Source organism: Enterobacter cloacae complex sp. SYL001, assembly GCF_049237025.1.
Classification (GTDB): domain Bacteria; phylum Pseudomonadota; class Gammaproteobacteria; order Enterobacterales; family Enterobacteriaceae; genus Enterobacter; species Enterobacter intestinihominis.
The window spans coordinates 1-57,671 of the sequence record NZ_JBMKJI010000024.1 but is presented as its reverse complement, the minus strand read 5'-3'; the positions used below and the strand labels follow the sequence as shown (position 1 = coordinate 57,671).

49 protein-coding genes (1 of these 49 running past the window's edge) are annotated in these 57,671 nt (G+C 56.5%); 25 read left to right on the top strand and 24 right to left on the bottom strand.

The features are described from left to right. The 3 genes in view from ACOTZP_RS18800 to ACOTZP_RS18790 are tightly spaced (at most 29 nt apart) and all read left to right on the top strand, a layout consistent with a single transcriptional unit that may run on beyond the window. Positions 1 to 985 carry the 3' portion of a hydrolase gene (locus tag ACOTZP_RS18800; RefSeq protein ID WP_048966613.1) on the top strand. 38 nt of this gene lie to the left of the window's left edge, so 985 of the gene's 1,023 nt are visible here — the last part of the coding sequence; its start codon lies beyond the left edge, outside the window; the stop codon is at positions 983 to 985. After that, positions 982 to 1,200 (top strand): YheU family protein, encoded by a 219-nt coding sequence (locus ACOTZP_RS18795; protein ID WP_006177849.1) that lies wholly within the window; start codon positions 982 to 984, stop codon positions 1,198 to 1,200. The genes ACOTZP_RS18800 and ACOTZP_RS18795 overlap by 4 nt, the downstream gene beginning before the upstream one ends. A 29-nt stretch (positions 1,201 to 1,229) precedes the next feature. Further along, positions 1,230 to 2,099 carry a phosphoribulokinase gene (locus ACOTZP_RS18790; RefSeq protein ID WP_003861663.1) on the top strand — a complete coding sequence of 290 codons (870 nt, stop codon included), beginning with the start codon at positions 1,230 to 1,232 and terminating at the stop codon, positions 2,097 to 2,099. 85 nt (positions 2,100 to 2,184) lie between these two features. Here the strand turns inward: ACOTZP_RS18790 and ACOTZP_RS18785 are convergent, their stop codons facing one another. Beyond that, complete coding sequence (locus ACOTZP_RS18785) at positions 2,185 to 2,589, bottom strand: OsmC family protein (protein ID WP_022649609.1); 405 nt, start codon at positions 2,587 to 2,589, stop codon at positions 2,185 to 2,187. Positions 2,590 to 2,899: 310 nt separating this feature from the next. On the opposite strand from ACOTZP_RS18785, the gene crp reads away from it, so the two are divergent. After that, the gene (gene crp / locus ACOTZP_RS18780) at positions 2,900 to 3,532 is read left to right on the top strand and encodes a cAMP-activated global transcriptional regulator CRP (protein WP_000242758.1); all 633 of its coding nucleotides are present in this window, start codon (positions 2,900 to 2,902) and stop codon (positions 3,530 to 3,532) included. A 57-nt stretch (positions 3,533 to 3,589) separates the two neighbouring features. Next, on the top strand, positions 3,590 to 5,677 hold the full coding sequence (locus ACOTZP_RS18775) for a YccS/YhfK family putative transporter (RefSeq protein ID WP_271074521.1): 2,088 nt from the start codon (positions 3,590 to 3,592) through the stop codon (positions 5,675 to 5,677). Here ACOTZP_RS18775 and argD read toward each other — a convergent pair. The 4 genes from argD to ppiA all read right to left on the bottom strand — a co-directional run bounded on the left by argD (position 5,674) and on the right by ppiA (position 8,838). Further along, positions 5,674 to 6,894 carry a bifunctional acetylornithine/succinyldiaminopimelate transaminase gene (gene argD, locus ACOTZP_RS18770; protein ID WP_176486846.1) on the bottom strand — a complete coding sequence of 407 codons (1,221 nt, stop codon included), beginning with the start codon at positions 6,892 to 6,894 and terminating at the stop codon, positions 5,674 to 5,676. The genes ACOTZP_RS18775 and argD overlap by 4 nt on opposite strands. 87 nt (positions 6,895 to 6,981) lie before the next feature. Beyond that, positions 6,982 to 7,545 (bottom strand): aminodeoxychorismate synthase component 2, encoded by a 564-nt coding sequence (gene pabA / locus ACOTZP_RS18765; protein WP_271074514.1) that lies wholly within the window; start codon positions 7,543 to 7,545, stop codon positions 6,982 to 6,984. A 30-nt stretch (positions 7,546 to 7,575) separates the two neighbouring features. Continuing rightward, positions 7,576 to 8,160: a putative adenosine monophosphate-protein transferase Fic gene (locus ACOTZP_RS18760; RefSeq protein ID WP_271074515.1), complete on the bottom strand. Its 585-nt coding sequence runs from the start codon at positions 8,158 to 8,160 to the stop codon at positions 7,576 to 7,578. A gap of 105 nt (positions 8,161 to 8,265) precedes the next feature. After that, positions 8,266 to 8,838: a peptidylprolyl isomerase A gene (ppiA, locus tag ACOTZP_RS18755; RefSeq protein ID WP_022649614.1), complete on the bottom strand. Its 573-nt coding sequence runs from the start codon at positions 8,836 to 8,838 to the stop codon at positions 8,266 to 8,268. A gap of 278 nt (positions 8,839 to 9,116) precedes the next feature. Here ppiA and tsgA point away from each other — a divergent pair, with 278 nt between their 5' ends. The 5 genes from tsgA (at position 9,117) to ACOTZP_RS18730 (ending at position 15,253) form a co-directional block, all read left to right on the top strand. Next, on the top strand, positions 9,117 to 10,301 hold the full coding sequence (gene tsgA / locus ACOTZP_RS18750; RefSeq protein ID WP_022649615.1) for an MFS transporter TsgA: 1,185 nt from the start codon (positions 9,117 to 9,119) through the stop codon (positions 10,299 to 10,301). A gap of 260 nt (positions 10,302 to 10,561) precedes the next feature. Next, complete coding sequence (gene nirB, locus ACOTZP_RS18745) at positions 10,562 to 13,105, top strand: nitrite reductase large subunit NirB (RefSeq protein WP_022649616.1); 2,544 nt, start codon at positions 10,562 to 10,564, stop codon at positions 13,103 to 13,105. Continuing rightward, positions 13,102 to 13,428 carry a nitrite reductase small subunit NirD gene (nirD, locus tag ACOTZP_RS18740; protein ID WP_271074516.1) on the top strand — a complete coding sequence of 109 codons (327 nt, stop codon included), beginning with the start codon at positions 13,102 to 13,104 and terminating at the stop codon, positions 13,426 to 13,428. The genes nirB and nirD overlap by 4 nt, the downstream gene beginning before the upstream one ends. A 134-nt stretch (positions 13,429 to 13,562) precedes the next feature. Continuing rightward, positions 13,563 to 14,936 carry a siroheme synthase CysG gene (gene cysG, locus ACOTZP_RS18735; protein WP_023298772.1) on the top strand — a complete coding sequence of 458 codons (1,374 nt, stop codon included), beginning with the start codon at positions 13,563 to 13,565 and terminating at the stop codon, positions 14,934 to 14,936. 146 nt (positions 14,937 to 15,082) lie between these two features. Then, a complete protein-coding gene (locus tag ACOTZP_RS18730) occupies positions 15,083 to 15,253 on the top strand; it encodes a YhfL family protein (protein WP_003861638.1) in 171 nt (56 codons plus the stop codon). Positions 15,254 to 15,388: 135 nt separating this feature from the next. Here the strand turns inward: ACOTZP_RS18730 and trpS are convergent, their stop codons facing one another. The 12 genes from trpS to pilM all read right to left on the bottom strand — a co-directional run bounded on the left by trpS (position 15,389) and on the right by pilM (position 25,367). Beyond that, the gene (gene trpS, locus ACOTZP_RS18725; RefSeq protein ID WP_023298773.1) at positions 15,389 to 16,393 is read right to left on the bottom strand and encodes a tryptophan--tRNA ligase; all 1,005 of its coding nucleotides are present in this window, start codon (positions 16,391 to 16,393) and stop codon (positions 15,389 to 15,391) included. Further along, entirely contained in the window at positions 16,386 to 17,147 is a 762-nt protein-coding gene (gene gph, locus ACOTZP_RS18720; RefSeq protein WP_017384158.1) for a phosphoglycolate phosphatase, read from the bottom strand. The genes trpS and gph overlap by 8 nt, the downstream gene beginning before the upstream one ends. Further along, the gene (gene rpe, locus ACOTZP_RS18715; protein WP_003861634.1) at positions 17,140 to 17,817 is read right to left on the bottom strand and encodes a ribulose-phosphate 3-epimerase; all 678 of its coding nucleotides are present in this window, start codon (positions 17,815 to 17,817) and stop codon (positions 17,140 to 17,142) included. The genes gph and rpe overlap by 8 nt, the downstream gene beginning before the upstream one ends. A gap of 39 nt (positions 17,818 to 17,856) precedes the next feature. Beyond that, positions 17,857 to 18,669 (bottom strand): adenine-specific DNA-methyltransferase, encoded by an 813-nt coding sequence (dam, locus tag ACOTZP_RS18710; protein ID WP_003861633.1) that lies wholly within the window; start codon positions 18,667 to 18,669, stop codon positions 17,857 to 17,859. 67 nt (positions 18,670 to 18,736) lie between these two features. After that, the gene (gene damX, locus ACOTZP_RS18705) at positions 18,737 to 20,053 is read right to left on the bottom strand and encodes a cell division protein DamX (protein WP_271074517.1); all 1,317 of its coding nucleotides are present in this window, start codon (positions 20,051 to 20,053) and stop codon (positions 18,737 to 18,739) included. 92 nt (positions 20,054 to 20,145) lie between these two features. Then, a complete protein-coding gene (aroB, locus tag ACOTZP_RS18700) occupies positions 20,146 to 21,234 on the bottom strand; it encodes a 3-dehydroquinate synthase (RefSeq protein ID WP_022649622.1) in 1,089 nt (362 codons plus the stop codon). Positions 21,235 to 21,291: 57 nt separating this feature from the next. After that, positions 21,292 to 21,813 carry a shikimate kinase AroK gene (aroK, locus tag ACOTZP_RS18695; protein ID WP_003861630.1) on the bottom strand — a complete coding sequence of 174 codons (522 nt, stop codon included), beginning with the start codon at positions 21,811 to 21,813 and terminating at the stop codon, positions 21,292 to 21,294. A gap of 286 nt (positions 21,814 to 22,099) precedes the next feature. After that, entirely contained in the window at positions 22,100 to 23,338 is a 1,239-nt protein-coding gene (hofQ, locus tag ACOTZP_RS18690; protein ID WP_271074518.1) for a DNA uptake porin HofQ, read from the bottom strand. Further along, a complete protein-coding gene (locus ACOTZP_RS18685) occupies positions 23,250 to 23,654 on the bottom strand; it encodes a HofP DNA utilization family protein (RefSeq protein WP_032621951.1) in 405 nt (134 codons plus the stop codon). Before ACOTZP_RS18685 ends, hofQ begins: the two co-directional genes overlap by 89 nt. After that, a complete protein-coding gene (locus ACOTZP_RS18680) occupies positions 23,644 to 24,096 on the bottom strand; it encodes a DNA utilization protein HofO (protein ID WP_271074519.1) in 453 nt (150 codons plus the stop codon). Before ACOTZP_RS18680 ends, ACOTZP_RS18685 begins: the two co-directional genes overlap by 11 nt. A 3-nt stretch (positions 24,097 to 24,099) precedes the next feature. Continuing rightward, positions 24,100 to 24,594, bottom strand: a complete 495-nt coding sequence (locus ACOTZP_RS18675; protein ID WP_022649625.1) for a PilN domain-containing protein — start codon at positions 24,592 to 24,594, stop codon at positions 24,100 to 24,102. Then, positions 24,594 to 25,367, bottom strand: a complete 774-nt coding sequence (pilM, locus tag ACOTZP_RS18670) for a pilus assembly protein PilM (RefSeq protein ID WP_063149290.1) — start codon at positions 25,365 to 25,367, stop codon at positions 24,594 to 24,596. Before pilM ends, ACOTZP_RS18675 begins: the two co-directional genes overlap by 1 nt. A 120-nt stretch (positions 25,368 to 25,487) precedes the next feature. Between pilM and mrcA the strand changes: the two genes are divergently transcribed. Continuing rightward, the gene (gene mrcA, locus ACOTZP_RS18665) at positions 25,488 to 28,040 is read left to right on the top strand and encodes a peptidoglycan glycosyltransferase/peptidoglycan DD-transpeptidase MrcA (RefSeq protein WP_045308980.1); all 2,553 of its coding nucleotides are present in this window, start codon (positions 25,488 to 25,490) and stop codon (positions 28,038 to 28,040) included. Positions 28,041 to 28,133: 93 nt separating this feature from the next. On the opposite strand, the gene nudE is transcribed toward mrcA, so the two are convergent. Continuing rightward, positions 28,134 to 28,694, bottom strand: coding sequence for an ADP compounds hydrolase NudE (gene nudE / locus ACOTZP_RS18660; RefSeq protein ID WP_003861622.1), 561 nt, complete (start codon positions 28,692 to 28,694; stop codon positions 28,134 to 28,136). Between the two features lie 327 nt (positions 28,695 to 29,021). Between nudE and ACOTZP_RS18655 the strand changes: the two genes are divergently transcribed. The 4 genes from ACOTZP_RS18655 (at position 29,022) to hslO (ending at position 33,209) form a co-directional block, all read left to right on the top strand. Beyond that, positions 29,022 to 31,160 (top strand): intracellular growth attenuator family protein, encoded by a 2,139-nt coding sequence (locus ACOTZP_RS18655; RefSeq protein WP_058677380.1) that lies wholly within the window; start codon positions 29,022 to 29,024, stop codon positions 31,158 to 31,160. Positions 31,161 to 31,224: 64 nt separating this feature from the next. Continuing rightward, on the top strand, positions 31,225 to 31,908 hold the full coding sequence (yrfG, locus tag ACOTZP_RS18650; RefSeq protein WP_003861619.1) for a GMP/IMP nucleotidase: 684 nt from the start codon (positions 31,225 to 31,227) through the stop codon (positions 31,906 to 31,908). Then, the gene (gene hslR / locus ACOTZP_RS18645; RefSeq protein WP_003861618.1) at positions 31,905 to 32,306 is read left to right on the top strand and encodes a ribosome-associated heat shock protein Hsp15; all 402 of its coding nucleotides are present in this window, start codon (positions 31,905 to 31,907) and stop codon (positions 32,304 to 32,306) included. The genes yrfG and hslR overlap by 4 nt, the downstream gene beginning before the upstream one ends. Positions 32,307 to 32,324: 18 nt before the next feature. Beyond that, on the top strand, positions 32,325 to 33,209 hold the full coding sequence (hslO, locus tag ACOTZP_RS18640) for an Hsp33 family molecular chaperone HslO (RefSeq protein ID WP_006812239.1): 885 nt from the start codon (positions 32,325 to 32,327) through the stop codon (positions 33,207 to 33,209). 122 nt (positions 33,210 to 33,331) lie between these two features. Here the strand turns inward: hslO and ACOTZP_RS18635 are convergent, their stop codons facing one another. Then, complete coding sequence (locus ACOTZP_RS18635) at positions 33,332 to 35,089, bottom strand: DUF4153 domain-containing protein (protein WP_271074520.1); 1,758 nt, start codon at positions 35,087 to 35,089, stop codon at positions 33,332 to 33,334. Between the two features lie 376 nt (positions 35,090 to 35,465). On the opposite strand from ACOTZP_RS18635, the gene pckA reads away from it, so the two are divergent. Then, positions 35,466 to 37,082, top strand: a complete 1,617-nt coding sequence (gene pckA, locus ACOTZP_RS18630) for a phosphoenolpyruvate carboxykinase (ATP) (RefSeq protein WP_022649630.1) — start codon at positions 35,466 to 35,468, stop codon at positions 37,080 to 37,082. A 530-nt stretch (positions 37,083 to 37,612) separates the two neighbouring features. On the opposite strand, the gene envZ is transcribed toward pckA, so the two are convergent. Next, positions 37,613 to 38,959: a two-component system sensor histidine kinase EnvZ gene (envZ, locus tag ACOTZP_RS18625; RefSeq protein WP_003861615.1), complete on the bottom strand. Its 1,347-nt coding sequence runs from the start codon at positions 38,957 to 38,959 to the stop codon at positions 37,613 to 37,615. Continuing rightward, positions 38,956 to 39,675: a two-component system response regulator OmpR gene (gene ompR / locus ACOTZP_RS18620; RefSeq protein WP_001157751.1), complete on the bottom strand. Its 720-nt coding sequence runs from the start codon at positions 39,673 to 39,675 to the stop codon at positions 38,956 to 38,958. Before ompR ends, envZ begins: the two co-directional genes overlap by 4 nt. A gap of 228 nt (positions 39,676 to 39,903) precedes the next feature. Between ompR and greB the strand changes: the two genes are divergently transcribed. The 5 genes from greB to feoC all read left to right on the top strand — a co-directional run bounded on the left by greB (position 39,904) and on the right by feoC (position 45,956). Continuing rightward, the gene (greB, locus tag ACOTZP_RS18615) at positions 39,904 to 40,377 is read left to right on the top strand and encodes a transcription elongation factor GreB (protein ID WP_022649631.1); all 474 of its coding nucleotides are present in this window, start codon (positions 39,904 to 39,906) and stop codon (positions 40,375 to 40,377) included. Between the two features lie 87 nt (positions 40,378 to 40,464). Beyond that, complete coding sequence (locus ACOTZP_RS18610) at positions 40,465 to 42,795, top strand: Tex family protein (protein ID WP_271074829.1); 2,331 nt, start codon at positions 40,465 to 40,467, stop codon at positions 42,793 to 42,795. A gap of 336 nt (positions 42,796 to 43,131) precedes the next feature. Beyond that, a complete protein-coding gene (feoA, locus tag ACOTZP_RS18605; protein ID WP_022649633.1) occupies positions 43,132 to 43,359 on the top strand; it encodes a ferrous iron transporter A in 228 nt (75 codons plus the stop codon). A 30-nt stretch (positions 43,360 to 43,389) separates the two neighbouring features. Then, complete coding sequence (gene feoB, locus ACOTZP_RS18600; protein ID WP_022649634.1) at positions 43,390 to 45,708, top strand: Fe(2+) transporter permease subunit FeoB; 2,319 nt, start codon at positions 43,390 to 43,392, stop codon at positions 45,706 to 45,708. Positions 45,709 to 45,719: 11 nt separating this feature from the next. Continuing rightward, positions 45,720 to 45,956, top strand: coding sequence for a [Fe-S]-dependent transcriptional repressor FeoC (feoC, locus tag ACOTZP_RS18595; RefSeq protein WP_015571443.1), 237 nt, complete (start codon positions 45,720 to 45,722; stop codon positions 45,954 to 45,956). Here feoC and bioH read toward each other — a convergent pair. Beyond that, on the bottom strand, positions 45,931 to 46,713 hold the full coding sequence (gene bioH, locus ACOTZP_RS18590; protein ID WP_032626813.1) for a pimeloyl-ACP methyl ester esterase BioH: 783 nt from the start codon (positions 46,711 to 46,713) through the stop codon (positions 45,931 to 45,933). The genes feoC and bioH overlap by 26 nt on opposite strands. 36 nt (positions 46,714 to 46,749) lie before the next feature. On the opposite strand from bioH, the gene gntX reads away from it, so the two are divergent. From gntX to gntT, 3 genes are all read left to right on the top strand, one after another. After that, positions 46,750 to 47,430 (top strand): DNA utilization protein GntX, encoded by a 681-nt coding sequence (gene gntX, locus ACOTZP_RS18585; protein WP_022649636.1) that lies wholly within the window; start codon positions 46,750 to 46,752, stop codon positions 47,428 to 47,430. 61 nt (positions 47,431 to 47,491) lie between these two features. Then, positions 47,492 to 48,067 (top strand): Fe-S biogenesis protein NfuA, encoded by a 576-nt coding sequence (gene nfuA, locus ACOTZP_RS18580; RefSeq protein ID WP_003861601.1) that lies wholly within the window; start codon positions 47,492 to 47,494, stop codon positions 48,065 to 48,067. 305 nt (positions 48,068 to 48,372) lie between these two features. Next, on the top strand, positions 48,373 to 49,689 hold the full coding sequence (gene gntT, locus ACOTZP_RS18575) for a gluconate transporter (protein ID WP_022649637.1): 1,317 nt from the start codon (positions 48,373 to 48,375) through the stop codon (positions 49,687 to 49,689). A gap of 87 nt (positions 49,690 to 49,776) precedes the next feature. Here the strand turns inward: gntT and malQ are convergent, their stop codons facing one another. Together malQ and malP are read right to left on the bottom strand one after the other, a co-directional pair. Further along, complete coding sequence (malQ, locus tag ACOTZP_RS18570; protein WP_046620650.1) at positions 49,777 to 51,855, bottom strand: 4-alpha-glucanotransferase; 2,079 nt, start codon at positions 51,853 to 51,855, stop codon at positions 49,777 to 49,779. A 9-nt stretch (positions 51,856 to 51,864) separates the two neighbouring features. After that, complete coding sequence (gene malP, locus ACOTZP_RS18565; protein WP_155019413.1) at positions 51,865 to 54,258, bottom strand: maltodextrin phosphorylase; 2,394 nt, start codon at positions 54,256 to 54,258, stop codon at positions 51,865 to 51,867. Between the two features lie 573 nt (positions 54,259 to 54,831). Between malP and malT the strand changes: the two genes are divergently transcribed. Next, positions 54,832 to 57,537, top strand: coding sequence for an HTH-type transcriptional regulator MalT (gene malT, locus ACOTZP_RS18560; RefSeq protein WP_421633765.1), 2,706 nt, complete (start codon positions 54,832 to 54,834; stop codon positions 57,535 to 57,537). Positions 57,538 to 57,671: the final 134 nt, after the last annotated feature.

The following is a 57,671-nucleotide window of genomic DNA, read 5'->3' as shown; positions in this document are numbered from 1 at the left end:
CGAAGAGAGCGCAGAGTTCGTGCCCATGCGCGGTGTGGCTAACCCTCACCTGCAAACCATGCTGCCGCGCCTGATCCGCCGCAAGGTGCAGTTCAACCCCCACTGGCAGCGCATTGACCTGCCGGACGGTGACTTTTTGGATCTCGCCTGGAGCGAAGATCCGGATCGGGCCAGACATAAACCCCGTCTGGTGGTGTTTCACGGCCTGGAAGGCAGCCTGCACAGCCCTTACGCACACGGTCTCATTGAGGCGGCGAAAGCCCGCGGCTGGCTTGGGGTGGTGATGCATTTTCGCGGATGCAGCGGCGAGCCTAACCGTCAGAAACGCATTTATCACTCGGGTGAAACCGAGGACGGCTCCTGGTTCCTGCGCTGGCTAAGAGACAATTTCGGCGAGGCACCAACGGCAGCGGTGGGGTATTCGCTGGGCGGGAATATGCTGGCCTGCCTGCTGGCGAAGGAGAGCGACGCCGTACCGCTGGATGCGGCGGTGATTGTCTCTGCGCCCTTTATGCTGGAGCAGTGCAGTTATCATATGGAAAAGGGGTTTTCGCGGGTCTATCAGCGTTATCTGCTCAACCTGCTGAAAGCCAACGCCGCACGTAAACTTAAGGCCTATCCGGATACGCTGCCTGTGACGCTGCAACAGCTCAAACGCGTGAAGCGCCTGCGCGAGTTTGATGATTTGATCACCTCGAAAATTCACGGCTTTGCCGATGCGATTGACTATTACCGTCAGTGCAGCGCCATGCCTTTACTGAATCAAATCACGAAACCCACGCTGATTATCCACGCCAAAGACGATCCGTTTATGGATCATCACTCGATCCCCGCCCCTGACTATCTGCCGGATAACGTGGAGTATCAGCTCACCGAGTTCGGCGGGCACGTGGGCTTTGTTGGCGGCACGCTGCGTCGGCCAAAAATGTGGCTTGAGACGCGTATACCCGACTGGTTAACGGCCTATCTGGACGGTAAAAAATGATTATTCCCTGGCAGGATCTCTCTCCCGAAACGCTCGATAATCTGATTGAAAGCTTTGTCTTGCGCGAAGGCACCGATTATGGTGAACATGAACGTTCGCTTGAACAAAAGGTCAGCGATGTGAAGCGCCAGCTTAAAAGCGGCGACGTGGTGCTGGTATGGTCCGAACTGCATGAGACGGTGAATATCATGCCCCGCAACGCGTTTCATGGCTGATCTTACACTTTTCCAGTCAGGGAGTTGCTATGTCTGCCAGACATCCGGTTATTGCCGTTACGGGTTCGAGTGGGGCGGGAACCACTACCACCAGCCTCGCCTTCCGCAAGATTTTCGCCCAGCTTAACTTACGGGCGGCAGAGGTAGAGGGCGACAGCTTTCACCGCTACACGCGCCCGGAGATGGATATGGCCATTCGCAAGGCGCGCGATCTGGGTAAACACATCAGCTATTTTGGCCCGGAGGCCAATGACTTCGGCCTGCTGGAGCAAACCTTCCGTGAATACGGGCAGAGCGGCACCGGGCAGTCCCGCAAGTATCTCCATACCTACGATGAAGCCGTGCCCTGGAACCAGGTCCCCGGCACGTTCACGCCCTGGCAGCCGCTGCCGGAACCGACTGACGTGCTGTTTTACGAAGGATTGCACGGCGGCGTGGTGACGCCTCAGCACGACGTGGCGCGCCATGTGGATTTGCTGGTGGGGGTGGTGCCGATTGTTAACCTTGAGTGGATCCAGAAGCTGACGCGTGACATGAGCGAGCGCGGCCATTCGCGAGAGGCGGTAATGGATTCGGTGGTGCGCTCCATGGAAGATTACATCAACTTCCTCACGCCGCAGTTCTCCCGAACCCACATTAACTTCCAGCGCGTCCCCACCGTGGACACCTCCAACCCGTTCGCCGCAAAAAGCATCCCTTCCCTGGACGAGAGCTTTGTGGTGATCCACTTCCGCAACCTGGAAGGCATTGATTACCCCTGGCTGCTGGCGATGCTACAAGGTTCGTTTATTTCGCACATGAATACGTTAGTGGTACCGGGCGGAAAAATGGGGCTGGCGATGGAGCTGATCATGACGCCGCTGGTGCAGCGGCTGATGGAAGGAAAGCAAATCGCGTGAGTTGTTTTGCCCGGTGGCGCTGCGCTTACCGGGCCTACGGGCGTGCTTTTGTAGGGCGGGTAAGCGAAGCGCCACCCGCCAAAAATTAAGCCTCGATCACTTCATACGAATGGGTGATGTTTACCGCTTTCTCCAGCATTAGCGCCACAGAGCAGTATTTCTCCGCAGACAGGTCAACCGCACGCGAGACCGCCGCATCCTTCAGTTCTTTGCCGGTGACGATAAAGTGCAGATTAATATGCGTGAACAGACGTGGCGCCTCTTCGCGACGTTCTGACGTCAGCTTCACTTCACAATCGGTCACGTCATGACGGCCTTTTTGCAGGATCGATACCACGTCGATCGCACTGCATCCACCTGCCGCCATCAGCACCATTTCCATCGGGCTTGGGGCTTTATCGCCGGAGTTGCCATCCATCAAAACCTGGTGCCCGGAAGCAGACTCGCCCAGGAACGTTAACCCTTCAACCCATTTCACACGCGCTTGCATATTCACTCACTCCAACGTTGCATTTTTTATGACAGATTACGTGTACGTTACATTTCTCGCAACGGAAGGCGACCTGCGTCATGCTGAAGCGAGACACCAGGAGACACGCGGCGAAAGCTATGCTAAAACACTCTGGATGCTACAGTAATACATTGACGTTACACATGTATGCAGAGGACATCAAACTTTACTGGCTGCGAAACGTTACGACAGCCGACTTCCCAGGTATGGGTAAGAATTCGATTGCAACCCCAGAGTCCGGATGCATCTTATGACTCTGGTGACAGCTTATAACAGAGGATAACAGCGCATGGTGCTTGGCAAACCGCAAACAGACCCGACTCTCGAATGGTTCTTGTCTCATTGCCACATTCATAAGTACCCATCAAAGAGCACGCTGATTCACCAGGGTGAAAAAGCGGAAACGTTGTATTACATCGTTAAAGGCTCGGTGGCCGTGCTGATCAAAGATGAAGAAGGGAAAGAGATGATCCTTTCTTATCTGAACCAGGGCGATTTTATCGGTGAACTGGGCCTGTTTGAAGAAGGCCAGGAACGTAGCGCCTGGGTTCGTGCAAAAACAGCATGTGAAGTGGCTGAAATTTCTTACAAGAAATTCCGTCAGCTGATTCAGGTCAACCCTGACATCCTGATGCGTCTTTCTTCCCAGATGGCACGCCGTCTGCAAGTGACCTCTGAGAAGGTGGGTAACCTCGCCTTCCTGGACGTGACCGGTCGTATCGCGCAGACTCTGTTGAACCTGGCGAAACAGCCAGACGCCATGACCCACCCTGACGGTATGCAAATTAAAATTACCCGCCAGGAAATCGGTCAGATCGTCGGCTGCTCCCGTGAAACAGTGGGCCGTATCCTGAAGATGCTGGAAGATCAAAACCTGATCTCCGCCCACGGTAAAACCATCGTGGTTTACGGGACCCGTTAATTCCGGTAAAACGGCGTGCCGCCGCAGGGTGGCACGCCGTTTTTGTCTCTACTCCTTATGTGGCGCAGGCTGATCTATCACCCGGAAGTTAACTACGCACTGCGACAAACGCTGGTGTTGTGTCTTCCCGTGGCCGTGGGCCTGATCCTCGGACATCTTCAGCAAGGCCTGCTGTTTTCTCTCGTGCCCGCCTGCTGCAACATTGCCGGTCTGGACACCCCGCATAAACGCTTTTTCAAACGCCTGATTATTGGCGGCTGCCTGTTTGCCGGCTGTAGCCTTGCCGTGCAACTCTTACTGGCCCGCGACATTCCTCTGCCGCTGATCCTGACCGTGCTGGCGATGACGCTTGGCGTAACCGCTGAAATCAGCTCGCTGCACGCCCGCCTGCTTCCTGCGTCGCTGATTGCCGCCATCTTCACCTTAAGCCTTGCGGGCAATATGCCGGTGTGGGAGCCATTGCTGATCTACGCCCTCGGCACGCTGTGGTACGGGCTGTTTAACTGGTTCTGGTTCTGGTTGTGGCGGGAACAGCCGCTTCGCGAATCCCTGAGCCTGCTCTACGTGCAGCTTGCTGAATACTGCGAAGCAAAATACACCCTGCTCACGCAACATACCGACCCGGAAAAATCCCTGCCGCCGCTGCTGGCACGCCAGCAAAAAGTGGTGGATCTGATCAGCCAGTGCTATCAGCAGTTGCACATGCTTGCCGCCAACAAAAATCATGAATATAAGCGGCTGCTGCGTACCTTCCAGGTCGGGCTGGATTTGCAGGAGCATATTTCCGTCAGCCTTCATAATCCGGAAGAGGTGCAAAAGCTGGTGGAGCGCAGCCATGCGGAAGCGGTGATCCGCTGGAACGCGCAGACCGTCGCGGCGCGCCTGCGGGTGCTGGCTGACGATATCCTCTATCACCGCTATCCGACGCGCTTTAACATGGACAAACAGCTCGGCGCGCTGGAAAAGATTGCGCGTCAGCACGCGGATAACCCGGTCGGGCAGTTTGCCGCCTGGCATTTCAGCCGCATCGCCCGGGTGTTGCGCACCCAGCGCCCGCTTTATGCCCGGGACCTGATGGCCGATAAGCAAAAACGACTGCCGTTGCTGCCTGCGCTCAAAAGCTACCTGTCGCTGAAGTCTTCCGCCCTGCGCAACGCCGCAAGAATTAGCGTCATGCTCAGCATCGCCAGCCTGATGGGAATGGCCCTGCACCTGCCGAAACCCTACTGGATCTTAATGACCGTGCTGTTTGTCACCCAGAACGGCTATGGTGCCACGCGGGTGCGCATTCTGCATCGGGCGGGCGGCACGATGGCGGGGCTGATTATCGCGGGCGTAACGTTGCACTTCCACGTGCCGGAAGGGTATACGCTGGTCGGCATGCTGGCGATTACGATGGTGAGTTATCTGATCATCCGTAAAAACTACGGCTGGGCGACGGTGGGCTTTACGGTAACGGCGGTGTACACCCTGCAGTTGCTTACGCTCAACGCCGATCAGTTAATTATTGCCCGCCTGGTCGATACCCTGATTGGCTGCCTGATCGCCTTTGGCGGCATGGTCTGGCTGTGGCCGCAGTGGCAAAGTGGATTACTGAGGCAAAACGCCCACGACGCGCTGGAGGCGGATCAGCAGGCCATTCGCCTGATCCTGAGCGACGACCCGCAGCCGTCTCCGCTGGCCTACGAGCGAATGAAGGTCAACCAGGCGCATAATGCCCTGTTCAACTCCCTTAACCAGGCCATGCAGGAGCCGGGCTTCAACTCGCACTATCTGGCAGACATGAAGCTGTGGGTCACGCACAGCCAGTTTATCGTCGAACACATCAATGCCATGACCACGCTGGCGCGCGAGCACACCATGCTGACGCCGGATCTGGCGCAGCGCTATTTGCAGTCGTGTGAAATTGCCCTCCAGCGCTGTCAGCAGCGTCTGGAGTACGACGCGCCGGGCGAGTCAGGGGATTCGAACATTCTGGAAGCGCCGGAGACGCTGACCCACGGGCCGATGAGCACCCTTGAGCAGCATTTACAGCGCGTTCTCGGGCATCTCAACAACATGCACACCATTTCGTCGGTGGCATGGCGTCAGCGTCCGCATCACGGGATTTGGTTAACGCGCCGGTTAAAACGAACCGCGTATTAGCCTCTGACGATCTTCGCCACCGCCGCGGAAAAACGGGTTAACCCGTCTTCGATGTCTTTGTCTTCCACCACCAGCGACGGCGCGAAGCGCATCACGTCCGGCCCGGCGTTGAGCACCATGACGCCTTCGTGCGCGGCGGCGTGCAGGAAATCGCGCGCGCGGCCTTTGTACTGAGGCTTCAGCTCGGCACCGATCAGCAGCCCCATTCCGCGGATTTCACTGAAGACATCAAACTGTTCGTCAATCTGCTGAAGATGTTTCACAAAAAGGGCGCGTTTCGCATTCACGCCATTCAGGACGTCCGGCGTATTAATGATGTCGAACGCCGCTCCCGCCACGGCGCACGCCAGCGGATTACCGCCGTAAGTGGAGCCGTGTGAGCCCACATGAAATGCGGAAGCGATATCCTGGGTGGTGAGCACCGCGCTGACCGGGAAACCGCCGCCGAGCGCTTTCGCGCTGGTCAGAATATCCGGCGTTACGCCGTAGTGCATATAAGCGAACAGGTCTCCGGTACGCCCCATCCCACACTGCACTTCATCAAACACCAGCAGCGCCTGGTGCTCGTCGCACAGCTCACGCAGACCTTGCAGAAATTCCGGGGTGGCCGCCGTGACGCCGCCTTCCCCCTGAATGGGTTCGACCACCACGGCACAGGTGTGATCGTCTATCACCGCTTTAACGGCGTGCAGATCGTTAAACGGCACGTGGATGATATCCGCAGGTTTCGGACCAAAGCCGTCGGAATACTTCGGCTGGCCGCCAACGGAAACGGTAAAGAACGAGCGACCGTGGAAGGCGTTATGGAAGGCGATGATTTTGGTTTTGTACGGACTATGACGCGTGGTTGCGTAGTAGCGCGCAAGCTTAAAGGCGGTTTCGTTGGCTTCGGTGCCAGAGTTCATAAACAGCACGCGTTCGGCGAAGGTGGCATCGATGATCTTACGCCCCAGACGCAGCGCCGGTTCGTTAGTGAACACGTTGCTGGTGTGCCACAGCGTTTCGCCCTGCGTTTTCAGCGCGTCCACCAGCGCAGGATGGCAATGGCCCAGCGCCGTCACCGCAATACCGCCTGCGAAATCAACATACTCGTTGCCCTGCTGATCCCAGACGCGGCTGCCTCTCCCTTTCACCGGGATAAACTCAGCCGGTGCATAAATCGGCAGAATCACTTCATCGAATGTCGCGCGGGTAATTGCTGGTTGTTCAGTTGCCATGTCATGACCATCCATTTTTATGTCGCAGTGATTATGAAAATATAATCACAAAATATGCATAAAAAATCACAACAAGGCAACAGATATTCAGCGATTAAGGAAATTGGCCAGCAGCGCGTGCCCCTGTTCGCTGAGAATGCTTTCCGGGTGGAACTGCACCCCTTCCAGATCGTACTCGCGGTGGCGAATGCCCATGATTTCCCGGGTCTCACTCCAGGCGGTCACTTCAAAGTCTGCGGGCAGGGTCGGCGGATCAATCACCAGAGAATGGTAGCGCGTCACGGTTAACGGATTGTTTAGCCCCAGGAATACGCCGGTACCGGTGTGCGTGATCGGTGAGGTTTTGCCGTGCATGACTTTCGCGGCACGGACAATGCTGGCGCCAAAGACCTGTGCAATGGCCTGGTGACCCAGGCAGACGCCCAGAATCGGCAGCTTGCCCGCATAGTGGCGGATTACCTCCAGCGAGATACCGGACTCCAACGGCGTACACGGCCCGGGCGAAATCACGATTTTCTGGGGCGCCAGCGCGTCAATGTCAGCCAGCGCGATCTCATCGTTACGGCGGACAACCACCTCTGCCCCCAGTTCACAAAAATACTGGTAAAGGTTCCAGGTAAAGGAATCGTAGTTATCAATCAGCAGAATCATGGCGGCTCCTGAAAAAATGGCCGCCCTATTTTACTCAGATCCCCGCGCTTCGCTCACAACTTTGGCAAAGATAGCATTCAGGGCGGTCAGATCACCCATCGCCCCGCTCTGGTTGGCGGATGCCCAGTCGTCCGGGTCGATCCCCTGCCAGTTCAGCACGTAGCCCGCATGGATCGCCAGCTGTTCAAAGAAGATGCGCTGAGCCACGCCATTACCGCTCATAAACGGATGTAGCATGTTGATTTCACAGTAGTAATGACTGATTCTGTCTGTAAACTCTTCTTTCTGAAGGCCCACCAGATATTTATCGCTTTCCAGCGAAGCCATCAGCTCATTACCCACCTTCTCGATGTACTCGAAATGGCAAAATGGAATGTCGCCCTTGGAGATATCGGCGGTGCGCAGCTCGCCAGCGCCTTTCATTTCGTTGCGGGATAAATGGCGGTGAATAAGGCACAGATGGGGTAAACCCGGTGCAGAAGGCCCCAGTGCCAGCGTCTCGATATCGGGTTCAGCGGGACCCTTGCCTTTTTCAAGGAGGCAACTGGCCTGAAGATTGACGCTACGCTGTTGCTCCCAGAGTCGGGATTTTTGCTTGTCGGTGAGTTTTTTCACTACGCCTCCCTGAATAGTCCGTTTGCCACAAGTATAAGCAGCAAAACGCGCTTTCGCAGGGAGGGCGGAAAGACACGGGCAGGATGTGCCCGTGTGAGGGAACGATTACGGCAGCACTTTCGCGGAGAGAATCACCACTGGCTTAGACGGCACATTCTGGTATGGACCGACATCGTGAGTCTGAACCTGAGAGATCTTGTCCGCCACGTCCATGCCTTTCACCACTTTACCGAACACCGCGTAGCCAAAGTCGCGCTGGCCGTGGTCCAGGAAGGCGTTATCCGCCACGTTGAGGAAGAACTGGCTGGTGGCGCTGTCTTTATCCGCCGTACGCGCCATAGAAATGGTGCCGCGCTTGTTCAGCAGGCCGTTATCCGCTTCATTTTTGATTGGCGGGTTAGGCTTTTTCTGCTGCATCTGCTCGTTGAAACCGCCGCCCTGAATCATAAAGCCCGGGATCACGCGGTGGAACGTGGTGTTGTTATAAAAACCACTGTTCACGTAGTCGAGGAAGTTTTTCACGGAAACAGGGGCTTTCTGGCTATCCAGCTCCAGCTCAATATTCCCCGCAGAGGTAGTCAGCAGGACGTGAGGGTCTCCTTTAGCTGCCAGCGCAGCAGGGGAAACGGCAGAAAGAGCAAACACAGCTGCGACAGCCGCCAGTGTTGATTTGAGCATGAGAATTCCTTAACAAAGCGCAGTATAAAAAGCGAATGGCTTGATTCTAAAGAGCAGTATGACCCCAGACCAGTCTTTTACCTAATTTTACGAAATTGAAACAATTATTACCGCGCAAACGATTGTTCACCCCGCGATATAATGTGATCTCCATCACGTTAAAGCCTGCAATTGTGCTCAATATTTTCTGAAAAGATTTAATTAGATCACTTTCGCGACTAAAATCTGCCCGCTCAAACGCAGTCATTGCGTTTTTCTTTACTTTTAACAGGCCAGACATGACTAACAGCAATCGCATCAAGCTCACATGGATCAGCTTCTTCTCCTACGCCCTGACCGGCGCGTTGGTGATCGTCACCGGGATGGTGATGGGAAATATCGCAGACTATTTCCAGTTGCCCGTTTCCAGCATGAGCAATACCTTCACTTTCCTGAACGCGGGGATCCTGATCTCTATTTTCCTTAATGCCTGGCTGATGGAAATCGTGCCGCTGAAAACCCAGCTGCGCTTCGGCTTCGTGCTGATGGTTGCCGCCGTGGCGGGCCTGGTGCTGAGCCACAGCATCGCCCTCTTCTCTGCCGCCATGTTCGTGCTGGGCCTGGTGAGCGGGATCACCATGTCGATCGGTACGTTCCTGATCACCCATATGTATGAAGGTCGCCAGCGCGGCGCGCGTCTGCTGTTCACCGACTCCTTCTTCAGCATGGCCGGGATGATTTTCCCGATGGTCGCCGCGTATCTTCTGGCGCGCAGCATTGAGTGGTACTGGGTGTACGCCTGCATTGGTCTGGTCTATGTCGCGATCTTTATTCTCACCTTCGGCTGCGAGTTCCCGGTGCTGGGCAAAAAAGCGCAGACCACGTCTGAGCCAGTTGCGAAAGAAAAATGGGGTATCGGCGTGCTGTTCCTTTCCATCGCCGCGCTGTGTTACATCCTAGGCCAGCTGGGCTTTATCTCCTGGGTTCCTGAGTATGCGAAAGGTCTGGGCATGAGTCTGAACGACGCGGGTAAACTGGTGAGCGATTTCTGGATGTCTTACATGTTCGGCATGTGGGCGTTTAGCTTTATCCTGCGCTTCTTCGACCTGCAACGGATCCTGACCGTTCTGGCGGGTCTGGCAACCGTGCTGATGTATCTGTTCATCAACGGTTCCCCGGAGCATATGCCGTGGTTCATCCTGACCCTGGGCTTCTTCTCCAGCGCGATTTATACCTCGATCATCACCCTTGGCTCTCTTCAGACCAAAGTGGCTTCGCCAAAGCTGGTGAACTTCGTGCTGACCTGCGGCACCATCGGCACCATGCTGACCTTCGTGGTCACGGGCCCAATTGTGGCGCACAGCGGCCCGCTGGCGGCGCTGCATACCGCTAACGGTCTGTACGCCGTGGTGTTCATCATGTGCTTCGTGCTGGGCTTTGTGACCCGTCACCGTCAACACAACCCGGCAACAGCTACCCACTAATCGCCGTAACCCCTTTGCGTACTGCAAAGGGGTTTTCTCCTGCTCACCCGCCCTGCCCGCCGATGGGTAAAAAACCCCACCAAAATTGTGCGAAAAACAAGCAAGCACAAAAATCAAACAATATCCGTAACTTATAAAAATCCTGACAAATCATAGATATACCACCTAAGGGGTAGGTGAAGGCGTATTTGATTTGCATCAATAAGTGCCCCTGCTGAATCGTTAAAGTAGGCAGTAATAGAAAAGAAATCGAGGCAAAAATGAGCAAAGTCAGACTCGCTATCATCGGTAACGGCATGGTCGGCCACCGCTTTATTGAGGATCTTCTCGATAAAGCCGATGCTAACCAGTTCGATATTACCGTGTTCTGTGAAGAACCCCGCAAGGCGTACGACCGTGTGCACTTGTCTTCCTACTTCTCTCACCATACCGCCGAAGAACTCTCTCTGGTGCGTGAAGGTTTCTACGAGAAGCATGGCGTAAAAGTGCTGGTGGGCGAACGCGCTATCACCATCAACCGTCAGGAGAAAGTGATCCACTCCAGCGCCGGACGCACGGTTTTTTACGATAAGCTGATCATGGCGACAGGCTCGTATCCGTGGATCCCGCCGATTAAAGGTTCGGAAACCCAGGATTGCTTCGTTTACCGTACCATTGAAGACCTCAACGCCATTGAATCCTGCGCACGTCGAAGCAAACGTGGCGCGGTTGTCGGCGGTGGTCTGCTGGGTCTGGAAGCGGCAGGCGCACTGAAAAACCTCGGCGTTGAAACCCACGTCATCGAATTTGCCCCGATGCTGATGGCGGAACAGCTGGACCATATGGGTGGCGACCAGTTACGCCGTAAAATCGAAAGCATGGGCGTGAAGGTTCACACCAGCAAGAACACTAAAGAGATCGTGCAGGAAGGCACTGAAGCGCGTAAAACCATGCGCTTTGCCGACGGCAGCGAGCTGGAAGTGGATTTCATCGTCTTCTCCACCGGCATTCGCCCGCGCGACAAACTGGCTACTCAGTGCGGTCTGGCCGTTGCGCAGCGCGGCGGGATCATGATCAACGATACCTGCCAGACCTCCGATCCGGACATCTACGCCATCGGCGAATGCGCCAGCTGGAATAACCGCGTATACGGTCTGGTTGCACCTGGGTACAAAATGGCGCAGGTCGCCGTTGACCATATCCTCGGCAGCGAAAATGCCTTCACCGGCGCAGACATGAGCGCGAAGCTGAAGCTGCTGGGCGTGGACGTGGGCGGTATTGGCGATGCGCATGGTCGCACCCCGAACTCCCGCAGCTATGTTTATCTGGACGAAAGCAAAGAAGTCTACAAACGTCTTATCGTCAGCCAGGATAACAAAACCCTGCTCGGGGCGGTGCTGGTGGGCGACACCAGCGACTTCGGCAACCTGCTCCAGCTGGTGCTGAACGCCATTGAGCTGCCGGAAAACCCGGACGCGCTGATCCTCCCGGCGCACGCCTCCAGCGGTAAGCCGTCCATTGGCGTGGATAAACTGCCGGACAGCGCGCAAATCTGCTCCTGCTTCGACGTGACCAAAGGCATGCTGATCTCCGCCATTAACAAAGGCTGCCACACCGTTGCGGCGCTGAAGGCGGAAACCAAAGCCGGGACCGGCTGCGGCGGCTGTATCCCGCTGGTCACCCAGGTGCTGAACGCCGAGCTGGCAAAACAGGGCATTGAAGTGAACAACAACCTGTGCGAGCACTTCGCTTACTCTCGCCAGGAGCTGTATCACCTGATCCGCGTGGAGGGCATTAAGTCCTTCGACGAACTGCTGGAGAAACACGGCCAGGGCTACGGCTGTGAAGTATGTAAGCCTACCGTCGGTTCCCTGCTTGCGTCCTGCTGGAACGAATATGTGCTCAAACCAGAACACACTCCGCTTCAGGACACCAACGATAACTTCCTGGCCAATATTCAGAAAGACGGGACTTACTCGGTGATCCCACGTTCTGCCGGGGGGGAAATTACCCCTGAAGGGCTGGTCGCCGTGGGCCGTATCGCCCGTGAGTTTAACCTGTACACTAAAATCACCGGTTCCCAGCGTATCGGCCTGTTCGGTGCGCAGAAAGATGATCTGCCGGAAATCTGGCGTCAGCTGATTGAGGCGGGCTTCGAAACTGGTCACGCGTACGCCAAGGCGCTGCGCATGGCGAAAACCTGCGTGGGCAGCACCTGGTGCCGCTACGGCGTGGGCGACAGCGTGGGCTTCGGCGTCGAGCTGGAAAACCGCTACAAAGGTATCCGTACGCCGCACAAAATGAAGTTCGGCGTCTCAGGGTGTACCCGTGAATGTGCGGAAGCACAGGGTAAAGACGTGGGTATTATCGCCACCGAGAAAGGCTGGAACCTGTACGTGTGCGGTAACGGCGGGATGAAACCTCGCCACGCCGATCTGCTGGCTGCCGATCTCGATCGCGATACGCTGATCAAATACCTCGACCGCTTCATGATGTTCTACATTCGTACCGCCGATAAGCTGACCCGTACCGCGTCCTGGCTGGATAATCTCGAAGGCGGCATCGACTATCTGAAGTCAGTCATTATCGACGACAAGCTGGGCCTGAATGAACAGCTGGAATCCGAGATGACTCGCCTGCGCGAGGCGGTTATCTGCGAGTGGACCGAAACCGTGAACACGCCAGCGGCGCAGACGCGCTTCAAACACTTTATCAACAGCACCCAGCGCGACCCGAACGTGCAGGTGGTGCCGGAGCGCGAACAGCATCGTCCAGCGACCCCGTATGAACGTATTCCGGTGATGCTGGTGGAGGAAAACGCATGAGCCAGTGGGTAAACATCTGCAACATTAACGACATTCTGCCAGCAACCGGCGTCTGTGCCCTGCTGGGCAACGAGCAGGTAGCGATTTTCCGCCCTCGCCACGATGAACAGGTTTTTGCCATCAGCAATATCGACCCGTTCTTCGAGGCCAGCGTGCTCTCCCGCGGTCTGATTGCGGAGCACCAGGGCGAACTGTGGATTGCCAGCCCGCTGAAAAAGCAGCGCTTCCGCTTAACCGACGGGCGCTGCATGGAAGATGAAAGCTTCTCGGTCAAACACTACGACGTCCGCGTGAAGGACGGCGAGGTGCAGCTGAAAGCGTAACCCCTCGCCTTTTCAATAGGAAAGGCTTATGACCCCTTATGGGTAACGGCAGGAAAAACCGTATGTTCTGTACGATTCCTGCTGTTATCCTGACGTCAATTCTTCCCCCGCCATGAATGCTGTGAGGTAACGTCGTGGATCACCTGCCGATTTTTTGTCAATTACGCAACCGCGACTGCCTGCTCGTGGGCGGCGGTGATGTGGCTGAACGCAAGGCGCGCCTGCTGTTAGAGGCGGGCGCCAGACTGACCGTTAACGCCCTCACCTTCGCCCCACAGTTTGACGTCTGGGCGCAGGAAGGGATGCTCACGCAGGTGCAGGGCGAATTTGATGAATCCCTGCTGGATACCTGCTGGCTGACCATCGCCGCAACGGATAACGATGACGTTAACCAGCGCGTCAGCGACGCCTGCGAAGCGCGCCGCATCTTCTGTAACGTGGTGGATGCGCCGAAAGAGGCGAGCTTTATCATGCCATCCATTATCGACCGCTCGCCGCTGATGATTGCGGTGTCGTCCGGTGGCCGCTCGCCCGTTCTTGCCCGTCTGCTGCGGGAAAAACTGGAAGCCGTGCTGCCTCAACACCTTGGTCAGATTGCCCATTACGCCGGGCAGCTGCGTTCCCGCGTGAAGCAAACCTTCGCAACCGTGGGCGAACGCCGTCGCTTCTGGGAGAAGTTCTTTGTCAACGACAGGCTGGCACAGTCGCTGGCCAATCAGGACACCAAAGCGGTTGAAGAGACGACCGAGCAACTCCTCTCTGAACCGCTGGATCATCGCGGTGAAGTGGTACTGGTGGGCGCAGGTCCCGGCGATGCGGGCTTGCTGACGCTGAAGGGTCTCCAGCAGATCCAGCAGGCGGACATCGTGGTGTATGACCGTCTGGTCTCTGATGACATCATGAATCTGGTGCGCCGCGATGCTGACCGCGTATTCGTCGGCAAACGGGCAGGTTATCACTGCGTACCGCAGGAGGAGATCAACCAGATCCTGCTGCGGGAAGCGCAAAAAGGTAAGCGCGTGGTGCGTTTGAAAGGGGGCGATCCGTTTATCTTTGGTCGCGGCGGCGAGGAGCTGGAAACTCTCTGCAACGCGGGCATTCCGTTCTCCGTGGTGCCGGGCATTACGGCGGCATCCGGCTGTTCTGCCTATTCCGGCATTCCGTTAACCCATCGCGACTATGCCCAGAGCGTGCGCCTGGTGACGGGCCACCTGAAAACCGGCAGCGAGCTGGACTGGCATAATCTGGCCGCTGAAAAGCAGACGCTGGTCTTCTATATGGGGCTAAATCAGGCAGCCACGATTCAGGCGAAACTGCTGGAGCACGGCATGGAAGCAGATATGCCGGTCGCACTGGTAGAAAACGGTACCGCCATTACGCAGCGCGTGGTCGATGGCGTACTGACGCAGCTGGGCGAGCTGGCGCAGCAGGTTGAAAGCCCGGCGCTGATCGTGGTGGGCCGCGTGGTAGCACTGCGTGAAAAACTGAACTGGTTCTCCAGCCACTAACGCACAATCTCTCTCCCGGGAGTAGTCTTAAAGCGGACTACTCCCTTCTTACCTCAGTCGATAACATACCGCCCGCGTAATGGAACTTTTCCATTTATTCCCTCGTGTTACATCCAATTTTTTGATTTTATTGACAAGGAATGCGTATGTTTAAACTGGCAAAAGCTGCCGTACTGGTCGGCCTGTTAACAACTCTGACGGCCTGCACCGGTCACGTTCAAAATACTAAAAATAATTGCAGCTACGATTACCTGCTGCATCCGGCGATCTCCATTTCGAAGATCATTGGCGGTTGCGGCCCGGCGGCACAGCAGTAAGCGTTTTTCAGGCGTAAAAAAACCGGGGATTTCCCGGTTTTTTTTTCGTCAGTTTTGTCGGGTGGCGGCTCCGCCTTACCCGACCTACACGGTCCCGTAGGCCGGGTAAGCGTAAGCGCCACCCGGCAAAGCGGCTTAAGGTTTCGCCACAAACCCAATCGCCTCGTACACCGCTTTCAGGGTTTCGGAGGCGCGCGCGCTGGCTTTTTCCGCGCCCTCTTTCATCACTTTTTGCAGGAAAGCTTCGTCGTTACGGTAACGGTGATAGCGCTCCTGCAACTCGGTCAGCATGCCGGAAACGGCGTCTGCCACTTCACCTTTCAGGTGGCCGTACATTTTGCCTTCAAAGTGTTTTTCCAGCTCAGGGATGCTCTGTCCGGTCACACCGGAGAGAATGTCCAGCAGGTTGGATACGCCCGCTTTGTTCTGCACGTCGTAGCGCACCACTGGCGGCTCGTCGGAGTCGGTCACCGCACGCTTGAGCTTTTTCACCACCGATTTCGGATCTTCCAGCAGGCCGATAACGTTGTTGCGGTTATCGTCAGACTTGGACATCTTTTTGGTCGGCTCCAGCAGCGACATCACGCGCGCGCCGGATTTCGGAATAAACGGCTCAGGCACTTTGAACACGTCGCCGTAAAGCGCATTGAAGCGCTGGGCGATATCGCGGCTCAGCTCCAGGTGCTGCTTCTGGTCTTCACCCACTGGTACCTGGTTGGTCTGGTACAGCAGAATATCTGCCGCCATCAGCACCGGATAATCAAACAGACCGGCGTTGATGTTTTCAGAGTAGCGCGCAGATTTATCCTTGAACTGGGTCATGCGGCTCAGCTCGCCGAAATAGGTGTAGCAGTTCAGCGCCCAGCCCAGCTGCGCGTGCTCTGGTACGTGAGACTGAACGAAAATGGTGCTCTTCTCTGGATCGATACCGCACGCCAGGTACAGCGCCAGCGTATCGAGCGTCGCCTTGCGCAGCTTCTCGGGATCCTGACGCGCGGTGATAGCATGCAAATCTACGATGCAGTAAATGCAGTGGTAGTCATCCTGCATGCTCACCCACTGACGTAACGCACCCATGTAGTTACCAATGGTCAGTTCACCTGAAGGCTGTGCGCCACTAAAAACGATGGGCTTAGTCATTATTCAATTCCTGATGTTCACTGTGCGAGAGCCCGAGTGCGGGCAACAAATCTTTGAAGTGGTCGAACACAACGTCCGGCTCACTCAGCGTAATGGCTTCACCGTAGTTGTAGCCGTAGGTCAACCCAACAGACGGGCAACCTGCCGCTCTGGCAGCCAGAATATCATTGCGGGAATCCCCGACAAAGAGCAGCTCCGCAGGCGCTAAGGATAATTTTCCTGCCACCAGCAATAGCGGTTCCGGATGCGGCTTTTTATTCTGCACGTCATCGCCGCCCACAATTACGGAGAAGTATTTCGCGATATCCAGCGCTTCAAGCAGAGGCGCAACGAACGGTGTTGGCTTGTTGGTCACCAGTCCCAGCGGGATGCCTTTCGCATGTAGCGCGCTCAGCGTTTCAGCGACATCCGGGAACAGGAAGCTGCCCTCTTCGACGGTCTCTTCGTAGAAACGGTCGAACAGTTTGCGCAGAATACGCTGCTGCTCATCCTGGGGAATATCCGCGTGGTCAACACTCGGTTTCCCTTGCGCAGAACGCTGAGAGGCACGTTCCTGACGAGCCCAGGTCAGCGCGCGCTCCATCAGCACGTCTGCACCGTTACCAATCCACGTCACGACGCGCTCTTCGCCCGCAACGGGGAGTTCAAGGGCATACAGCGCCTGATCGACGGCGCGGGTTAATCCTGGCGCGCTGTCGACCAGCGTGCCGTCGAGGTCAAATGCTACACCCCGAATAGCCTGCAATTTATCCATGACTTACCTTCGCCAGTTCACGGCGCATTTCATCAATGACTTTTTTGTAATCCGGTTGATCGAAGATGGCGGAGCCTGCGACGAACATATCCGCCCCTGCCGCCGCAATCTCACCGATGTTATTGACCTTCACGCCGCCGTCCACTTCCAGACGAATATCATAGCCAGACTCATCAATGCGGCGGCGCACTTCACGCAGCTTGTCGAGCGTCTGAGGAATAAACGACTGGCCGCCAAAGCCCGGGTTGACGGACATCAGCAGAATTACGTCCAGCTTGTCCATCACGTAGTCGAGATAGCTCAGCGGGGTCGCCGGGTTAAAGACCAGCCCCGCCTTACAGCCGTTCTCTTTGATCAGCTGTAGCGTGCGGTCAACGTGTTCGGAGGCTTCCGGGTGGAAAGTGATGATGCTGGCACCCGCCGCGGCGAAATCAGGCACGATGCGATCAACCGGTTTCACCATCAGATGCACGTCAATGGGCGCGGTGATCCCGTAGTTACGCAGCGCTTTAAGCACCATCGGACCGATGGTCAGGTTGGGAACGTAGTGGTTATCCATAACGTCGAAATGGACGACATCCGCGCCAGCCGCGAGAGCTTTGGCAGTGTCTTCACCCAGGCGGGCAAAATCGGCCGACAGAATTGAGGGGGCAATCAAAAACTGTTTCATCCGCATCTCCTTGAAATGTGTTTACCGGCGGGCAAAGGCTCAGGGTCGATAAAGCGCCAGAAGTTCGTCCACCTTTTTACGTGTGCCGCCATTGCTACTAATGCTCCGCCGCACTTTTACCTGAAAATGCTTCGCGGCTTTGTACCATTCGCGCGTATCAGGCGTGTCGTGATTCGAAATTAACACCGGAATTCTTTTGCTGACCAGCTTTTCCGCCATCTCAGCCAGACGCGCCTGCTCGGCCGGGCTGAAGCTGTTGGTGTGGTAGGCGGTGAAATTTGCCGTGGCAGACAGCGGCGCGTAAGGCGGGTCGCAGTAGACCACCGAGTTTACGCCCGCCAGCTCCATGCACTCTTCATAGGAGAGACAGTAGAACTCGGCATTCTGCGCTTTTTCAGCAAAGTGATACAGCTCGTCCTGTGGGAAGTAGGGACGCTTATAGCGGCCAAACGGCACGTTAAACTCGCCACGCAGATTATACCGGCACAGACCGTTGTAACCATGGCGGTTGAGATAAAGAAACAACAGCGCGCGACGGAACGGATCCTGGCTTTGATTAAACTCAGCGCGGAACTGATAGTAGACGTCCGGGTTGTTGTTCTCTGGCGTAAACAGCTTCCGCGCCTCTTCCACATACTCATCGGTACGCAGTTTGACGATGTTATAGAGGCTGATAAGATCGCTGTTGATATCCGCCAGGATATAACGAGAAAAATCGGTATTCAGGAACACCGATCCAGCACCCACGAAGGGCTCGATAAGACACTCGCCTTTCGGCAGGTGCTTTTTAATATCGTCGAGCAGGGGGTATTTCCCCCCTGCCCATTTAAGAAAAGCGCGATTTTTTTTCATGCTGACTAACTGATTACACCTTCTCCGGCTGTGGAGAAAGCTCCGACAGCATCCTGCGCTTTAAACATTACTTCAGATCGGCCTGCACCTGATGAATTGGCTTCGCCCACGGGTTTTTCGCCTGCACATCGGCAGGCAGCGTGGAGACGGCTCGTTTTGCTTCATCTTTTGAGGCATAAACTCCGCTTACCAGAACGTACCAAGGCTGTCCGTTACGGGTCGTCTGATAAACCACATAGTTTTTCAGATTCGATTTCTTCGCCCAGGCGTTGAGGTTGTCGTAGTTAGACGAACTGCTCAGCTGCAACGTGTAGTTGCTGGATGATGCGGATTTCAGAGAACCCACGTTACCCGTCGTTTTACCTGCCGCGGTGCTGGATGCGCTAGCGGTTGGCGTAGCAGCCGGTGCCGCAGTTGCAGCAGGCGCGGTTGTGGTCGCCGTTGCTTTAGGTGCAGCGGTTGCCGCAGGCGTTGGCGCTTTAACCGGTTGGCTCACCGCAGGTTTTGTCTGCGCTGGCGCTTTCGTTTCTGGCGCTTTTGCCACGGTCTGCGGTTTCGTCTCACGCTTCGGCTCAATCACAGCCTGCTTACGCTCCTGACGCGGCGCAGTCGGCGTCTGGCGCGGTTTGGTTTCCGTTGCCGCCGTTTGCTGCTGGGCATTGCTGCCATGAACTGGCGCAACGGTGGCAGGTTCAGTAGGCAGCGTGGATTTCACCACGGCAGCGTTAACCTGCTCCTGATTCTGCGGCTGCGGCTGCGGCTGCGGCTGCGTCAGCGCGTTATTCAGATCGCCCTGAACTTCAACACGCTGCTGGCCCTCCGGCGTAACAGGCGCCTGGCCCTGAGTTGGGGTCGCAGAGACGGGCGGCAGAGAGATATCCTGACCGGCGCTGGTGTTACCTGCGGTCTGCTCTGCGGAAGTGGTGCCCGGCGCTGGCTGAGCGCCATTCGCCTGGTTGCTCGCATCGTTACCAGACAGGTCGATGCTCTTCTCGGCAGACGCTGTCTGCTCGGTAGAATGGGTAGAAGGTGCTTTTAGCGCGGAACCAATGCCGACAATCAGCAATACCAGAACCAAAACGCCAAGGCCCATCATGATATACTGACGGGAGGCCGGTTTTGCCGCTACCGCTTTTTTACGTTTGCGCGGACGACGTTCAACAGGCTGTTCATCCATTAACTCTTCTTCGGATTCATACTCCTCGTCTTCACGCTCATTTCGCGCGTTACGGCTACGCGAAGGGCGACGATCGTCTGCATCCAGATCGACATCGTCAAAGTTGATCTGCGGCTCGTTATCACGTTCTGAAGATTGACGAGAACGACCAGTACGACGATCGCTGGGATCGGGTTTCAGCTCGTCTTCTGGTTTGAATTCATCCATTTAACACCCCACTCAAAGGCTTCTGCCAACGACTCTGCATTTACCTGAAGCTAAAACGACCACCTGTTACAGCAGCCTGACCTTTCTAGTTGTTACGCCTGCTGACAATCAGCAATAGCGCCAAGTACGACTTCGTGCGGCACTCCGCCGCGCACTTCACTTTTCCCTATTGCAAGCGGGAGTACCAGACGCATCTCACCTGCCAATACTTTTTTATCGCGCATCATGTGGGGAAGGTACGCCTGCGCAGACATTTCCTGCGGACCACTCACCGGCAAGCCAGCACGTTTAAGCAACGTGATGATACGTGCTGTCTCTTCCGGCCTGAACTGCCCCAGACGTTCAGAGGCACGGGCCGCCATGACCATTCCGGCAGCGACAGCTTCACCGTGAAGCCAGTTACCGTAGCCCATTTCGGCTTCGATCGCATGACCAAACGTATGCCCCAGATTCAGTAAAGCACGTAAGCCGGTTTCACGCTCATCTGCGGCAACGACTTCTGCTTTCAGCTCACAGCACCGGCGAATACAGTAGGCCATTGCCTGCCCATCGAGGCGCAGCAGCGCATCCATATTCTCTTCCAGCCAGGTGAAGAACTCACCGTCAAGAATAATGCCGTATTTGATCACTTCTGCAAGGCCGGACGCCAGTTCGCGCGCTGGCAAGGTTTGCAGACAGTCGAGATCCACCACCACCGATGCAGGCTGGTAGAACGCGCCAATCATGTTTTTGCCGAGCGGATGGTTAACCGCCGTTTTACCGCCCACAGAAGAATCGACCTGTGAGAGCAACGTGGTTGGAATTTGAATAAAGCGCACACCGCGCTGGTAGCTGGCGGCTGCAAAACCGGTCAGATCGCCCACAACGCCGCCGCCCAGGGCAAGCAGTGTTGTATCACGACCGTGCGGTTTTTGCAGAAGTGCGGTAAAGACGGTATCCAGTACCGTCAGGCTTTTGTACTGCTCGCCATCGGGCAGAATCACACTGTCGACCTTCACGCCCGCCTGCTCAAGCAGGTGGCGTACACGGTCGAGATAAAGCGGAGCCAGCGTCTCGTTGGTGACCAGCATCGCCTGATCACCCGCTTTCAGTGGTAAGAAGGAAGCTGGATCGTTAAACAAACCAGCCGCGATGGTGATAGGGTAACTACGTTCCCCGAGAGTAACTGTAATCCTCTCCATGACGCGACATCCACCTTAAATGCTTTTACCCGCAGGCGAGTGTATATAAAGCCAGAATCAGTTGCTTTCCAGCATATGAATAATCTGGTTTGCAACCACTTTAGCGCTTTGATCGTCAGTACGAATGGTCACATCAGCAATCTCTTCGTACAGAGGATTGCGTTCATCGGCCAAAGCTTCCAGAACTTCACGTGGCGGTGTTTCAACCTGCAACAACGGGCGCTTTTTATCACGCTGCGTGCGTGCCAGCTGTTTTTCGATGGTCGTCTCAAGATAGACCACTACGCCACGGGCGGAGAGACGGTTGCGGGTTTCGCGAGATTTTACAGAGCCGCCGCCTGTTGCCAGCACAATGCCCTGTTTTTCCGTGAGTTCGTTGATCACTTTTTCTTCTCGGTCACGGAAACCTTCTTCGCCTTCTACGTCGAAGACCCAGCCCACATCCGCTCCGGTTCGTTTCTCAATCTCTTGATCAGAATCGTAAAATTCCATATTGAGTTGTTGAGCTAACTGACGCCCAATAGTGCTTTTGCCGGCACCCATAGGCCCAACCAGAAAGATATTGCGTTTCTCTGCCATTTTTTCGGTACTACTAAGACTATTCGTTAATGGTAATCCCCGCTGCGCAGACACCCGGCGTAGCAGGACATGAACTGAAACCTCATTTGCAATAGAGCGAGAGTCAGACGAAAAATTATCTCAATACTCCGGCTTGTTTGGCAACTGATTAAATCACCGTTCCCGGCGCATAAGGAAATAAGACGTAAGTCCAACTCAAATCGGTACTCCTTGTATGCTAATTCATGCCCCACGTCAAACATCTGCAACAAACTGAATGCAAAATCATTGCGGGGATCGTTACCCATTAATGAATACTGACCAGACGTGGCGTGATAAACACCACTAACTCGCGCCGTTCGTTATCTTTTCCGTCATGGCGGAACAACTGACCCAGCCACGGAATGTTGCCCAGCACGGGCACGCTGTCGCGTCCGGTTTTATTCTTTTGCGAAAAGATCCCGCCCAGCGCGAGCGTTTCCCCACTTTTTACTTCTACTTGCGTTTCGATCTCCTGCTTATCAATCGCCAGCGTTTCGCCGTCCGCCTGTTGCAGCACCTGGCCAGGCATATTTTCACTGATATGCAGCTTCAGACGAACGCGGCCGCCCGGGAGCACCACCGGCGTGACCTCCATGCCTAATACCGCCTCTTTAAACTCAACGGAGGTCGCTCCGCTTTCGCCGCTGGAAACCTGATACGGGATTTCGCTGCCCTGCTTGATGCTGGCCGGCTGCATGTGCGACGCCAGTAGCCGCGGGCTGGCGATGATATCCACCTGCTGCTTTTGCTCAAGCGCCGACAACTCAAGATCCAGCATCCTGCCGTTGATGCGCCCGATATTAAACCCAACGTGTGTGGTTGCACTGGCCACCGACAGGTCAGCGCCCAACGTCGTGACCTGACCCACCTTACCGGTCTCCGTTGCGTCAGCGAGGTTCCATTTCACCCCCAGTTCACGCAGGCTTTTTTCACTGATGGTCACAATCTGCGCCGCCAGTTCTACCTGCTCGACGGGCAGATCCATCTGCGCTGCCCAGCGCTGGAGCATATCCACCACCGACTTGTTATCCCTGACCAGGAGACGGTTGGTGCGCTTGTCGACGGAGAGACTGCCTTTCGGGCTTAAGAGCTTTTCCGCCGCTTTTTGCAATTCGGCCGCATCCGCATAAGCAAACGGAATGCTGTGAGAGAGCAGCGGAGCGTCGAGCAGACGCTGGGCCCGCTCCTGCGCTTTACGCGTCTGTTGCTCCCGCTGCCAGGCCGCCGTATGCACATAAAAAATGCCGCCCTCTTCCCGTAATACCAGCCCGGCACTGTTCACTACCGTCTGAAGCGCCTGCCTCCAGGGCACCCGCGTTAGATTCAGCGAAAGCGAACCGCTGACATCCGGCGACACCACCAGATTGCGATCCTCCTGCGCTACCATCGCCTGTAATACCTGCACCACCGGGACATCATCCACCAGCAGGGTGACCGGTTTTGGCGTCGCGGCCCACAGGGGCTGGCTGAGTGCCGCCAGTAACAGCCCTATCCATATCTTCACTTTTTTTCGTTCCTTCTCGCTGCCATGTCCATCGCTTCGGCTCGCACATCTCGCCGACATCAACGGTCAGTTGTTGTGTATCTATCGCACTCACCCGCCAGCCTGGCGGTAACCGCATCTGCGTTTTTACCCGGTGCCAGCGGTTCTGCCCGTCCTGCATAAGGCCGATATCCCTGCTGCCGCTGACTACTCCCTGATACCGCCACTGGCTGAGTTGCCCTGCTGCGCAACGCTCTTCCGGCACGGAGAAGGGATCCCGCATCCCGGTCAGGAAAAGCGGAGAAAGCAGGATCAGCAAACGGGTTTTACTGCGCATGACCGAACTCCAGTTGCAGGCTAAGGCGTAGCTGTTTTCCCTGTGGGGTGATGGAAAACGCGCTCACCCGCACGTTCTCAAGCGCCAGCCGGGAAAAGAGCGCCGGAACTGCGCCCCACAAGGCATCCAGCGCCAGCTCTCCCCCACTCTGCTGCGGTTTCCAGTACACCAGCCTTGCGTCCTCACGCTGAAATGCCAGCGGAGAAAAGGGCTGCACCGGCTTCACTTGCGTAACCACAGGTCGCCGCCCGGCCTTTGGCCACAGCGAGGCGTTGATTCGCTTCGCACTGCTGGCCTGCGCCTGAATATCGGCGTAGCACAGAGCAGCGGGTCTGAGCAGCGCTCCCCAAATCGCAAACGCAACGATCCCCGACGCGATCAACCAGCAAAGGACGCGCCGGGAAGGACGTGCATATGTCCAGCGTTGATACCAGATGCCCACTGGCTACCTCCGGCTATGCAGTTGAAAAGAGAACATCCATCGCCCCTGGCTATCCTGTTGCAGTTCGCCTGCCGGTCCGGGGTTAAACCCCGTCACCCTTTTCAGCGCATCGGTCATGGCGGAGAGCGTCGGGAGTGAGGTGGTATAGCCCGTCAGGATCAGCGAGGGTGGCTGATAACGCAGCGCCGTCAGCCACGCCTGCCGGGGCATTGCACTGGCAAGGGATTCAAGCGCGGGTTGCCATGCCACCGTCTCAGGCGGCTGCGAAGGGGGTTCCAGCCCCGCAGACTGCGGCTGACGGGCTTTCAATACCTTCTGCACCGCACGCGTTCCCGCCAGATCGCTCTGCAACGCCTGTGACGCGAGAGTCTGCGTCGCCCGAAGGCTGACGCCTCCCGCCAGCATCACCAACAATGAGGCGGTAAACAGCAGCCCCCAAAAACGCAGGCGCTGATTACGTTGCTGCCGACGCCAGGGTAAAAGATTGGGCATGCTCATTACGGCGCCTCGCTCATGGCCAGCGCCAGGGCGACGGTGTAATTAGCACCACATTCTGGCAACGGCGGCTGACACAGCGTCACCGCTTCCCACGGATCGCGGGCAGCATCAAACACGGCGATATCAGAAGGAGAAAGCGCAAGCAACGCCGCCAGCTCATTCACCGTCGCCGCTTCTGTGGTGTAGCGCCGCCCCCACTGGTGACGCATCGCCCACAGCCACTGGTCTTTATCCCTCCAGGCTACGCACCGGACGGGGGCAACAGCAGAGAGAAGATTAGCCAGCGCGCCGGCATCCGGGACGATTGCGGCCAGGCGCAAACGCAGCGCTTTCGCCAGCGACAACAGGGTATCGACCTCTCTGTTTTGCGCGGCGGTAACCTGAAAAGTGTTGCTGAACGTATCCTGCGCGTAGTCAAAGCAGAGCGTATCGGGAGGCATCTCCAGCTCACGCGCTAATGCGGCGCCTACCCAGGTGAGCTGTTCGCTGTCACGCAAGTTAACGGATGGACGGGGCAACGCGCGTTGCAGAACGCGCGTTGCCGGAAATGAGAGAAATACCCGATGCGAGTGCGGCAATGTTTTCCGCCAGCCACGTAATGCGTTAACCAGTTGTTCTGGCTTAAGTATTTTGCCTTCACCCATAACCCCGTCCGACAGCGGCACCGCCCACCAGCGCCGTAAACGCCAGCCGGCCCGCTCTCTGGTCAGCGCCACGGCAATCACCTTATCCTGTTGAATATGAACGCCTGTTTGCCACGTTTTAAAAGCCATGCTTCACGATCTCCTTATCGCCCGTCGGAGTGACGGCTATATCAATGAATCAGGCTTGCCTTTATACTACCGCGCGATTGTTTAGAAACTGCCCAGGCTAAACCAAATGGGAAATCTCCGGTGAAGTTCGTAAAGTATTTATTGATCCTTGCAGTCTGTTGCATTCTGCTGGGAGCAGGCTCGATTATTGGTTTGTACAAATATGTCGAGCCGCAACTCCCTGATGTCGCCACACTTCGTGATGTGCGGCTTCAGATCCCTATGCAGGTCTATAGCGCCGATGGTGAACTGATGGCGCAATACGGCGAGAAACGTCGTATCCCACTGACCTTAAATCAAATTCCACCCGTGATGGTGAAGGCTTTTATCGCCACCGAGGACAGCCGTTTTTACGAGCACCACGGTGTCGATCCGGTCGGTATTTTCCGTGCGGCAAGCGTGGCGCTGTTCTCCGGTCATGCCTCTCAGGGGGCAAGTACCATTACCCAGCAGCTGGCGCGTAACTTCTTCCTCAGCCCGGAAAAGACGCTGATACGTAAGATCAAAGAAGTGTTCCTCGCGATCCGCATTGAGCAACTGCTGAGCAAAGACGAGATCCTTGAGCTTTACCTCAACAAGATCTATCTGGGCTACCGCGCCTATGGTGTAGGGGCTGCGGCTCAGGTCTATTTCGGTAAGTCGATCGATCAGCTCACGCTGAGCGAAATGGCGACCATTGCCGGCCTGCCAAAAGCGCCATCAACGTTTAACCCGCTCTACTCGCTGGACCGCGCCACCGCGCGCCGTAACGTTGTGCTATCGCGTATGTTGAGCGAAGGCTACATCAGCCAGGATGAGTACGATCGGGCACGCAGCGATGTGATTGATGCCAATTACCATGCACCGGAAATTGCTTTCTCATCGCCGTATCTGACGGAAATGGTTCGCCAGGAGATGGTGCGCCGCTACGGCGACAAAGCATATGAAGACGGCTATCGCGTTTATACCACCGTGACCCGCAAGGTGCAGCAGGCTGCCCAGCAGGCGGTGCGTAATAACGTGATGGATTACGATATGCGTCACGGCTATCGCGGCCCGTCCAACGTGCTGTGGAGAGTGGGCGAAGGCGCATGGGACAGCAAAAAAATCACTGATTCCCTGAAAGCGCTGCCGACCTATGGCCCGCTGCGTCCGGCGGTGGTCACCCAGGCCGATCCGCAGGAAGCGGTGGCGATGATGGCCGATGGTACATCCGTTTCGCTGCGTATGGAGGGTATCCGCTGGGCGCGTCCGTACCGTTCTGACACCCTTCAGGGGCCTACTCCACGTAAAGTGACGGATGTGGTACAAACCGGACAACAAATCTGGGTGCGTCAGGTAGGCGATGCCTGGTGGCTGGCACAGGTGCCGGACGTCAACTCTGCCCTGGTCTCCATCAATCCGCAGAACGGTGCCGTGATGGCGCTGGTTGGCGGGTTCGATTTCAACCAGAGCAAATTTAACCGTGCAACCCAGGCGCTGCGTCAGGTCGGTTCGAACATCAAACCGTTCCTGTATACCGCGGCGATGGACAAGGGGCTAACGCTCGCCAGCATTCTCAACGACGTGCCAATTTCCCGATGGGATGCCGGTGCGGGCTCTGACTGGCAGCCGAAGAACTCTCCGGCGCAATACGCTGGCCCTATCCGTCTGCGTCAGGGCCTTGGCCAGTCGAAGAACGTGGTCATGGTTCGCGCGATGCGTGCGATGGGCGTTGATTATGCGGCAGAGTATCTGCAACGCTTCGGCTTCCCGGCGCAAAACATCGTTCATACCGAATCTTTGGCGCTCGGCTCCGCGTCCTTCACACCGCTCCAGGTCGCGCGTGGCTACTCGGTTATGGCAAACGGCGGCTTCCTGGTCGATCCGTATTTCATCAGCAAAATCGAGAACGATCAGGGCGGCGTACTGTTTGAAGCGAAGCCGAAAATTGCCTGCCCTGAATGCGATATTCCGGTGATTTACGGCGACACGCCAAAATCCAATGTCCTTGAAAACAAGGACATGGAAGATGTTGCCATCTCTCAGGAACGTCAGAATCTGGCGGTGCCGCAGCCTCAGCTGGAACAGGCCAATCAGGCGCTGGTCGCCCAGAGTGGCGCGCAGGAGTATGCTCCGCACGTGATCAGCACGCCGCTGTCGTTCCTGATTAAGAGCGCGCTGAACACCAACATCTTTGGCGAACCGGGCTGGCAAGGCACCGGCTGGCGAGCGGGCCGCGATTTGCAGCGCCGCGACATCGGCGGCAAAACAGGCACAACCAACAGCTCAAAAGATGCCTGGTTCTCAGGTTATGGCCCGGGCGTTGTCACCTCGGTCTGGATTGGTTTTGACGATCACCGCCGCACTCTGGGGCGCACAACCGCTTCTGGCGCGATTAAAGATCAGATTTCCGGTTACGAGGGTGGGGCTAAGAGTGCGCAACCGGCCTGGGATGCTTACATGAAGGCCGCTCTCGAGGGCGTGCCGGAGCAGCCGCTAACGCCTCCGCCGGGCATTGTCACGATCAATATTGACCGCAGCACCGGACAGCTCGCGAATGGCGGCAACAGCCGTGCCGAGTATTTCATCGAGGGTACGCAGCCAACCACGCAGGCGGTGCATGAGGTGGGTACCGAAATCATTGATAACGGCGAAACGCACGAACTGTTCTGACGCCAACAAAAAAGCCGGGCGGTGGCGACGCCTGACCCGGCCTACAGCGTAATGCAAAACGGCAACCATCGGTTGCCGTTTTTACGGGTGGCGCTACAAACGCCCCTGCCCCTTCAGCCACTCCCGCACCAGGAACAGTGCGCTCACGTTGCGTGCCTCGTTAAAGTCAGGATCTTCCAGCAAATCCATCAGGTGGGCCAGCGGCCAGCGAACCTGCGGCAGCGGTTCCGGCTCGTCTCCTTCCAGCGATTCAGGATAGAGATCTTCCGCGACAACAATGTTCATTTTGCTGGAGAAATAGGACGGCGCCATGCTCAGCTTTTTCAGGAACGTCAGCTCTTTCGCGCCAAAGCCGACCTCTTCTTTCAGCTCCCGGTTTGCCGCTTCAAACACCGTTTCGCCCGGATCGATCAGTCCTTTGGAGAAGCCCAGCTCGTAGGATTCTGTGCCCACAGCGTATTCACGAATGAGGATCAGGTGCTCGTCGACGATAGGCACTATCATCACCGCTTCACGCGAGGAGGGGCGCATACGCTCATAAACACGACGCACACCGTTGCTGAACTCCAGATCCACGCTTTCAACATTAAACAGACGCGATTTTGCGACGGTTTCAACATTCAGAATGGTGGGCTTTTGTAAGGGTTTGGTCATCTTGACGGGTCTTTGCTGGGTGAACTGGCTTTATTGTGCGATACGCCGCACGGTTTCGGCAATGTCAATTGCTCTTTATTTACATTTATGCAACGTAACTGTAGGCAATTCTCATTTCAAAACAAATGTCAAGAGGTTGAAAAGTTTCCAGGAATTTGCTGATATCGCGCCGGAACAGGCTTTGTTATCATTACCGGTCACTGGGATGCGCGTCAACATGCTCAAGTTAGACTCCATACTTGCCGATAGCCGACCACAGAATCTCATTCATTGTACAAAAGGTGCGACTGACAACACCTGTAAGAAGATAAGTAAGATGGGGAAAGCATGAGCACCATTTTGATTTTTCTCGCTGCTGTGCTGGCCTGCGCGTCGATTGCGGTGTGGGTATTCAGGCGCCGCGTACATCGCCGTTATCGGCTGCCCTTTTTGAACGCGTTTGCCGGGGCAAACACGCGCAAGCTTTCGCCAGAGGAACGTAGCACCGTTGAGCAGTATCTCGACACGCTGAACCGATCCCGGCTTTCGCCTGGCCCTACCGGCGCCAGCGCCGCCCCCGTATCTCTCAACCTTAACGCACAAAGCGACACCGTTTTGTGCGTAACGCGCTCTATTACCCGCTACGGCATCACAACCGACGATCCCAACAAATGGCGTTACTATCTCGACTCTGTTGAAGTGCACCTGCCTCCCTTCTGGGAGCAGTATATCAACGACGAAAACAGCGTCGAGCTCATCCATACCGATACGCTGCCGCTGGTTATCTCCCTTAATGGTCATACTCTGAGCGAATATGTTCAGGAAGCGCCACGCTTTGCGCTGGAACGCGCAAGCGGAACGCAGGCCTCTATTCGTGGTGAAGAGACAGAGCAGATTGAACTGCTCAACATCCGCCAGGAAACGCATGAAGAGTACGTCCTGAGCCGCCCGGATGGCATTCGCGAAGCGGTGCTGATTGTCGTCTCGTTCCTGCTCTTTTTCATCTGCCTGCTGACGCCGGACGTGTTTGTTCCGTGGCTCGCGGGCGGCGCAGTACTGCTTCTGGCCGCCGGGCTGTGGGGCATATTTGCCCCGCCGGCAAAAACGTCATTACGCGAAATTCACTGCCTGCGCGGAACCCCAAAACGCTGGGGACTGTTCGGCGAAAACGATCAGGAACATATCAACAATATCTCGCTCGGGATCATCGATCTTATCTATCCGCGCCACTGGCAGCCGTGGATTGCGCAGGACCTGGGCCACAAAACGGATATTGATATCTATCTCGACCGCCACGTTGTACGCCAGGGACGTTACTTATCCCTGCACGACGAAGTAAAAAACTTCCCGCTTCAGCACTGGCTTCGCAGCGCGGTGATTGCCGGTGGCGCCGCGTTAATCTTCCTCATGCTGCTGCTTTTCGTGCCGCTGGATATGCCGATTAAATTTACCCTGTCATGGATCAAAGGGGCGCAAACCGTGGAAGCCACCAGCGTACAGCAGCTCGAAGAAGCGGGTGTACGCGTGGGGGATACGTTGCGGCTGAAAGGCACCGGGATGTGTAATATCCACTCACCGGGCGCCTGGAACACGCGCCAGAACTCGCCGTTCGCGCCGTTCGACTGCTCTCAGATCATCTGGAATGACGCCTCTCCGCTGCCGCTTCCGGAATCGGATGTGGTCAATAAGGCCACCGCGCTCACCCAGACGATTAATCGCCAGCTCCATCCAAAACCGGATGATGATTCTCGCGTCAGCCCTGCCCTGCGTTCGGCCATTCAGAAGTCCGGCATGGTGCTGCTGGATGACTTTGGCGAAATCGTCCTGAAAACAGAAGATCTCTGCTCAGCTCAGGATGACTGTATCCGGCTGAAGAACGCGCTGGTCAACCTCGGCAACAGCAAAGACTGGGACGCGCTGGTGAAACGCGCCGAAGCGGGACGCCTCGATGGTGTGAATGTGCTTCTGCGTCCGGTCAGCGCCGAGTCGCTGGATAACCTGGTGGCGACCTCTACCGCCCCCTTCGTGATGCGTGAAACCACCCGTGCCGCCCAGGCGCTTAACAGCCCGGCGCCTGGCGGTTTTGTGATTGCCAGCGATGAAGGCAGCGACCTGGTGGATCAACCCTATCCGCAGGTTTCGCTGTATGACTATCCTGCCCAGGAGCAGTGGAGCGAATTCCAGCGTCTGGCGCAGATGCTGATGCAGACGCCATTCAGCGCGGAAGGGATCGTCACCACCCTCTTTACCGATGCCAACGGCACGCGTCATATTGGCCTGCACCGTATGCCGGATAGCGCTGGCCTGTGGCGCTATGTAGGGACATCCCTGCTGCTGATTGCGATGCTGGCGTGTATTGTCTGGAACGGTTATCAGGCCGTACGCCGCTATCAGCGCTCCCGCACGCGACTGGCAGAAATCCAGGCCTACTACGAAAATTGCCTAAACCCGAAACTGATCTCCTCTTCTGAGAGCCTGATCGGATAACGTCCCTGCGCGACAAGTTGTGCTACCCTGTCGCGCACGTTTCTTCTGGCTGGAGTTCCCCCTTATGCATCTTAATATCGACTGGCAGGCGGTCGATACCGTCCTGCTTGATATGGACGGCACGCTGCTTGATCTCGCCTTTGATAACTATTTCTGGCAAAAGCTGGTTCCGGAAACGTACGGTGAACAGCAGGGGATCTCCCCGGCGGAAGCGCAGGAATTCATTCGTTCGCAATATAGCGCGGTGCAGCATACGCTAAACTGGTACTGTCTTGACTACTGGAGCGAGCGACTCGGTCTGGATATTTGCGCCATGACCACCGCCCAGGGCGCACGCGCCGTACTGCGCGAAGATACGGTCCCGTTCCTGGACGCGCTGAAAGCCTGCGGTAAGCGCCGTATTTTGCTGACAAATGCGCATCCCCATAACCTGGCCGTGAAGCTGGAACATACCGGTCTTGCTTCGCACCTTGATTTATTGCTTTCCACCCACACATTTGGTTATCCGAAAGAGGATCAGCGGTTGTGGCATGCCGTGGTGGAAGAGACCGGTTTACAGCCGGAACGCACGCTGTTCATTGACGACAGCGAGCCGATTCTGGATTCTGCGGCCGCTTTTGGCATTCGCTATTGTCTGGGCGTGACCAATCCTGATTCCGGCCTGGCTGAAAAAAGCTATCTGCGACATCCGGGGCTGAACGACTATCGCCGGATGATCCCCTCACTCACCGTGAAGGAGACGCCATGAAAGAAAAACCCTCTGATGGGGTAAGACTGGATAAATGGCTGTGGGCCGCCCGTTTTTACAAAACGCGCGCCCTTGCCCGTGAAATGGTTGACGGCGGAAAGGTGCATTACAACGGTCAGCGCAGCAAACCGAGCAAGCTGGTTGAACTGAATGCCACGTTAACGCTTCGCCAGGGCAACGATGAGAAAACGGTGGTGGTGAAAGCCATTACCGAACAGCGGCGGCCCGCAACCGAAGCCGTTTTGCTGTATGAAGAGACGGCCGAAAGCATAGAGAAGCGCGAGAAAACCGCGCTGGCGCGCAAAATGAACGCGCTGACGATGCCTCACCCGGACCGGCGACCGGATAAAAAAGAGCGCCGCGATCTGATGAAATTTAAACACGGTGAGAGCGAGTAACCCTCACCTGCATGAGAGATGAAAATGGCCCAACACGACCAATTACACCGCTATCTGTTTGAACAATTCGCCGTGCGCGGCGAGCTGGTCACCGTATCCGAAACCTGGAAACAGATTCTGGAAAACCACAACTACCCGCTGCCGGTAAAAACCCTGTTGGGCGAACTGCTGGTTGCCACCAGCCTGCTGACCGCCACGCTGAAGTTTGCTGGCGATATTACCGTCCAGTTGCAGGGCGATGGCCCAATGTCGCTGGCAGTGATCAACGGCAATAACCAGCAGCAGATGCGCGGCGTGGCGCGCGTTCAGGGCGATATCCCTGAAAATGCGGATCTGAAAACGCTGGTCGGTAACGGCTACCTGGTCATCACGATTTCGCCTGAAGAAGGTGAGCGCTATCAGGGCGTTGTCGGTCTGGAAGGCGATACGCTTGCCGCCTGCCTGGAAGATTACTTCATGCGTTCCGAACAGCTGCCAACCCGTCTGTTCATCCGCACCGGTGAAGTGGATGGCCAGCCTGCTGCCGGTGGTATGCTGCTTCAGGTTCTGCCTGCGCAGGATGCGCAGACCAATGATTTCGAGCATCTGGCAACGCTGACGGAAACCATCAAAGCGGAAGAGCTGTTCACCCTGTCGGCGACCGACGTGCTGTGGCGTCTCTACCACGAAGAAGAAGTGACGGTTTACGATCCGCAGGCGGTGGAATTTAAGTGCACCTGCTCCCGCGAGCGTTGTGCTGGCGCCCTGAAAACGCTGCCGGATGAAGAGATCGACAGCATCATGGCGGAAGACGGTGAAATCGATATGCACTGTGACTACTGCGGTACGCACTACGTGTTCAATTCGATGGATATCGCGGAGATCCGCAATAACGCCTCTCCGGCGGATCCGCAGGTTCACTAAGCTCTGAGCCTGTTGCCCGGCGGCGCTATGCTCGCACGGGCCTACAATGAATTGTGCAATTTTTTGATATGATTGCTAATTGTAGGCCGGGTAAGCGTAGCGCCACCCGGCAAGAAAGAGCACTAACGCCGCTGCGCATTATTGTAACTGTCGTAGCTCATATCGACACGCTCCCCAAAAATCTCAATATCCGCCCAGGGCTTCACGACAGATTTCACTTTCCTCTGCCTTAATGCGCGGTCAAGTTCTTCTCTGGTCAATGCCTCCGGCATTTTCCACGCGTCCCCGGCGATCCTCCAGCCCGTGTTGGTTTGTGTGTAAGCCACGATCGTGCGATCGGTAAATTGAAATAGCACGGCTTCAGGCTTGCCGTCGCCGTTAAGATCCAGCGGCATGAGTAAACAGTTACTCTGGGCGCTATCGCAGCTCTCAAAGCGATACTGATTGCTGAGCATGGCTTGCCACAATGCCTTATCAGGACGAGCCATTCCCGGTGCGAGCTGGACCTGTTTTTCCAGCATCGCGGCGGTCATCTTACCTGCTCCGCCAGCGTTCCTGGAGAGAAGACCATTTATTTCACGCTGGCGTTTTGGGTTAGAGATAAACTGCGGATCGTTTTGCAGCGTGAGCATTGCCTCCCGCCCCTTTCGTCCAGCGTTATTGAGCATATACAGGCTGACTTGATCCGCCGTTATTCTGCCGTCCTGATAGCGGGCCATATGGCTTGCAACGCTTATTCGCCACGGATCCAGCACGGGGGTATGGATCAACGCCAGGAAAATGAGGGAAAGCAGCCCGGTCGCCGGTATGACGTACGCATGGATCTTCTGCGGCTCACGGCGCTGAATCAGAACGCTGGCGCAAAAACCGACCGCCCAGACCAGCGCCACGATGGTTATCAATACCCCGTACAGACGCTCGGGTGACCAGCCGTATTGCGAAATGCGTAGCCACAGCGCCCACCCCGCCAGAACCGGATACGCGGGTACGATAGCCACAGCAAGGCGAATCATCCCTCGCAACGGGGCATAGTAAGGCAGCGTTTGACGCTGTGGATGCCACACTATCGTCACCAGGAATAACAGCAGCAGCGCTAAGGTGGTCAGCAAGCCCGCGGCGGATATTCTGGCTGAAATGGATTCAAAGCCGACAAAAGGCAACGCGCCAATAAAGAGCAGCGCCAGCGCCGCCATCAGGGGAAGCAGACCGGTGGCGATGAGGGTCAGCAGATTTTGCAGGGCAAGGATTAACCTTACCTGCATGCGCGTGAGCACGGCCGCACTGGCTGAAACCACGCCAATCGCCACTGAAATAAACCCGTCAGAATGAAAGAAAAGCCGATCAAAAAAGCCGATGCCGATAAGTTCGAAAAGCTCGGCCCAGAGGAAAAGCACCAGCCAGAAGAGACCATTCGAAACAAAAATAATGAGCAGCGTCAGCGCGTTATGCCAGTTTCGTTGATAAAAGTCGCTGTAGAACGAGGTAGTCGGGACGGGATCCAGACGCCGCTGAAGCCATGGCAACACGAACAGCGTCATCAGCAGCAGATGAAAGCCGAAAACGAGCATCTCATCTCTGAGATTCCAGCTTTCGAGTCCTGCAACGCTCCACTTAAGCCAGCCGCCCATACCCGCGACTGCCGCGCCGATCATCCCGAGTGACAGCCACAAAAATGGCTTTCTGAATGACGTCATGGCAAGAGACAACGTGGTTGTCATTACCACGGTGGCAGGTACTACACACATCAGCCACAGCGTATCCGATGGCAATTTTGCGTACTCGATATACCACGTAATTACATAGCAAATTACGCCCTGTAGAGCCCCCGCCAGCACGACGGCTACGCGCGTTGAAGGAGATAACGTCTCACGGTTTTCCATTTCTCATCCCTTGTTCATGAAAAATCTATTGTCTCATCAAGGCAAAACTCTGGCCCCCACCTCAAACTCTGAAAATAGCTGACCCAAGAGACCTGAATCGTTTTCCCTATGTAACTCTTACGTAATTTTCTTTCATGTATGCGATTACATTCACATTCTTCTGGATAAATTCACCAGAGATTAACCTTTTAAGAACATTTTCCCCAACCAAAAAGCGATTCCTGCGATAATCTGCCCGCCCTGTGACTGGAGTCGCAGCGTTTTCCGTTAGTAAGGGTTTTGACCAGATACGTAAATCTATGAGCCCCGTCGCGGTTAACATCCCCAGAAAAACCCTACAATTTCAGGCAGTACATATTGGCTAAGGAGCAGTGATATGCGTGTTAATGGTTTAACCCCGCAAGATCTCAAGGCTTATGGTATTCACGACGTCCAGGAAGTGGTCTACAACCCCGATTACGATACGCTGTATCAGGAAGAGCTCAATCCGGCACTGGAAGGATACGAGCGAGGTGTGTTGACGAATCTTGGTGCTATCGCCGTCGATACCGGTATTTTTACCGGCCGTTCGCCGAAAGATAAATACATCGTCCGAGATGATACCACCCGCGATACGCTGTGGTGGGCCGATAAAGGCAAAGGGAAGAACGATAACAAACCGCTCTCTCCTGAAACCTGGCAGCATCTGAAAGGGCTCGTCACCCATCAGCTTTCCGGCAAGCGTCTGTTCATCGTCGATGCTTTCTGCGGCGCTAACGCCGACACCCGTCTCTCCGTTCGGTTTATCACTGAAGTGGCCTGGCAGGCGCATTTCGTGAAGAACATGTTCATTCGTCCGACCGATGAAGAACTGCAAAACTTCACCCCTGACTTTATCGTAATGAACGGCGCGAAATGCACCAACCCGCAGTGGAAAGAGCAGGGTCTGAACTCCGAAAACTTCATCGCCTTCAACCTGACCGAGCGTATCCAGCTGATCGGCGGTACCTGGTACGGCGGCGAAATGAAGAAAGGGATGTTCTCGGTCATGAACTACCTGCTGCCGCTGCGCGGTATCGCCTCCATGCACTGCTCGGCGAACGTCGGTGAAAAAGGTGACGTGGCGGTGTTCTTCGGCCTTTCCGGCACCGGTAAAACGACTCTGTCCACCGATCCAAAACGTCGTCTGATTGGCGACGACGAGCACGGCTGGGACGACGACGGTGTGTTTAACTTTGAAGGCGGCTGCTACGCGAAAACCATTCGCCTGTCTGAAGAGGCAGAGCCGGATATCTACCACGCGATTCGCCGCGATGCGCTGCTGGAAAACGTTACCGTGCGTGCCGATGGCTCTGTCGACTTCGACGATGCGTCCAAAACCGAAAACACCCGCGTCTCTTACCCGATTTACCACATCGACAACATCGTGAAGCCGGTGTCGAAGGCGGGCCACGCCACGAAGGTGATTTTCCTGACCGCGGACGCGTTCGGCGTGTTGCCGCCAGTTTCCCGCCTGACCGCCAGCCAGACGCAGTACCATTTCCTCTCCGGCTTTACCGCTAAGCTGGCGGGTACCGAGCGCGGTGTGACCGAGCCAACCCCAACCTTCTCCGCCTGCTTCGGCGCGGCGTTCCTGTCGCTGCACCCGACGCAGTATGCGGAAGTGCTGGTGAAACGCATGCAGGCATCCGGCGCACAGGCATACCTGGTGAACACCGGCTGGAACGGGACGGGCAAACGTATCTCCATCAAAGATACACGCGCCATCATCGACGCGATTCTGGATGGTTCGTTGGATAACGCCGAGACCTTTACGCTGCCGATGTTCGATCTGGCGATCCCAACCGAGCTGCCGGGCGTGGATACGCGTATCCTTGACCCGCGCAACACCTACGGTTCACCGGAACAGTGGCGTGAGAAGGCAGAATCGCTGGCGAAACTGTTTATCGAAAACTTTGAGAAGTATACCGACACCCCGGCGGGTGCTGCGCTGGTGAGTGCGGGACCAAGGTAAAAGCAAAAAGGCAACGAAAGTTGCCTTTTTTAATGTTTTCTCCCTCTCCCCGTGGGCTGAGGGTTCCCCACAAATTAATGCGAGCACTGAGCAATCCCCTCGCCCCTCCGGGGAGAGGGTTAGGGTGAGGGGAACATACGGCGGTGGTGGTCATTCCGTTCACTTTATGTTCCTTGCTACTCTGTAACGACATGACCGGTGAACGTGCCAGGGTGGCTCAGTCGCCACCACCCTGGTAACCCGGGCTCCCGGCGGTAAATCGCCGCTTCGCGGTGCCCTCGGCTTATTCCTTCCGGCTTATCGGGTACGGGCGGAGGCAACGTCCCTGTAAAGCCGCCCTCTCGGCGCATCCCTGCGACTCGCACCGGCCTGCAGGAAACGCCTCAGCGATTTACAGCCGGACCAGGGCATCGCTGACAGCCCTCAGTCATTTAGAAAGCAACTTTATTGCTTCTGCATAAAAAAATTACTGGGGATCCCTCAGCCCCGTGGGAGAGGGCCGGGGTGAGGGCATCAGGCCCCACCCTTTTTTAACTCTCTTTCACCTGCCCCCGTAAAACCGGCACCGGTAACCATGCGCGAATGCTTAAACCACCCCGTTCGCTGGTGCCAATTTCCAGCAGTCCGTTATGGTTATCAACAATACGCTGCACAATCGCCAGGCCTAAGCCGGTTCCGCTGGTGCTGCGCGCGCTGTCGCCGCGCACAAACGGCTGGAACAGGTGCTTACGCTGCTCAGGCTTGATGCCCGGGCCATCGTCTTCCACCTGGAACCAGGCGCGGTTGAGTTCCGTACCGCTGCTGACTTTGATCCAACCGTTGCCGTAGCGCGCCGCGTTGACCACCATATTCGCCACCGCGCGTTTGATGGAGAGCGGGTGCATACGTACCTGAATCTCGCCCGCCTGAAGGTCGGTCGCAATTTCACGTTCGTAGCCGCTTTCGGCAGCAACAACTTCGCCCAGAACCGCGTTCAGATCCGCCATCTCCATCGGCATCTCCTGCCCGGTACGCAGGTAGTCGATAAACTGCTCGATGATGGCGTTACACTCTTCGATATCCTTGTTGATGGACTCTGCAAGATAACCATCCTGCTCGCCCATCATCTCTGTTGCCAGCCGGATACGTGTCAGCGGGGTGCGAAGGTCATGGCTAACCCCCGCCATCAGCAGCGTACGGTCGTCAGCCAGCTGTTTAACGCCTGCCGCCATGTGGTTAAAAGCACGCGTTACCGAGCGCACTTCCGATGCGCCATACTCGCGCAGCGGCGGTGGGATAATACCTTTACCAACCTGCAATGCCGCATGCTCCAGGTCGACCAGCGGTCGGTTCTGGATACGAATAAACAGCCATGCGCCACCGATGGCCAGCAGCATGATCGCCAGGGTGTATCGGAACAGCGGTGAGAAGTCGCCCTGATGAATCTCGGTGAGCGGAACACGCACCCAGATGTTGGGTGACAGCCAGGTTTTCAGCCAGACAACCGGCGAGCTTTTATTGACCTCAACGCGCACTTCCGTCGGGCCGCCAAGCTGCTGCGCCATCTGCTGGCTAAGGAATTCATAGTGCTGCGCCCAGCGCAGGCCGGCATCTTCCGCCGCTTCGTTCGAGTAGAGAGAAATGCCCAACTCACGGTAGATTTCCCGACGGAACGCCGGGGGGACAACCAACTGCGTGCCGTCCTCCAGTTGCAGTTTGTCGGTCATCAGCATACGCACTTCGTATGCCAGCACCTTATTAAACTGCTGAAGGCTCGGCAGGATCGCAAAGTTCAGTACCACCAGGTAGGTCGTCACCAGGCTGACAAACAGCAGGGTGACGATCAATAACAGCGTGCGGGCAAACGAACTTCGCGGCGAGAAGCGCATTCGCCTCATGCTTTAGAGCCGTCCGGGACAAACACGTAGCCCAGACCCCACACGGTCTGAATATAACGAGGATGCGCCGGATCTTCTTCCACCATGCGGCGCAGACGAGAGATCTGCACGTCGATAGAACGTTCCATTGCGGAGTATTCACGGCCGCGCGCCAGGTTCATCAGCTTGTCACGTGAAAGCGGTTCACGCGGGTGGCTGACCAGCGCTTTCAGTACCGCAAACTCGCCGCTGGTGAGCGGCATTGGCTCATCTTCACGGAACATTTCACGGGTGCCGAGGTTCAGCTTGAACTTACCGAATGCAATGACGGCCTCTTCCTGAGACGGCGCGCCCGGCAGCTCGTTCGCCTGACGACGCAGCACGGCGCGAATACGCGCCAGCAGTTCACGCGGGTTGAACGGCTTAGGAATGTAGTCATCAGCGCCAATCTCAAGGCCGACGATACGGTCAACTTCTTCACCCTTCGCCGTCACCATGATGATTGGCATCGGGTTGCTCTGGCTACGCAGACGACGGCAAATAGAGAGCCCATCTTCGCCAGGCAGCATCAGGTCCAACACCATCAGGTGGAAGGATTCACGCGTCAGCAGACGATCCATCTGTTCTGCGTTCGCGACGCTACGAACCTGGAAGCCCTGCTCGGTCAGATAACGTTCCAGCAGCGCACGCAGGCGCATGTCGTCATCTACGACCAGAATTTTGTAGTTCTCTTGCATTGTGTGTACTCCCAAAGGTTCGGATAAGCCTGGAACAGCGTATTCTAAAAAAGTGCACGGGTTCGACCAGCAAATTCTGGTATAAATTCTAGACGAAATTGTTACAAAGCATATTTAACAGCAGCTTATCTGTTCATTTCATCACATAAATCATTATTAATCTTGTCTGTTACACTGTGCGCTACGTATTGTGCGCAAAGACAGTTAACCGGCATTAAAGGCAGCACCATGAAAACGCCTCTGATCACCCGCGAAGGGTACGAGAAACTCAAAAAAGAGATGGATTACCTGTGGCGCGAAGAGCGTCCGGAAGTGACCAAAAAAGTCACCTGGGCCGCAAGTCTGGGCGACCGCAGCGAGAATGCGGACTATCAGTACAATAAAAAGCGACTGCGCGAAATCGATCGCCGGGTACGCTACCTGACGAAATGCCTCGAGAATCTCAAAATTGTCGATTACTCCCCGCAGCAGGAAGGTAAAGTGTTTTTCGGCGCGTGGGTCGAAATTGAAAACGACAACGGCGACACCCTGCGTTTTCGTATCGTCGGCTATGATGAAATTTTCGGTCGTAAGGATTACATTTCTATCGATTCACCCATGGCCCGCGCCCTGCTGAAAAAAGAGGTGGGCGATTTAGCCGTTGTCCAGACGCCCGCGGGTGAAGCAAGCTGGTACGTCAACGAAATCGAGTATGTTAAATAGTCCGAGAGCGCCCTCCCCGGCTGGCATTTTTTGGTGTCAGCCCGTATAACTATCCCCCTGATTTTCGATCCACAAGATGAACTGACCATGATGAAAGAGTCGCTCTGCCGCATTATTGCGGGTGATATTCAGGCCAGAGCCGAACAGGTAGAAGCTGCCGTTCGTCTGCTTGATGAAGGGAACACCGTGCCGTTTATTGCACGTTATCGTAAGGAAGTCACCGGCGGTCTGGATGACACGCAGCTGCGTAACCTTGAGACCCGTCTGGGCTATCTGCGCGAGCTGGAAGACCGACGTCAGGCGATCCTCAAATCTATCGGCGAGCAGGGCAAGCTGACCAGTGACCTGGAAAAAGCCATTAACGGTACCCTGAGCAAAACCGAACTTGAAGATCTCTATCTGCCGTACAAACCGAAGCGCCGCACGCGCGGGCAGATTGCGATCGAAGCCGGCCTTGAGCCGCTGGCCGACCTGCTGTGGAACGAGCCGTCTCACGATCCGGAAACCGAAGCCGCCAAATTTATCGACGCCGAAAAAGGCGTAGCGGACACCAAAGCCGCGCTGGACGGCGCTCGCTACATTCTGATGGAGCGCTTCGCCGAAGACGCGGCGCTGCTGGCCAAAGTGCGTGATTACCTGTGGAAGTACGCCCATATCGTCTCCACCGTGGTGTCCGGCAAAGAGGACGAAGGCGCGAAATTCCGCGACTACTTCGATCACCACGAACCCATTTCTACCGCGCCGTCTCACCGCGCGCTGGCGATGTTCCGCGGTCGTAACGAAGGCGTGCTGCAACTCTCCCTGAATGCCGATCCGCAGTTTGACGAGCCGCCTAAAGAGAGCCACTGTGAGCAGATCATTATGGATCACCTCGGTCTGCGCCTGAACAACGCCCCGGCGGACAGCTGGCGCAAAGGCGTGGTGAGCTGGACCTGGCGCATCAAGGTGCTCATGCACCTCGAAACCGAGCTGATGGGCACCGTGCGCGAGCGCGCCGAAGACGAAGCGATCAACGTCTTCGCCCGTAACCTGCACGACCTGCTGATGGCTGCGCCGGCTGGCCTGCGCGCCACCATGGGTCTCGATCCGGGTCTGCGCACCGGCGTGAAGGTGGCCGTGGTTGACGGCACCGGCAAGCTGGTTGCCACCGACACCATTTACCCGCACACCGGTCAGGCAGCGAAAGCGGCTGTCGTGGTCGCCGCGCTGTGCGAGAAGTACAACGTTGAGCTGGTTGCCATCGGTAACGGTACGGCGTCCCGCGAAACCGAACGTTTCTATCTCGACGTGCAGAAGCAGTTCCCGAAAGTGACGGCGCAGAAAGTGATCGTCAGCGAAGCGGGGGCATCTGTCTATTCCGCCTCTGAGCTGGCAGCGCAGGAGTTCCCGGAACTGGACGTTTCCTTGCGCGGTGCGGTCTCTATCGCCCGTCGTTTGCAGGATCCGCTGGCGGAGCTGGTGAAAATTGACCCGAAATCCATCGGCGTGGGCCAGTATCAGCACGACGTGAGCCAGACGCAACTGGCGCGCAAGCTGGATGCGGTGGTGGAAGACTGCGTTAACGCCGTCGGCGTGGACCTGAATACCGCTTCCGTTCCGCTGCTGACCCGCGTAGCAGGCCTGACCCGTATGATGGCGCAGAATATCGTCGCCTGGCGTGATGAGAACGGTCAGTTCCAGAACCGCCAGCAGCTGCTGAAGGTGAGCCGTCTGGGGCCGAAAGCTTTTGAGCAGTGCGCGGGCTTCCTGCGCATCAACCACGGCGATAACCCGCTGGATGCCTCTACCGTTCACCCGGAAGCCTATCCGGTTGTCGAGCGTATCCTGGCCGCCACCCAGCAGGCGCTGAAAGACCTGATGGGCGACAGCAGCGCGCTGCGTAACCTGAAAGCGGTGGATTTTACCGACGAACAGTTCGGCGTGCCGACGGTCACTGACATCATCAAAGAGCTGGAAAAACCGGGCCGCGATCCGCGTCCTGAGTTTAAAACCGCGACCTTTGCTGACGGCGTGGAAACCATGAACGACCTGCTGCCGGGCATGGTGCTGGAAGGGGCGGTAACCAACGTCACCAACTTTGGCGCGTTTGTGGATATCGGCGTGCATCAGGACGGTCTGGTGCATATCTCTTCCCTCGCCGACAAGTTCGTTGAAGATCCGCACACCGTGGTCAAAGCGGGCGACATCGTGAAGGTGAAAGTGCTGGAAGTGGATCTTCAGCGCAAGCGTATCGCCCTGACCATGCGTCTGGACGAGCAGCCGGGCGACACTAACGCGCGCCGTGGCGGTAATGGCGGTGGCCGTGAACAGCAGCGTCCGGCAGCGAAAGCCGCGAAGCCACGCGGACGTGACGCACAGCCAGCAGGCAACAGCGCGATGATGGATGCGCTGGCAGCGGCGATGGGTAAGAAACGCTAATCCTGTAAATGCCCCTCACCCTAACCCTCTCCCCAAAGGGGAGAGGGAACTTGAACACCCTCGCCCCTTTGGGGAGAGGGCCGGGGTGAGGGGAAAAATTATATCGTAAAATATGAAACCGATTGCATATCCATATTTAAACCGCTATTTATCACTCCATTAACAAATACGCTTTTTATTCCTTCCCGGGTATTCCCGCAAATATTGAGCAAGGTCAAGCAGACCGCAAATTAATACGATTAACAACATCCCGTCACATTTTTATTATTGCTGATAAAAACTATTCTCATTATCATCGCAGTGTTGATTATTTAACCTCTCGTGGAATCAGGCGCTATGCAATTCACTCCAGAAAGTGCGTGGAAAATTATCGGTTTTACCCGTGAGATAAGCCCGGCCTATCGGCAGAAGCTACTGTCACTGGGCATGCTACCCGGCTCATCATTCCAGGTGGTGCGCGTGGCGCCGTTGGGCGATCCTGTTCATATCGAAACCCGACGCGTTAATCTGGTTCTGCGTAAAAAAGACCTCGCATTAATTGAAGTTGAATCTTTATCCCGTTAACAAGCCAGCGGTTTCAGTGAGTCTAAAACAATGAAAAAATTAACTATTGGCTTAATTGGCAATCCTAATTCCGGCAAGACAACCTTATTTAATCAGTTAACCGGCGCACGCCAGCGTGTGGGAAATTGGGCAGGCGTAACGGTTGAACGCAAAGAAGGCCAGTTCACCACGACAGATAATCAGGTCACGCTGGTTGATTTACCGGGGACCTATTCACTCACCACAATTTCATCTCAGACCTCTCTCGATGAGCAAATTGCCTGCCACTATATTCTGAGCGGCGACGCGGATCTGCTCATCAATGTGGTGGATGCCTCCAATCTCGAACGAAATCTGTACCTCACGCTACAGCTGCTGGAGCTGGGGATCCCCTGCATCGTAGCGCTTAACATGCTCGACATCGCCGAGAAGCAAAAGCTGCGCATCGACGTCGACGCCCTCTCCGCCCGTCTGGGCTGCCCGGTGGTTCCGCTGGTTTCTACCCGCGCGCGCGGCATTGACGCCCTGAAGCTGGCAATTGACCGCCACACGGGCAATGCCGACGTCGAACTGGTGCACTACGCCCAGCCGCTGCTGCGCGAGGCCGGGCAGCTGGCGCAGGAGATGGACAACGCCATGCCCGCCAGACAGCGCCTGTGGCTTGGCCTGCAAATGCTGGAAGGCGATATCTACAGCCGCGCCTACGCAGGCGATGCGGCGGATAAACTGAGCGTTGCACAGGCTCGCCTGAGCGACGAGCTGGATGACCCGGCCCTGCACATTGCGGATGCGCGCTATCAGGCCATCGCCGCTATCTGTGACGTGGTCAGCAATGCATTAACCGCTGAACCCAGCCGCTTCACCGCCGCCGTGGATAAGATTGTGCTCAACCGCTTCCTCGGTTTGCCAATCTTTTTACTGGTGATGTACGTAATGTTCCTGCTCGCTATAAACATCGGCGGTGCATTACAACCCATCTTTGATGGCGGCTCAGTCGCTATCTTCGTGCACGGTATTCAGTGGCTGGGCTACACCCTCCACTTCCCGGAATGGTTGACCATCTTCCTTGCGCAGGGGATCGGCGGCGGGATCAACACCGTCCTGCCGCTGGTGCCGCAGATCGGCATGATGTACCTGTTCCTCTCCTTCCTTGAAGATTCCGGTTACATGGCACGCGCCGCCTTCGTGATGGACCGCCTGATGCAGGCGCTGGGGCTGCCGGGGAAATCCTTCGTGCCGCTGATTGTCGGTTTTGGCTGTAACGTGCCGTCAGTCATGGGCGCGCGTACGCTGGACGCACCGCGCGAACGCCTGATGACCATCATGATGGCGCCGTTCATGTCCTGCGGCGCACGTCTGGCTATCTTCGCGGTCTTTGCCGCGGCGTTCTTTGGTCAGGAAGGGGCGCTGGCCGTCTTCTCCCTGTATGTGCTGGGTATCGTGATGGCTATTCTCACCGGCCTGATGCTGAAGCACACCATCATGCGTGGCGAAGCGTCGCCGTTCGTGATGGAGCTGCCGGTTTATCACGTTCCGCATCTGAAAAGCCTGATTATTCAAACCTGGCAGCGCCTGAAGGGCTTTGTTCTGCGCGCCGGTAAGGTGATTGTAGTGGTCAGCATTTTCCTGAGCGCCCTGAACAGCTTCACCCTGAGCGGCCAGGCAGCGGACAACATTAATGACTCTGCCCTTGCCTCCGTCAGCCGGATCATTACGCCGGTCTTCAAACCGATTGGCGTACAGGAAGACAACTGGCAGGCAACCGTGGGCCTGTTCACCGGCGCGATGGCAAAAGAGGTGGTTGTCGGCACCCTGAACACGCTCTACACCGCGGAAAACATCCAGGAAGAGGAGTTCAACCCGGCAGAGTTCAGCCTCGGTGACGAACTTCTGGGTGCAGTAGAAGAGACCTGGCAGAGCCTGAAAGACACCTTCAGCCTGAGCGTGCTGGCGAACCCGATTGAAGCCAGCAAAGGCGACGGCGTAATGGCGACCGGAGCAATGGGCGTGATGGGCCAGAAATTTGGCAGCGCGTCGGCGGCCTACAGCTACCTGATCTTCGTCCTGCTCTATATTCCGTGCATCTCGGTCATGGGCGCCATTGCCCGTGAGTCCAGCCGCGGCTGGATGGGCTTCTCCATTCTGTGGGGGCTGAACATTGCCTACTCGCTGGCGACCGTGTTTTATCAAACCGTCAATTACAGCCAGCATCCGCGCTACAGCCTGGTCTGTATCCTCGCGGTGATCCTGTTTAACGTGATGGTGATTGGCCTGCTGCGCCGGGCACGTAGCCGCGTTGACGTTAACCTGCTGGCAACGCGCAAAACCCCAACGACCTGCTGTAGTAGCCCTGCGGGCGACTGTCACTGAGGGGAAAAAAGATGGCATCGTTGATTCAGGTCCGTGACTTACTGGCGTTACAGGGACGAATGGAGGCGAAGCAGCTCAGCCTCAGCCTGCATACGCCGCAGCCGATGATCGATGCCATGCTGGAAAGGCTGGAGGCGATGGGGAAAGCCGTGCGCATTCAGGAAGAGCCGGACAGTTGTCTGTCCGGCAGTTGTAAAAGTTGTCCGGAAGGTAAAGCCTGCCTCAGGGAGTGGTGGACGCTTCGCTGATAAAATTGGACAGCGCCGAACAAAACTCAGCAGGATGAGAGATGAACGGCGCATGTGCCGCTTTGGCAACCACCATTGATTCACTCTCCAGCCACAGCGCATCCAGCAGCGGAACCACCTTGCGCGGGACCAGCCCATCCAGATAGCCATAAATACGCAGATGCGGCACCGTCAGTGACGCCAGCGGCTCACGCAGATCGGCCGTTTTCAGGATCTCCAGTCCACCGTTCAGCACCTCAACCTCCGGCATCGGCAGGGAAAGCACCGTCTGCTTCAGCATCCGCGCGTCCTGACGGGCGGTTTCAGTTCCCATCGTCTGCAACGCCAGGAAACGCTCCACCGTCCGCTGGAAATCTTCGCTCAACTGGTGCTGGAACCCGGCCAGCACCTCGGGTTTGATGCCCGGCCACGCCTCGCGGGCGCTGAAACAGGGTGATGAGGCAACGGTGATCAGCGCCTGCACCCGCTCAGGATGGCGCAGCGCAATCTGGCTTGCCACCAGCCCGCCCAGGCTCCAGCCGAGCCAGACGGCTTTTTGCGGTGCCGCTTCCAGAACCTGCTCCGCCATGTCCTCGAGCGTCATCGCGCCGTAGCCGTGGCTACGGCCATACCCCGGCAGATCCACCAGGTGTACCGTAAATTGCGAGGCCAGTTCCTCACTTATGCAACGCCACACTTCGGCGTTCAGTCCCCATCCGTGCAGCAGCACAAGATGACAATTTCCCGTCCCAACGGTCTGCCACCACAGCGTCTTCATCAGTTAACGTTCTCTTTTTTCACATGGAGGTTGCGTATGCTAACAGTGCCCGGCTTGTGCTGGCTATGCCGAATGCCACTTGCGCTGAGCGCGTGGGGCGTCTGTTCCGTTTGCACGGGAGCGCTGGGTTACCTGAAGGGCTGTCCACAATGCGGCTTGCCTGCCGTAAGCCAGACGCTCCCCTGTGGTCGATGCCTGAAAAAAGCGCCGCCGTGGAGCGCGCTGGTGGCGGTGGATGATTACGTTTTGCCGCTGAGTCGTCTGGTTCATCAGTTTAAGTTTTCCAGCCAGTTCGCGCTGGCGCAGCCACTGGCACGCCTGTTATTACTGGCGGTATTGCAGGCGCGAAGAACGCGCGGGCTACCGTCGGTCGACACGCTCGTGAACGTGCCACTCTTTCAGCGTCGGCACTGGCGGCGGGGATACAATCAGAGCGACCTGCTGTGCCGTCCGCTCGCCCGCTGGCTGGGTTGCCGGTACCCCGCCTCTGCGCTGAAACGTATTCATGCCACTGCCGTTCAGCACCGGCTCAACGCCCGGTCGCGCCAAAGAAACCTGAAAAACGCCTTTCGCCTTGAATTGCCGGTCAACGGTCTCCATATCGCGATTGTGGATGATGTCGTCACCACGGGCAGTACCGTGGCTGAACTTTCCCGACTGCTTTTGCAAAGCGGCGCCGCGTCAGTTCAGGTATGGTGTCTGTGCCGTACCTTGTAGCCCTTCTTCAATGGGCGTATGATTATACCCAGGTAATTTAGTCAACTATTAGGCCAAAGCTATGATCCGTATTTCCGATTCTGCACAAGCGCACTTTGCCAAACTGCTGGCAAATCAGGAAGAAGGGACGCAGATCCGCGTGTTTGTGATCAATCCAGGCACTCCGAATGCAGAATGTGGTGTCTCTTATTGTCCTCCGGATGCTGTGGAAGCAACTGACACTGCCCTTAAATTTGAACAGCTCACCGCATACGTTGATGAGCTGAGCGCGCCGTATCTTGAAGATGCGGAGATTGATTTCGTCACCGACCAGCTGGGTTCTCAGCTGACGCTGAAGGCGCCAAACGCGAAGATGCGTAAAGTCTCTGACGATGCCCCGCTGATGGAGCGTGTGGAATATCTGCTGCAATCGCAGATCAACCCGCAGCTGGCCGGCCACGGTGGACGTGTTTCCCTGATGGAAATCACCGAAGATGGTCTGGCGATCCTGCAATTCGGCGGCGGCTGTAACGGCTGCTCCATGGTCGATGTAACCCTGAAAGAAGGGATCGAGAAGCAGCTGCTGAACGAATTCCCGGAACTGAAAGGCGTGCGCGATCTGACCGAACACCAGCGCGGCGAGCACTCTTACTACTAATTCAGTGCCCGTCTGTATTGCCCGGTGGCGCTGCGCTTACCGGGCCTGCTTTTTCTTGCCTCCCCCTCTATATGTTGACCTGCGTCTCATAATTCAAATTTTGCCTCCCTGGGTGATTCTCAATCACGTCATGTTACCCGTATCATTCCCATGGGCACTCAACACCCTTATAACAGCCGACTAAACTTATCGTTTTCGCAGGCATCAGTATGAGTGCCGTTAATACTCTGTTCCCAGTTGGGACAATCGGAATTTGTCGTTGAAACAATGACGTTACCCATAACAATCCAAAGGCCAGGTCAATCATGCCATTAGTCATCGTCGCTATCGGTGTTGTGTTATTACTGCTCTTGATGATCCGCTTCAAAATGAACGGATTTATCGCTCTGGTTCTGGTGGCACTTGCAGTCGGTCTGATGCAGGGAATGCCGCTGGTTAAAGTTATCAGCTCCATTAAAGCCGGTGTCGGCGGTACGCTCGGCAGCCTGGCGCTGATCATGGGCTTCGGCGCCATGCTCGGTAAAATGCTCGCGGACTGCGGTGGCGCGCAGCGTATTGCCACTACCCTTATCGATAAATTTGGCAAGCAGCACATCCAGTGGGCGGTGGTGTTAACCGGTTTTACCGTCGGTTTCGCACTGTTCTATGAAGTGGGCTTCGTCCTGATGCTGCCGCTGGTGTTCACCATCGCCGCTGCCGCCAACATCCCGCTGCTGTTCGTAGGCGTACCGATGGCTGCGGCGCTGTCCGTCACCCACGGCTTCCTGCCGCCGCATCCGGGTCCAACGGCTATCGCCACCATCTTCCACGCCGACATGGGTAAAACCCTGCTGTTCGGTACGATTCTGGCGATCCCAACGGTTATCCTGGCCGGTCCTGTTTATGCGCGCTTCCTGAAAGGCATTGATAAGCCCATCCCGGAAGGCCTGTACAGCGCCAAAACCTTCACAGATGCAGAGATGCCTGGCTTTGGCGTCAGCGTCTGGACCTCTCTGGTGCCGGTGATCCTGATGGCAATGCGTGCCGTAGCAGAGATGGTTCTGCCGAAAGGTCACGCGTTCCTGTCCGTTGCGGAGTTCCTGGGCGACCCGGTGATGGCAACGCTGATTGCGGTCCTGATCGCCATGTTCACCTTCGGTCTTAACCGTGGTCGTTCCATGGATCAGATCAACGACACGCTGACCTCTTCCATCAAAATCATTGCCATGATGCTGCTGATCATCGGCGGTGGCGGCGCGTTTAAGCAGGTGCTGGTCGACAGCGGCGTGGATAAATACATTGCTGCCATGATGCATGAAACCAACGTATCGCCGCTCCTGATGGCATGGTCTATTGCCGCGGTGCTGCGTATCGCGCTGGGCTCTGCAACCGTTGCGGCGATTACCGCGGGTGGTATCGTTGCGCCGCTGATTGCGACCACGGGCGTAAGCCCTGAGCTGATGGTTATCGCGGTCGGTTCGGGCAGCGTGATTTTCTCCCACGTGAACGATCCGGGCTTCTGGCTGTTCAAGGAGTACTTCAACCTGACCATCGGTGAAACCATCAAGTCCTGGTCCGCGCTGGAAACCATTATTTCGGTGTGCGGTCTGGTCGGGGTGCTGCTGTTGAATATGGTGGTCTGATGCCCTAAGTCGGGTGGCGGCTACGCCTTACCCGACCTACATGAGCACGACCTGATAATAAAAAACCCGCCACTGGCGGGTTTTTTATTATTTCTTCGCGGCTGCTTTTCGCCGTTTATCCAAATCCTTAATCAGCCTGTTCACCCCGTCATCGGCGAACATCGCTTCAAGCGTAGTGGACAGCTTGCGACGCCAGTTTTTGTACTGATAGCTGGTGCCGGGAATGTTTACCGGCTCCGCCATATCAATCCAGTCTTCCGGTTGCAGACCGAGCAACGCGCTGTTGCTGTCGGCAATATAGCGCTGTAAGCCACGGTTAAGCGTTGGCGTCATCGACATCAGCGCCGCCTTATGCCCGGCGCGCTTCGGCAGACAGCCATGCTTATGCAGCGCATCCAGCAGCCCCTGTTTCGCCAGCTCGCGATCCTGATACAACCCACGCAGAACTTCTTCATCCGGGTAGAGACCCAGCGTTTTGCCGAGCGTCAGGTCGCCGCTTTCCCAGTAGCCTCTGAGCGTAGGAAGATCATGCGTCGTCGCGACTGCCATTGACTGTTCAGGGTACGCTTTCGGCGCGCGGAAGGTTTTCTCATGGTCGTTTTCAAAATAGAGCACTTTGTAGGAGTAAACCCCGCTGTCGCGGAGCTTGCTGACAATCTCAACCGGCACGGTACCGAGATCTTCGCCAATCACCATGCACTGATGACGTTTACTCTCCAGCGCGAGGATTGAGAGCAGATCGTCCACCGGATACTGCACGTACGCCCCGTGATCGGCCGTTTCACCGTACGGGATCCACCACAGACGCAGCACGGACATCACATGGTCGATACGCAACGCGCCGCAGTTCTGCATGTTAGCGCGCAGCAGATCGATAAACGGCTCGTAGGCACGCGCCGCCATCACGTGTGGATCCATCGGCGGCAAGCCCCAGTTCTGACCAAGCGGGCCCAGAATATCCGGCGGCGCACCGACGGAGGCTTTCAGACAGTAAAGTTCACGGTCACACCAGGTCTCCGCCCCGCCTTCCGCCACGCCGACGGCCAGATCGCGATACAGACCGATCGGCATGTTATAGCCCTGACTCACCTGCCAGCAGGCAGCAAACTGGCTGTACGCCAGCCACTGCAACCAGAGATAGAAGTCCACCTCGTCGGCATGCGTCTCACAAAACGCCTTCACTTCCGGGGTATCCACGGACTGATACGCTTCCGGCCACACCGGCCAGCCCCAGCGCATCTCATCCTCCTGGACCTGATACGCATGCAGCGCATCAAACGCCGCCTGCCAGTAAAGGCTCTCGCCTTCCTGCATCACAAACTGGCGGAAGGCTGCCATCTGCTCGTCGTCACGCTTCGCAAAGCCCTTCCAGGCCAGACGCAGCGCCGCCATTTTCAGCGCGGTCACGGAGGCATAATCGACCCAGTCCGCATCGCGGGCCTGTTTCAGCATCTGTTGGGTGGTGTCCAGCTTCCACCACGCCTGCGCCTCTTTGCTGTTTTTGAAATCGTCTAACGCGTTAACGTCGATGTAGATCACGTTCAGCCAGCGGCGGGAAGACGGGCTGTACGGGCTCGCGCTTTCCGGATTCGCCGGATAGAGGGCGTGGATCGGGTTGAGGCCGATAAATGCCCCGCCGCGCTCACCAACAGATGCCAGCATCTTTTTCAGGTCGCCAAAATCGCCAATGCCCCAGTTGCTGTCTGAACGCAAGGTGTAAAGCTGCACACAGGCGCCCCACAGCTTTTTGCCTTCGAGTAGCGCCTGCGGCTCATAGCAGCGCTTCGGCGCGACGATCACCCGACAGTGGAAGCGGCTGTCATTCTGGGTGAGCGTCAGGCTGTGATAGCCCTCCGGCAGCTTCGCCGGAAGGGTGAGGGTTTTACCGCCGGTGGCATGGCCTTTATGCTGATGCCCCTCTTCGGTGGTGAGCAGCCAGCTGAACTCGCCGCGTCCTTCCACCGCCAGCGGCATCTTTTTGCCCGCGGTAAAGACCTTCACGTTCGGCACCGGCGCTCCCGACGCTTTCGCGTCGGTTTTGTGCATGGCATCCAGCAAACGTCTTTTGGTGTCCGCACCAATAGACTGCGGTTTGCCGTGCGCATTGATGTAACTGAGGCTAATTCCCGCCGCCTGCGCGGCACTGTCCAGACGTTTACTCTCCATCGCGCTTCCTTAGCGTTTTGCCTGCCAGATACGAGCCTGATAATCACGGATTGAGCGGTCAGAGCTGAACATACCGCAGCGCGCGGTGTTCAGGATACACGCGCGGGTCCAGGCATCCTGGTCGCGATACAGCACGTCGACCTGCTTCTGCGCTTCAACGTAAGCGGTGAAGTCCGCCATCACCAGGTACGGGTCGCCGCCCTGTTTGTCCATGCTGTGCAGCATCTGGTCAAACGCGTGCTTGTCGCCGTCGCTGTACTTCCCGCTTTCCAGCTCTTTCAACACCGCATCCAGCACTTTGTCTTTTTTACGCCATTTCACCGGGTCATACCCTTTGGCTTTGATGGCTTTCACTTCTTCAACAGTATGGCCGAAGATAAAGATGTTCTCTTCACCGACCTTCTCGGCGATTTCAACGTTCGCACCGTCCAGCGTGCCGACGGTCAGCGCGCCGTTCAGGGCCAGCTTCATGTTGCCGGTGCCGGACGCTTCTTTACCGGCGGTAGAGATCTGCTCGGAAATATCCGCCGCCGGGATCAGCATTTCAGCCGCAGAGACGCAGTAGTCCGGCAGGAACACCACCTTCAGCTTGTCGCCCACTTTCGGATCGTTGTTGATCGCCGCCGCCACTTTATTAATGGCAAGGATAATGTTTTTCGCCAGGTAGTAGCCCGGCGCCGCTTTCGCACCGAACAGGAACACGCGCGGGACGCGGTCGGCCTGAGGGTTCTCGCGGATCTCTTTGTACAGCGCCAGAATGTGCAGCAGGTTCAGGTGCTGACGTTTGTACTCGTGCAGGCGTTTGATCTGGATATCGAAAATCGCATTTGGGTTAATTTCAATTCCGGTACGCATTTTCACGAACTCGGCCAGACGTACCTTGTTCTCCAGCTTAATGGCGCGGTACTGCTCGCGGAACTTCGCGTCGTCAGCGTATTTTTCCAGGTTGATGAGCTGGTCCAGATCGTTGGCCCACTCTTTCTTCAGGGTCTTGTCCAGCAGGCCGGCCAGCAGCGGGTTGCACTGTTTGATCCAGCGACGCGGCGTAATGCCGTTGGTCACGTTGTGGAATTTGGTCGGCCACAGCTGGTGGTATTCCGGGAAGAGGTCTTTCACCACCAGATCCGAGTGCAGCGCGGCCACGCCGTTCACCGCAAAGCCGCTTACCACGCACATGTTCGCCATGCGCACCTGTTTGTTGTGTACCACGGACAGCTTCGCCCAAACGGCCTTATCGCCCGGCCAGGTTTTCTCCACCAGCGTTTTGAACTGGTCGTTAATCTTATTGATGATCTGCATATGGCGCGGCAGCAGCGTTTTCACCAGCTTCTCATCCCAGCACTCCAGCGCTTCCGGCATCAGGGTGTGGTTGGTGTAGGCGAAGGTGCGGCTGGTGATGGCCCAGGCGTCGTCCCAGCTCAGCTGATGCTCGTCGATCAGCACGCGCAGAAGTTCCGGGATGGCAATGGTTGGGTGCGTGTCGTTGAGCTGAATAACTTCGAAGTCCGGCAGCTGCGCAAGCTTGCGGCCTGCCAGGTGGTGGCGGCGCAGAATGTCCGCGACGGAACAGGCGCACTGGAAGTATTGCTGCATCAGGCGCAGCTTTTTACCCGCCAGATGGTTGTCGTTCGGGTAGAGCACTTTGGTCAGCTTCTCGGCGTCGATCCCCTGTTGCTCGGCGCGCAGGAAATCACCGTCATTGAATTTAGTCAGGTTGAATGGATGCGCGTGCTTCGCCTGCCACAGACGCAGCGGCTGCGCCACGCCGTTACGGTAGCCGAGCACCGGCAGATCCCAGGCTTCACCGGTAATGGTGAACGCTGGTTCCCAGAGCCCCTGCTTCGTGACTTTCCCGCCAATCCCGACCTGCACATCCAGCTGTGCGTTGTGGCGGAACCACGGGTAAGTATTACGATGCCAGTCGTCCGGCGCTTCCATCTGGTGGCCGTCAGCGAACGACTGGCGGAACAGACCGTACTGGTAGTTCAGACCATAGCCAATGGCCGACTGGCCCACGGTTGCCATGGAATCCAGGAAGCAGGCTGCCAGACGTCCCAGACCGCCGTTACCCAGCGCCGGATCAATCTCTTCTTCCAGCAGATCGGTCAGGTTGATGTCGTGTTCTTTCAGCACGTCGCCAACGTCCTGATACCAGCCAAGGTTCAGCAGATTGTTACCCGTCAGACGGCCAATCAGGAACTCCATCGAAATGTAGTTGACGTGACGCTGGCCTTTCACAGGCTTCGTCGCGGGCTGAGCGTCCAGCTGCTCTGCGAGCGCCCCGCTCACCGCCTGCCACCACTGGTGAGGCGTCATCTCGTTTGCAGCATGAAGGCCAAAACGCTGCCACTGACGCGTCAGGGCAGCCTGGAATTGAGCTTTGTTGAAAGTAGGCTGTGACATAGGGAATCGGCATCCTGTAGAGAGAAAACACATTTGGCGCTAGTGTGCCTGGCTCATTGCGCCTCTTCCTCCTCCTGTCGGGGATTAGGCAGGGAGGAGTAGCGGGGATGAGCATAAAAGTGTGATCGAGGCCACTGTGTAAGTGTGCGCTTCGCTGAAAAAGCGATCCCGGAAGAGCGTCAAAGAAATGAAATGCAGTTTCGGAGGAAATTAATCATCACTGAAATGATTACTTACGTAGAATAATATTTCTCACGTACAGCGGCTTTCCAGCAACACTATTAAGCCAGAGCAACTTTCCCCAAAGTTAATTAACTTCACCGTCATTATCTCTTTCTGAAACCAGTTTCAGCGCAACCGCGCGCCATGCAGACAAGCCAGTAACAGCGCGGCATCCAGCCATTTATGAAAAGTTCCACCAATGATGAGAATGTTTTGTGACAGAGTGCAAATTCAGAGCCTCCAAACCCAGACATAACTTGCAATAGTTCCTCTATTGGCCGAACTTATAGATATTAATTACGAAGCGCAAAAAAAATAAATTCTCTCGTTCCCCACAGTGAAGTGAAAACTATGTTGATTCCGTCCAAATTAAGTCGCCCGGTTCGTCTTGACCATACTGTGGTCCGCGAGCGCCTGCTGGCTAAACTTTCCGGTGCGCATAATTTCCGACTGGCGCTGGTTACGAGTCCTGCGGGTTATGGAAAAACAACGCTCATTTCGCAATGGGCGGCAGGTAAAAGCGATCTTGGCTGGTACTCCCTGGATGAAGGTGATAACCAGCAGGAGCGTTTTGCCAGCTATTTAATTGCCGCGATTCAGCAGGCAACCAACGGACACTGCGTCACCAGCGAGGTGATGGTGCAAAAGCGCCAGTACGCCAGCCTGTCCTCTCTGTTCTCCCAGCTGTTTATCGAACTGGCCGAATGGCATCGCCCGCTGTATGTGGTGATTGATGATTATCATCTGATCACCAACCCGGTTATTCACGAGTCGATGCGGTTCTTCCTGCGCCATCAGCCGGAAAACCTGACGCTGGTCGTCCTGTCGCGCAACCTCCCGCAGCTGGGCATTGCCAACCTGCGGGTGCGCGATCAGCTACTGGAAATTGGCAGTCAGCAGCTGGCCTTTACCCATCAGGAAGCGAAACAGTTCTTTGACTGCCGTCTGACTTCTCCGATTGAGGCGTCGGAAAGCAGCCGCCTGTGTGATGACGTTGCAGGCTGGGCCACGGCGCTTCAGCTGATTGCCCTTTCCGCGCGGCAAAACAATAGCCCAACGCACCAGTCCGCGCGCCGCCTGGCGGGCATCAACGCCAGCCACCTGTCGGATTATCTGGTGGATGAGGTACTCAACAGCGTAGACCTCACTACCCGCCATTTCCTGCTGAAAAGCTCCCTGCTACGTTCGATGAACGATGCGCTGATTGTGCGCGTCACCGGTATTGAAAACGGGCAGCTTCAGCTCGAAGAGATTGAACGTCAGGGTTTGTTCCTGACGCGAATGGACGATCCCGGCGAATGGTTTAGCTACCATCCGCTGTTTGGCAGCTTCCTGCGCCAGCGTTGCCAGTGGGAGATGGCCGCAGAGCTGCCAGAAATTCACCGCGCCGCCGCCGAAAGCTGGATGGCGCAAGGTTTCCCGAGCGAGGCTATCCACCATGCGCTGGCCGCCGGAGATGCCGGTATGCTGCGCGATATTCTGCTCAACCACGCGTGGGGACTGTTCAACCACAGCGAACTGACGCTGCTGGAAGAGTCGTTAAAAGCGCTGCCGTGGGAGAGCCTGCTGGAGAATCCGCGTCTGGTGCTGCTCCAGGCCTGGCTGATGCAGAGCCAGCATCGCTACAGCGAAGTGAACACCCTGCTGGCGCGCGCCGAGCAGGAAATGGAAAGCGAGATGGATGCCACCCTGCACGGCGAATTTAACGCCCTGCGTGCGCAGGTGGCGATTAACGACGGCGACCCGGAAGAAGCCGAACGGCTGGCGATGGTCGCGCTGGATGAGCTGCCGCTGGCGAATTTCTACAGCCGTATTGTGGCCACCTCGGTACACGGCGAAGTGCTGCACTGTAAGGGCGACCTCACGCGTTCGCTTTCGCTCATGCAGCAAACCGAACAGATGGCCCGCCGCCACGATGTCTGGCACTACGCCCTCTGGAGCCTGATCCAGCAAAGCGAGATTTTATTTGCTCAGGGGTTCCTGCAGGCCGCCTGGGAAAACCAGGAGAAAGCGTTCCAGCTGATCCGTGAACAGCATCTGGAACAGCTGCCGATGCATGAGTTCCTGTTGCGTATTCGCGCTCAGTTGCTCTGGGCATGGTCGCGTCTGGATGAAGCAGAAAGCTGCGCCCGCCAGGGCCTGAATGTGCTTTCGAGCTTCCAGCCGCAGCAGCAACTCCAGTGCCTGGCCCTGCTGGTGCAGTGCTCGCTGGCGCGAGGCGACCTGGATAATGCCCGCAACCACCTTAACCGCCTGGAAAACCTGCTTGGCAACGGACAGTACCATAGCGACTGGGTCTCCAACGCCGATAAGGTCCGGGTGATTTACTGGCAGATGACCGGCGATAAAAAGTCCGCCGCCAACTGGCTGCGTCACACGCCTAAACCAGAATTTGCCAATAACCACTTCCTGCAAAGCCAGTGGCGCAATATTGCCCGCGTGCAGATCCTGCTGGGTGACTTCGAGCCTGCCGAAATCGTGCTGGAAGAGTTAAACGAAAACGCCCGTAGCCTGCGCCTGATGAGCGATTTAAACCGCAACCTGCTGCTGTTAAACCAGCTTTACTGGCAGGCGGGACGTAAAAACGATGCCCAGCGCGTGCTGCTGGAAGCGTTGCAGCTGGCGAACCGCACCGGGTTTATCAGCCACTTTGTGATTGAGGGTGAAGTGATGGCCCAGCAGTTGCGCCAGCTGATTCAGCTCAACACGCTGCCGGAACTCGATCAGCATCGCGCCCAGCGCATTCTGCGCGAGATTAACCAGCACCACCGCCACAAGTTTGCGCACTTCGATGAGAACTTTGTTGAACGTCTGCTGAACCATCCGGAAGTGCCGGAGCTTATCCGCACCAGCCCGCTCACCCAGCGTGAATGGCAGGTGCTGGGGCTGATCTATTCCGGCTACAGCAACGAGCAGATTGCCAGTGAGCTGGCGGTGGCGGCGACCACCATCAAAACGCACATTCGCAATCTGTATCAGAAGCTGGGCGTAGCGCATCGACAGGATGCGGTGCAGCATGCGCAGCAGCTGTTGAAGATGATGGGATACGGAGTTTAGTTTTGTGCGGCCTGATGCCCTCACCCCGGCCCTCTCCCACAGGGCTGAGGGATCCCCAGTAATTTTTTTATGCAGAAGCAATAAAGTTGCTTTCTAAATGACTGAGGGCTGTCAGCGATGCCCTGGTCCGGCTG

Coding starts and splice junctions, on each gene's coding strand:
- argD (WP_176486846.1), bottom strand. CDS start 6,894: ATGGCAACTGAACAACCAGCAATTACCCGCGCGACATTCGATGAAGTG.
- gntT (WP_022649637.1), top strand. CDS start 48,373: ATGCCATTAGTCATCGTCGCTATCGGTGTTGTGTTATTACTGCTCTTG.
- malT (WP_421633765.1), top strand. CDS start 54,832: ATGTTGATTCCGTCCAAATTAAGTCGCCCGGTTCGTCTTGACCATACT.
- ACOTZP_RS18790 (WP_003861663.1), top strand. CDS start 1,230: ATGTCTGCCAGACATCCGGTTATTGCCGTTACGGGTTCGAGTGGGGCG.
- tsgA (WP_022649615.1), top strand. CDS start 9,117: ATGACTAACAGCAATCGCATCAAGCTCACATGGATCAGCTTCTTCTCC.
- ACOTZP_RS18635 (WP_271074520.1), bottom strand. CDS start 35,089: ATGGAAAACCGTGAGACGTTATCTCCTTCAACGCGCGTAGCCGTCGTG.
- rpe (WP_003861634.1), bottom strand. CDS start 17,817: ATGAAACAGTTTTTGATTGCCCCCTCAATTCTGTCGGCCGATTTTGCC.
- ACOTZP_RS18610 (WP_271074829.1), top strand. CDS start 40,465: ATGATGAAAGAGTCGCTCTGCCGCATTATTGCGGGTGATATTCAGGCC.
- ACOTZP_RS18685 (WP_032621951.1), bottom strand. CDS start 23,654: ATGCGCAGTAAAACCCGTTTGCTGATCCTGCTTTCTCCGCTTTTCCTG.
- ACOTZP_RS18675 (WP_022649625.1), bottom strand. CDS start 24,594: ATGAGCATGCCCAATCTTTTACCCTGGCGTCGGCAGCAACGTAATCAG.
- ACOTZP_RS18730 (WP_003861638.1), top strand. CDS start 15,083: ATGTTTAAACTGGCAAAAGCTGCCGTACTGGTCGGCCTGTTAACAACT.
- feoA (WP_022649633.1), top strand. CDS start 43,132: ATGCAATTCACTCCAGAAAGTGCGTGGAAAATTATCGGTTTTACCCGT.
- hslR (WP_003861618.1), top strand. CDS start 31,905: ATGAAAGAAAAACCCTCTGATGGGGTAAGACTGGATAAATGGCTGTGG.
- malP (WP_155019413.1), bottom strand. CDS start 54,258: ATGTCACAGCCTACTTTCAACAAAGCTCAATTCCAGGCTGCCCTGACG.
- pckA (WP_022649630.1), top strand. CDS start 35,466: ATGCGTGTTAATGGTTTAACCCCGCAAGATCTCAAGGCTTATGGTATT.
- feoC (WP_015571443.1), top strand. CDS start 45,720: ATGGCATCGTTGATTCAGGTCCGTGACTTACTGGCGTTACAGGGACGA.
- feoB (WP_022649634.1), top strand. CDS start 43,390: ATGAAAAAATTAACTATTGGCTTAATTGGCAATCCTAATTCCGGCAAG.
- ACOTZP_RS18785 (WP_022649609.1), bottom strand. CDS start 2,589: ATGCAAGCGCGTGTGAAATGGGTTGAAGGGTTAACGTTCCTGGGCGAG.
- nfuA (WP_003861601.1), top strand. CDS start 47,492: ATGATCCGTATTTCCGATTCTGCACAAGCGCACTTTGCCAAACTGCTG.
- greB (WP_022649631.1), top strand. CDS start 39,904: ATGAAAACGCCTCTGATCACCCGCGAAGGGTACGAGAAACTCAAAAAA.
- gntX (WP_022649636.1), top strand. CDS start 46,750: ATGCTAACAGTGCCCGGCTTGTGCTGGCTATGCCGAATGCCACTTGCG.
- ACOTZP_RS18655 (WP_058677380.1), top strand. CDS start 29,022: ATGAGCACCATTTTGATTTTTCTCGCTGCTGTGCTGGCCTGCGCGTCG.
- aroK (WP_003861630.1), bottom strand. CDS start 21,813: ATGGCAGAGAAACGCAATATCTTTCTGGTTGGGCCTATGGGTGCCGGC.
- yrfG (WP_003861619.1), top strand. CDS start 31,225: ATGCATCTTAATATCGACTGGCAGGCGGTCGATACCGTCCTGCTTGAT.
- nirD (WP_271074516.1), top strand. CDS start 13,102: ATGAGCCAGTGGGTAAACATCTGCAACATTAACGACATTCTGCCAGCA.
- ppiA (WP_022649614.1), bottom strand. CDS start 8,838: ATGCTCAAATCAACACTGGCGGCTGTCGCAGCTGTGTTTGCTCTTTCT.
- damX (WP_271074517.1), bottom strand. CDS start 20,053: ATGGATGAATTCAAACCAGAAGACGAGCTGAAACCCGATCCCAGCGAT.
- trpS (WP_023298773.1), bottom strand. CDS start 16,393: ATGACTAAGCCCATCGTTTTTAGTGGCGCACAGCCTTCAGGTGAACTG.
- nirB (WP_022649616.1), top strand. CDS start 10,562: ATGAGCAAAGTCAGACTCGCTATCATCGGTAACGGCATGGTCGGCCAC.
- pilM (WP_063149290.1), bottom strand. CDS start 25,367: ATGGCTTTTAAAACGTGGCAAACAGGCGTTCATATTCAACAGGATAAG.
- aroB (WP_022649622.1), bottom strand. CDS start 21,234: ATGGAGAGGATTACAGTTACTCTCGGGGAACGTAGTTACCCTATCACC.
- gph (WP_017384158.1), bottom strand. CDS start 17,147: ATGGATAAATTGCAGGCTATTCGGGGTGTAGCATTTGACCTCGACGGC.
- ompR (WP_001157751.1), bottom strand. CDS start 39,675: ATGCAAGAGAACTACAAAATTCTGGTCGTAGATGACGACATGCGCCTG.
- hslO (WP_006812239.1), top strand. CDS start 32,325: ATGAAAATGGCCCAACACGACCAATTACACCGCTATCTGTTTGAACAA.
- pabA (WP_271074514.1), bottom strand. CDS start 7,545: ATGATTCTGCTGATTGATAACTACGATTCCTTTACCTGGAACCTTTAC.
- ACOTZP_RS18775 (WP_271074521.1), top strand. CDS start 3,590: ATGTGGCGCAGGCTGATCTATCACCCGGAAGTTAACTACGCACTGCGA.
- ACOTZP_RS18795 (WP_006177849.1), top strand. CDS start 982: ATGATTATTCCCTGGCAGGATCTCTCTCCCGAAACGCTCGATAATCTG.
- nudE (WP_003861622.1), bottom strand. CDS start 28,694: ATGACCAAACCCTTACAAAAGCCCACCATTCTGAATGTTGAAACCGTC.
- bioH (WP_032626813.1), bottom strand. CDS start 46,713: ATGAAGACGCTGTGGTGGCAGACCGTTGGGACGGGAAATTGTCATCTT.
- malQ (WP_046620650.1), bottom strand. CDS start 51,855: ATGGAGAGTAAACGTCTGGACAGTGCCGCGCAGGCGGCGGGAATTAGC.
- envZ (WP_003861615.1), bottom strand. CDS start 38,959: ATGAGGCGAATGCGCTTCTCGCCGCGAAGTTCGTTTGCCCGCACGCTG.
- crp (WP_000242758.1), top strand. CDS start 2,900: ATGGTGCTTGGCAAACCGCAAACAGACCCGACTCTCGAATGGTTCTTG.
- dam (WP_003861633.1), bottom strand. CDS start 18,669: ATGAAAAAAAATCGCGCTTTTCTTAAATGGGCAGGGGGGAAATACCCC.